Annotated in this window: 34 protein-coding genes and 1 other annotated feature; of the genes, 28 read left to right on the top strand and 6 right to left on the bottom strand. The window is 37.2% G+C overall.

The annotated features are described in order from the left end of the window. Positions 1 to 118 precede the first annotated feature (118 nt). Positions 119 to 1279 carry an RCC1 domain-containing protein gene (locus BMY85_RS12005; protein ID WP_092478520.1) on the top strand — a complete coding sequence of 387 codons (1161 nt, stop codon included), beginning with the start codon at positions 119 to 121 and terminating at the stop codon, positions 1277 to 1279. Between the two features lie 134 nt (positions 1280 to 1413). On the opposite strand, the gene BMY85_RS12000 is transcribed toward BMY85_RS12005, so the two are convergent. After that, positions 1414 to 3366 carry an ABC-F family ATP-binding cassette domain-containing protein gene (locus tag BMY85_RS12000; RefSeq protein WP_092478519.1) on the bottom strand — a complete coding sequence of 651 codons (1953 nt, stop codon included), beginning with the start codon at positions 3364 to 3366 and terminating at the stop codon, positions 1414 to 1416. 241 nt (positions 3367 to 3607) lie between these two features. Here BMY85_RS12000 and BMY85_RS11995 point away from each other — a divergent pair, with 241 nt between their 5' ends. The 9 genes from BMY85_RS11995 (at position 3608) to BMY85_RS11955 (ending at position 11989) form a co-directional block, all read left to right on the top strand. Then, on the top strand, positions 3608 to 4282 hold the full coding sequence (locus BMY85_RS11995) for a redox-sensing transcriptional repressor Rex (RefSeq protein WP_092478518.1): 675 nt from the start codon (positions 3608 to 3610) through the stop codon (positions 4280 to 4282). A 20-nt stretch (positions 4283 to 4302) separates the two neighbouring features. Continuing rightward, a complete protein-coding gene (locus tag BMY85_RS11990) occupies positions 4303 to 4932 on the top strand; it encodes a hypothetical protein (RefSeq protein WP_092478517.1) in 630 nt (209 codons plus the stop codon). Continuing rightward, positions 4929 to 6431, top strand: a complete 1503-nt coding sequence (locus tag BMY85_RS11985) for an NAD(P)H-hydrate dehydratase (protein WP_092478516.1) — start codon at positions 4929 to 4931, stop codon at positions 6429 to 6431. Before BMY85_RS11990 ends, BMY85_RS11985 begins: the two co-directional genes overlap by 4 nt. Positions 6432 to 6457: 26 nt before the next feature. Further along, positions 6458 to 7645, top strand: coding sequence for an alanine racemase (gene alr, locus BMY85_RS11980; protein WP_092478515.1), 1188 nt, complete (start codon positions 6458 to 6460; stop codon positions 7643 to 7645). Positions 7646 to 7793: 148 nt separating this feature from the next. Then, the gene (locus tag BMY85_RS11975) at positions 7794 to 8138 is read left to right on the top strand and encodes a type II toxin-antitoxin system PemK/MazF family toxin (RefSeq protein ID WP_143066378.1); all 345 of its coding nucleotides are present in this window, start codon (positions 7794 to 7796) and stop codon (positions 8136 to 8138) included. 94 nt (positions 8139 to 8232) lie between these two features. Next, complete coding sequence (locus BMY85_RS11970) at positions 8233 to 9525, top strand: hemolysin family protein (RefSeq protein ID WP_177180770.1); 1293 nt, start codon at positions 8233 to 8235, stop codon at positions 9523 to 9525. Between the two features lie 628 nt (positions 9526 to 10153). Then, positions 10154 to 10633, top strand: a complete 480-nt coding sequence (gene rlmH, locus BMY85_RS11965) for a 23S rRNA (pseudouridine(1915)-N(3))-methyltransferase RlmH (protein ID WP_092478522.1) — start codon at positions 10154 to 10156, stop codon at positions 10631 to 10633. 92 nt (positions 10634 to 10725) lie between these two features. Next, positions 10726 to 11169: a hypothetical protein gene (locus tag BMY85_RS11960; protein WP_092478512.1), complete on the top strand. Its 444-nt coding sequence runs from the start codon at positions 10726 to 10728 to the stop codon at positions 11167 to 11169. A gap of 142 nt (positions 11170 to 11311) precedes the next feature. Continuing rightward, entirely contained in the window at positions 11312 to 11989 is a 678-nt protein-coding gene (locus BMY85_RS11955) for a CPBP family intramembrane glutamic endopeptidase (RefSeq protein ID WP_092478511.1), read from the top strand. Positions 11990 to 12087: 98 nt separating this feature from the next. Here the strand turns inward: BMY85_RS11955 and BMY85_RS11950 are convergent, their stop codons facing one another. After that, the gene (locus BMY85_RS11950; protein ID WP_092478510.1) at positions 12088 to 12693 is read right to left on the bottom strand and encodes an FMN-dependent NADH-azoreductase; all 606 of its coding nucleotides are present in this window, start codon (positions 12691 to 12693) and stop codon (positions 12088 to 12090) included. A gap of 281 nt (positions 12694 to 12974) precedes the next feature. Between BMY85_RS11950 and BMY85_RS11945 the strand changes: the two genes are divergently transcribed. The 5 genes from BMY85_RS11945 to BMY85_RS11925 all read left to right on the top strand — a co-directional run bounded on the left by BMY85_RS11945 (position 12975) and on the right by BMY85_RS11925 (position 20001). After that, complete coding sequence (locus BMY85_RS11945; protein ID WP_177180769.1) at positions 12975 to 14882, top strand: HD domain-containing protein; 1908 nt, start codon at positions 12975 to 12977, stop codon at positions 14880 to 14882. 282 nt (positions 14883 to 15164) lie between these two features. Beyond that, a complete protein-coding gene (locus BMY85_RS11940) occupies positions 15165 to 16472 on the top strand; it encodes an O-acetylhomoserine aminocarboxypropyltransferase/cysteine synthase family protein (RefSeq protein WP_092478508.1) in 1308 nt (435 codons plus the stop codon). Between the two features lie 317 nt (positions 16473 to 16789). Beyond that, complete coding sequence (locus BMY85_RS11935; RefSeq protein ID WP_092478507.1) at positions 16790 to 17443, top strand: response regulator transcription factor; 654 nt, start codon at positions 16790 to 16792, stop codon at positions 17441 to 17443. 2 nt (positions 17444 to 17445) lie between these two features. Beyond that, positions 17446 to 18840 carry a sensor histidine kinase gene (locus BMY85_RS11930; protein ID WP_092478506.1) on the top strand — a complete coding sequence of 465 codons (1395 nt, stop codon included), beginning with the start codon at positions 17446 to 17448 and terminating at the stop codon, positions 18838 to 18840. A 213-nt stretch (positions 18841 to 19053) separates the two neighbouring features. Next, positions 19054 to 20001, top strand: a complete 948-nt coding sequence (locus BMY85_RS11925) for a polysaccharide deacetylase family protein (protein WP_092478505.1) — start codon at positions 19054 to 19056, stop codon at positions 19999 to 20001. 36 nt (positions 20002 to 20037) lie between these two features. On the opposite strand, the gene BMY85_RS11920 is transcribed toward BMY85_RS11925, so the two are convergent. Further along, a complete protein-coding gene (locus tag BMY85_RS11920) occupies positions 20038 to 20802 on the bottom strand; it encodes a histidinol-phosphatase (protein ID WP_092478504.1) in 765 nt (254 codons plus the stop codon). A gap of 313 nt (positions 20803 to 21115) precedes the next feature. On the opposite strand from BMY85_RS11920, the gene BMY85_RS11910 reads away from it, so the two are divergent. From BMY85_RS11910 to BMY85_RS16300, 5 genes are all read left to right on the top strand, one after another. Then, positions 21116 to 22183, top strand: coding sequence for a hypothetical protein (locus tag BMY85_RS11910; protein ID WP_092478502.1), 1068 nt, complete (start codon positions 21116 to 21118; stop codon positions 22181 to 22183). Positions 22184 to 22428: 245 nt separating this feature from the next. Then, a complete protein-coding gene (locus tag BMY85_RS11905; protein WP_092478521.1) occupies positions 22429 to 24714 on the top strand; it encodes a glycoside hydrolase family 3 C-terminal domain-containing protein in 2286 nt (761 codons plus the stop codon). 30 nt (positions 24715 to 24744) lie between these two features. Then, on the top strand, positions 24745 to 25812 hold the full coding sequence (gene rsmH / locus BMY85_RS11900; protein ID WP_092478501.1) for a 16S rRNA (cytosine(1402)-N(4))-methyltransferase RsmH: 1068 nt from the start codon (positions 24745 to 24747) through the stop codon (positions 25810 to 25812). 98 nt (positions 25813 to 25910) lie between these two features. Further along, entirely contained in the window at positions 25911 to 26249 is a 339-nt protein-coding gene (locus tag BMY85_RS11895; protein ID WP_092478500.1) for a DUF4234 domain-containing protein, read from the top strand. Positions 26250 to 26255: 6 nt separating this feature from the next. After that, a complete protein-coding gene (locus BMY85_RS16300; protein WP_092478499.1) occupies positions 26256 to 26615 on the top strand; it encodes a DUF2752 domain-containing protein in 360 nt (119 codons plus the stop codon). A 66-nt stretch (positions 26616 to 26681) separates the two neighbouring features. On the opposite strand, the gene BMY85_RS11885 is transcribed toward BMY85_RS16300, so the two are convergent. Continuing rightward, positions 26682 to 27938, bottom strand: a complete 1257-nt coding sequence (locus BMY85_RS11885) for a DUF4317 domain-containing protein (protein WP_092478498.1) — start codon at positions 27936 to 27938, stop codon at positions 26682 to 26684. A gap of 161 nt (positions 27939 to 28099) precedes the next feature. Next, positions 28100 to 28981: a polysaccharide deacetylase family protein gene (locus BMY85_RS11880; protein WP_092478497.1), complete on the bottom strand. Its 882-nt coding sequence runs from the start codon at positions 28979 to 28981 to the stop codon at positions 28100 to 28102. A gap of 119 nt (positions 28982 to 29100) precedes the next feature. On the opposite strand from BMY85_RS11880, the gene BMY85_RS11875 reads away from it, so the two are divergent. The 7 genes from BMY85_RS11875 (at position 29101) to BMY85_RS11845 (ending at position 49256) form a co-directional block, all read left to right on the top strand. Then, on the top strand, positions 29101 to 29616 hold the full coding sequence (locus tag BMY85_RS11875) for a hypothetical protein (protein WP_092478496.1): 516 nt from the start codon (positions 29101 to 29103) through the stop codon (positions 29614 to 29616). A 115-nt stretch (positions 29617 to 29731) separates the two neighbouring features. Further along, the gene (locus BMY85_RS11870) at positions 29732 to 30391 is read left to right on the top strand and encodes a hypothetical protein (protein ID WP_092478495.1); all 660 of its coding nucleotides are present in this window, start codon (positions 29732 to 29734) and stop codon (positions 30389 to 30391) included. 322 nt (positions 30392 to 30713) lie between these two features. Further along, on the top strand, positions 30714 to 34913 hold the full coding sequence (locus BMY85_RS11865; protein ID WP_092478494.1) for an alpha-amylase family glycosyl hydrolase: 4200 nt from the start codon (positions 30714 to 30716) through the stop codon (positions 34911 to 34913). Positions 34914 to 35358: 445 nt separating this feature from the next. After that, positions 35359 to 39612 (top strand): InlB B-repeat-containing protein, encoded by a 4254-nt coding sequence (locus BMY85_RS11860; protein ID WP_092478493.1) that lies wholly within the window; start codon positions 35359 to 35361, stop codon positions 39610 to 39612. Positions 39613 to 39716: 104 nt separating this feature from the next. Continuing rightward, positions 39717 to 41252 carry a leucine-rich repeat domain-containing protein gene (locus tag BMY85_RS11855; RefSeq protein ID WP_092478492.1) on the top strand — a complete coding sequence of 512 codons (1536 nt, stop codon included), beginning with the start codon at positions 39717 to 39719 and terminating at the stop codon, positions 41250 to 41252. A gap of 55 nt (positions 41253 to 41307) precedes the next feature. Next, a complete protein-coding gene (locus tag BMY85_RS11850) occupies positions 41308 to 45042 on the top strand; it encodes a leucine-rich repeat protein (RefSeq protein WP_177180768.1) in 3735 nt (1244 codons plus the stop codon). A 299-nt stretch (positions 45043 to 45341) separates the two neighbouring features. Further along, positions 45342 to 49256 carry a choice-of-anchor I family protein gene (locus tag BMY85_RS11845; protein ID WP_092478490.1) on the top strand — a complete coding sequence of 1305 codons (3915 nt, stop codon included), beginning with the start codon at positions 45342 to 45344 and terminating at the stop codon, positions 49254 to 49256. 91 nt (positions 49257 to 49347) lie between these two features. Next, positions 49348 to 49560: a binding site (T-box leader), on the top strand. A 106-nt stretch (positions 49561 to 49666) separates the two neighbouring features. On the opposite strand, the gene BMY85_RS11840 is transcribed toward BMY85_RS11845, so the two are convergent. Next, positions 49667 to 50263 carry a hypothetical protein gene (locus BMY85_RS11840; RefSeq protein WP_092478489.1) on the bottom strand — a complete coding sequence of 199 codons (597 nt, stop codon included), beginning with the start codon at positions 50261 to 50263 and terminating at the stop codon, positions 49667 to 49669. Positions 50264 to 50325: 62 nt separating this feature from the next. Here BMY85_RS11840 and BMY85_RS11835 point away from each other — a divergent pair. Then, a partial coding sequence (locus BMY85_RS11835) for a hypothetical protein (RefSeq protein ID WP_143066377.1) occupies positions 50326 to 50975 on the top strand: 650 nt, incomplete at its 3' end.

Raw genomic sequence — 50975 nt, 5'->3', positions numbered from 1 at the left:
GCAGTTATGCAGGTTTTACCTACTATTCATCCATAGGAATGTTTAATGTGCTTCATTCCTATAAAAGTGAAACATTAAACATCCAGTCTGTTTATTATAATTAAAGGAGTAAAAATCAATGTTTATGAAAAATAAAGCAAAGGTTCTTTTTCTGATTCTTGCTGTCTGTCTGTTAAGTGGCTGTGGAATGGTTAAAGAAAAGAAGGAAGCCACAGAAGCAGAACATAAGGAGGCTGTAATAAAGGAAGCCATATCCTGTATTGAGGAGAAAAAATATCCCCAAGCCATAGGGATGTTATCCCAAATTAAGGATGACAAAAAGGCAGAAGATTTACTGCGGCAGCTTCGCTATCTTATCTCTGGAACGTATCTTGCTAATTTAGATGATGGGGTGGCAGCTATTGATAACAGTGGAAAAGTAAGAATAAAAACAGATCATACTTATCGTAAGGATAATACATATAAGGAGAGTCTTGGCTGGGATAATATGAAAAGCCTTTCTTTTGCACAAGGCAGACTAGATGGGCTGGATCAAACGGGACGTATTTATTCAACAAAAGATACGGATCCTGCTTATATCTATGTTGCAGAAAAACTAAAATCCTATACAGAGATAGAAGGGATATCGACCGATTTTGATAATTATGTTTTGTTGTCTAAGACAGGAAAAATCGAAGCATTTTCTGAAAAATATGGGGAAGCACTTGAATATTTTAAAGAGGAAATTTCCACATGGACGGATGTGGTGAAAGTGGTAACAGGACAATTAAGGATTGCGGCATTGAAACAAGATGGCACCGTTTATATTGCAGATTACAATAAATATTATGGCGCAGATGGAACTGTGGATGATGAAGTGAACGACTGGACAGATATAGTGGATATTGCTGATGTTTTTGGAGGACCAATAGTTGGATTGAAATCCGATGGAACAGTAGTCTGTACCAAAGAGGAAATAAAAGGTCCAGATGGCAATCTGGTTAAAAATCCCCATGCCTTTCATGTATCTGGGTGGAATGATATTATTGCCATTTCCCAAAGCGGTTACAGTCTGCTAGGACTAAAGCGTGACGGAAGTGTAGTTGCTACTGGAGGAAATGCACATAAGCAGCTAGATGTTTCTGGCTGGCATGATATTGTGGCAATTGCTGCTGGAGACTGGATTTCAATTGGCTTAAAATCCGATGGAACAGTGGTGATCGCAGGGGACTGTGGCAAGCTTAATCCAGAAGATGTTTTTGGCAGGAAGGATTTGTATGTACCAACAGTCAAATACTGATAGATTCACAGTGTAAGCAAGGAAAGGAGAAAGCCACTTTATATTCCACGATATATTGGAATATAAGGTGGCTTAACTGGTAATATGGTAAAACGGAATCGTTCTGTTATTGCAAAACTGTCCTATAATTCAATTTAGAAGCATAAAGATTCCCATTCTTCCATAAGTTCTTCTAGCTTTGCTTCGATTTCTTTCTTCTCGTCATTTAATTTTATTAACTTGTTAACATTGGTATAGATATCTGCTTGGGAAAGAAGCTCATCAATCTCACCACTACGTTCTTCCAGACGGCTGATTTCATCTTCACATTTCTTAATCTGATTCTGGATTTTACGCTGCCGTGCCTGTTCTTCCTTTTGCTGTTTCCAATCCATTTTGCTGTCAGAGACAGAACTGGCATTAGAAGATGCGAAAGATTTGTCTGCCACCTGTTTTGAAGATATGGCAGAGCCATTGTCCTGCGAAAAGGCAGCTTTCTCCTGAACTTCTTTCTTTTCTAAATAATAATCATAATTTCCTATATAATTAAGGAATGTCTGATTAGTTAAGTCCAAAATACGAGTTGCTGTCTTGTTAATAAAATAACGATCATGTGATACATATAAGACAGTTCCTGTATAATTTTTAATAGCATTTTCCAATATTTCTTTAGAAGCAATGTCCAGATGGTTGGTAGGTTCATCCAGTATCAGCAAATTCGCTTCAGAAAGCATTAGTTTGGCAAGGGACAAACGGCCACGTTCCCCACCGCTTAATTCTTTAATCCGTTTAAAGACATCATCACCAGTAAATAGAAACGCAGCTAAAGTGTTACGAATTTGTGTATTATCCATATCAGGATAAGCATCATGGAGCTCATCAAATAGGGTTTTTTCCATGTTAAGCACCTGATGTTCCTGGTCGTAGTACCCGATTTTAACCTTAGAACCAAGTGTAATAGTACCGGAGTCAGCTTCTAAAAGACCATTGATAATCTTTAAAATAGTAGTTTTGCCAGTTCCATTTCCTCCGATGATGGCTACCTTTTCACTTCTCTTAATGTCAAAGCCAATATTTCTGAATAGCGTAAGCTGTCCAAAAGATTTGCTTAAATCACGGACAGTCAGAACATCGTTGCCACTTACTACAGAAGGCTCCAATGTAAAATGTATTTGTGCATCTTCGGTAACTGGCTTGTCTAAGCGGTCCATTTTATCTAACAGTTTTACACGGCTTTCTGCACGCTTAATGGATTTTTCACGGTTGAAGGAGCGTAACTTAGTGATTACTTCCTCCTGATGCTTGATTTCACGCTGCTGATTCTGGTACTGTTTGATTAGTGCTTCACGGATTAAATCCTTTTTGGTAATAAAATCCGTGTAATTCCCTTCGTAAACCCGGGCCTTTCCACGCTCTAATTCAATTACCTTGGTTACAACCCGGTCTAAGAAATAGCGGTCATGGGCAACAATCAATACAGTACCAGGATAATTAATCAGGTATGTTTCTAACCAGGCAATAGAATTTAAATCTAAATGGTTGGTAGGCTCGTCCAGCAGAATAATATCTGGTTTGGAAAGCAGGAGCTTCCCTAAAGAAACACGGGTTTTCTGGCCACCGGATAAAGTGGAAGTCTTTTTATCGAAATCCTCTTCTGTAAAGCCAAGTCCCTTTAGGACACCAGTAATTTCGCTTTTATAGGCATAACCATTGTTCATTTCGAATTCATGAGTGAGTTTAGAGTATTGATTCAACAGGCTTTCCAGTTTTTCTCCAGAAGCATGTTTCATTTCCGCTTCCATAGTTCTGATTTTCTGATCCAGTTCAATAACATATTGTTTTACTTCTAATAATTCCTCGTAAATGGTATTGGTGCTATCCAGTTCCTGATGCTGTGCCAGATAACCAGTAGTAGCACCTTTGGCTAAAATAACCTCACCATTATCCTGCTTAAGCTTCTGCATGATAATTTTAAGTAAAGTTGATTTTCCAGCACCATTGATTCCAACAATGGCCGCTTTTTCACGTTCGTTTATATGAAAAGACACGTTGGATAGTATCTTATCTGTTCCAAATGTTTTTGTTATATCTTTACATGCTAAAATCATATGATAACCTCTCCTTGTATGAAGATTATAAGAAAAATCACATTTTGTGTCAACTCTTGAGAAGCCTTTTACATAATCACAGGATTTGTGTTTATTTGTTTTTTAATCAACTTTTAGATAAGGGATTAATGTATTCTATTTCTTGTGAAATTATTGACATTATTTTTTGATTCCAATATAATATATGATGACATTATTTTGTAAAAAATGAATTATGGGTTTACAAGAAGGAGGTAACAAAGTGAATGATAAAGAAATTTCGTCAGCCGTGGTTAAGCGTCTGCCACGCTATTACCGTTACTTAGGCGAGTTGATGGAAAAAGATGTAGTTCGTATATCATCAAAAGAGCTTAGTGAAAAGATGAAAGTGACTGCATCACAGATTAGACAGGACCTTAACAACTTTGGTGGATTTGGCCAGCAGGGGTATGGATATAATGTAGAGTATCTGTATACGGAGATTGGAAAGATATTAGGTCTTGACCGCCATTACAAAGTCATCATAGTTGGAGCAGGTAATCTGGGACAGGCATTGGCGAATTATACCGATTTTGAGAAAAGAGGATTTCGTGTAGTCGGAATCTTTGATGTAAATCCAAGGCTTATTGGCATGACCATTAGAGGTATTGAAGTCCGGATTGTAGACGAATTAGAAACATTTGTGAAAGAAAACGGTGTGGATATTGCGGCACTTACCCTGCCTAAGACCAAAGCACCACAGATTGGTTCTGATTTGGTAAAATGGGGAGTTCGTGCGATCTGGAATTTTGCACCAACAGATTTGAATCTGCCAGATGACGTAATTGTGGAAAACGTTCATTTAGCTGAAAGCTTAATGCGTGTTTCCTACAATTTAAGAAATAGAGAAAGAGAACTTGAACAGGAACAAGTACTTGCCGGCATGGAAGAGAAATAACGTTTAGGGGGGGAGAGGGATTGAGAAAGAAAGAACGGGAACCTGATTATAGATCTTTTGTCAATAAGAAAAAAATTCCTATCATAACACTTGACCCAAAGTGGCATGAATTATTTCCGGATGACGCAAAGACAGCCGTTATCAGGCAATTGGAAAAGAAATTGAATGATCTGCTTAAGCAGCAAGGCAAATTAGTCAATGAAATAAAGGATATGAAAAAGCTTAAAATGCAGCTGATGAATCAGATTGTTGCAAGCATGGGAGAAGGGGCTACAGAAGAAGCGGAGCGAAAAAGAGGGAAAAAAACAGAAGTCAGCCAGAAAATGATTCTGGAGATAAACGATAAATTAGAAGTGAGAAACGATGAACTATTAGACATCCCTTACAAGATACGAGAAGCCAATGAACTTCTTGTAGTGGAATGCCTAAAGTACTGGTATTCACTGATTCAGGAAAATACAGCGGATATAAAGAAATTAGATTCCTGGATTATGTCTGTCAGGGAAGAATTGAAAAGCAGGCTTCTTGAAAAGCAGGAAAAAGAAGAAATAAATCAAAAAGTATATTCCTATATGCACAATTTACTAGGACATGATGTAATTAATAAATTTGACCACAGTTTTGTTGACAAAGGAAGCGATATAGAATGAAATATACAGCTGATGCCCAGACAATGAATGCAATTGACCGTTATACTATGGAGACAATAGGGATTCCATCTATGGTTCTTATGGAAAAGGCTGCTATGAAAGTAGCAGAGACCGTGGCAGAGCATATAGGACAGTCAGACAAAGTACTGGCAGTCTGTGGAAGCGGCAATAACGGTGGTGATGGAGCAGCAGCCGCAAGGCTATTGCATGAACAAGGCTATCACGCAGACATACTTCTGGCAGGAGAGGAGGAACGGGCATCCGAACAAATGAAAGCACAGCTGAATATTGCACGAAATCTTGGCATGTCTGTATACAATTCGGCCAAGATATGTGAATATACTGTGATAATAGATAGTTTATTTGGAGTTGGCTTAAAAAGAAATATCGAAGGAAAATATGCAAAGCTTATACAGGAAATCAATGAAAGCGGTGCACTGGCAGTATCCGTAGACCTTCCGTCAGGAGTAGATGCCACAAATGGAAAAATTTTGGGTATTGCAATTAATGCTGATTATACGGTAACATTTGGATGCCAGAAGAATGGCCTTATTTTGTTTCCGGGATGTTCTTACGCTGGTAAGGTGATCGTTGCAGATATTGGTTTTCCAAGGGCTGTAATAGAGCAGTTTGGAAAGAACAGTTTTTATTATGAGCCAGACGATCTGTTAAAACTGCCAGAAAGAAAATGGCGTTCTAACAAGGGAACATATGGTAAAGTTCTTGTAATTGCAGGCAGCGAAGATATTTGCGGGGCAGCGTATCTGTCTGCGAAGGCAGCTTACCGGACAGGAGCAGGACTTGTAAAAGTACTTACCCCAGCGTGTAATAAAGCGGTTATACAAAGTTTATTGCCAGAGGCATTGGTTTCAGCTTATGAATCAGGCGAAGTTAATTACAGATGGTTAAAAGAAGAGATAGATTGGGCAACGGCTGTTGTGATTGGACCGGGTATGGGAATGTCCCAAACTTCCAGGGAAATAGTTTTATTTGCAATTGAAAATGTAAAAAAGCCATTAATTATGGATGCAGATTCTATAAACCTGCTGGAAGATGAAGAAAAGTATGTTATAAATGATGAGATAAATCATAATACAGTCCTTCATTTGCCTTCTAATGTAATTCTTACACCTCATTTAAAGGAAATGTCAAGACTGACAAAACTGCCGGTAGAACATATCATATCAAATCTGTATGAAGTTGCAATGGAATACCGTAGCAGCTATGTTTTGGTGTTAAAAGATGCTAGAACCATTGTGGCAGACAAAGAGCGTATGTATTTTAATGTATCAGGAAATGACGGCATGGCTACTGGCGGTTCAGGTGATGTGCTGACTGGAATTATAGCGGCGCTTGCAGCTCAGGGGATGAGTAATTTTGACGCTGCAGCTATGGCAGTGTATATCCACGGACTGGCAGGAGATTACGCTGTGGATAAAACCAGCCGTTATAGTCTGATGGCAGGAGATTTAATTGATGCGTTATCATATGTTTTGTAAGGTTATAATAGATTGGAGACAGCGAAATGGATTATTATAGAGTACATGCGGACGTAAATTTAGATGCTATTTACAAGAACATTGAAGAGACAAAGAAGTTACTGAGCAATGATACTAAGTTAATGGTTATTATTAAGGCTGATGGCTATGGCCATGGTGCAATTCCAGTCGCAAAAGTCCTGGATCCTATTGTGGATGCATATGGAATTGCTATTATTGAAGAGGGAATTGAATTAAGGGAGAATGGGATAGCGAAGCCATTATTGATTTTGGGGGTAACGCCAGTTCCGTTATATAGCCAGTTAGTAGAATATGATATTATGCCTGCCATATTTTCATATGAAACTGCAGAAAAATTAGCTGAGGAAGCAAGAAAGCAGAATAAAACTGCAAAGATTCATATTGCGGCTGATACGGGAATGTCCCGTATTGGTTTTCCTGTAAATGAGGAAAGCATAAAAACAGTGCAGAAAATTGCAAAACTGGATGGGATTTCAATTGAAGGATGTTTTTCACATTTTGCGGCAGCAGATGAGAAAGACAAAACATTTACATTGCAGCAGATAAATAGATTTCAGTCATTTGTGGATGAATTAGAAGCAAACGGGGTACACATACCAGTTAAGCATTTATCCAATAGTGCTGGAATTATGGAGGTTCCAAATGCCCATTATGATATGGTCCGTTCAGGAATCAGTACTTATGGACTTTACCCTTCCGAAGAAGTAGATAAAAGTGCACTTAGATTATGTCCAGCAATGGAAATCAAAAGTTTTGTTACGTATGTGAAGACGTTAGATGCAGGGATTGGCATCAGTTACGGCCAGACATTCGTAACCAGGGAAAAAACAAGAGTGGCTACCGTACCAGTTGGTTATGCAGATGGGTATCCAAGAGCATTGTCCAATCAGGGGTATGTGTTAATTCATGGAAAAAAAGCTGCCATATTAGGAAGAGTCTGCATGGATCAGTTTATGGTTGATGTGACAGATATTCCTGGAGTATCCGAAGGGGATATAGTAACCTTAGTGGGAAAAGATGGGGATGAATGCATTACAGTTGAAGAATTAGCTGCAATGAGTCATTCATTCAATTATGAATTTGTATGTGACATTGGAAAACGTGTTCCAAGAGTCTACTATTATCGTGGTGAAAAAGCTGGTACTTATGATTTTTATCACTGCTCACAGGATACGTATAACATAAGTTTTTAGAAGTTGAATGAGTAGGAATTAGTTTTTGTAAGTAAAAATTTATATGCAAAAAATGAAGAGAGTTATTCGCAGAATGAAATTTTATGGAATACGAGAGAAAAAAGTGGTAACAATAAAAAGAAAAGCCATAAAATGGAGTGTGAATAATGTGATTATTAAGCGTGGAGATATTTTTTATGCAGATTTAAGGCCAGTTGTCGGGTCTGAACAGGGTGGCGTACGTCCAGTCCTTATTATTCAGAATGATACAGGAAACAGACATAGTCCAACCGTAATTTGTGCAGCGATTACATCTAAAATGAATAAGGCAAAGCTTCCTACACATGTAGAGCTTAATGCTGAAAAATATGGGATTGTAAAGGATTCCGTTATTCTTTTAGAACAAGTAAGGACAATTGATAAATCTCGTCTGAAAGAAAAAGTCTGTCATTTGGACGAAGATATTATGTTTAGAATTGATGAGGCATTATTAGTAAGTTTTTCTCTTGCCTAAGCTAAGGCTTTGCCAGCATAAGCAGAGAATAGGATGCTTGTCAAGAAGAAAAGGAGTTATTTAATTAATGGGTGATGGATATCCCTATTGGAGAATGGGAATAATTTTATTATTAGTAATTTGGAATGGAGTTGTTTCGGCGGCACATGCTGCATTTACTTCCATAAATGAAAACCAGATTCGAAAACGTTTAGAAGAAAATGAAAATAATGCTAGAGCATTTCAGATATTAAACATGCTGGAAGAACCAGGCAGATACATAAACTTGTTTGAAGTGCTTATGAATAGTACAAGCATTGTTATTGGCATGTTATTTACAAGCAGTTTCTATGTAAGGGTTTTCAAGATGCTTAGGAGTGCAGATGGATTTTTAGAGGCAAATTTGCTGGCTGCAAGAATACTTGCGGTACTGATTGCCATATTCTTTATATGTATTGTGATTTTCTTTGGAAATGTACTTCCTCGTAGAATGGCAAAGGTTCATGCGGAACGATCGGTTTATTATTTATATGGAGTACTATATCGTTCCTACGGAGTATTAAAGCCAGTCCTGTGGTTAATGGACTGTCTGGCCAGGTTTTCCTTCTGGATTCTGCGGATTCGGATTCCTGCAGAAGAGGAAAATGTTACAGAAGATGAAATTATATCGATTGTAAATGAAGGTTATGAACAAGGTGTTTTAGAAGATAGTGAAGCAGAGATGATTTCCAACATTATCGAGTTTGATGAAAAAGAAGTTATGGATGTTATGACACACCGTAAGAAGATTCGAGCGATTGACGGTTCCTTAACAGTGGCAGAAGCGATGGAATATGTGCTGCAGCAGCCATTTTCCAGATTCCCAGTATATGAGGAAACCATAGATAACATCGTTGGAATCCTGCATATTAAGGATATGATGAAATATTATATTTCAGGGAAGGATACAAAGGTTCCTGTGAAAGAAATCTGCGGTGAGCCGTATCTGGTGCCAGATACCCAGCAGATTGATGTATTGCTAAATGATATGCGGGCCAGGAAAATGCATATGGCAATTGCTATTGATGAGTATGGCCAGACAGCAGGACTGGTAGCAATGGAAGATATTCTGGAGGAAATCGTTGGTGCTATCTCAGATGAGTATGATATTGAGGAAAAGATGATTACAAAGCAGAGTGAAGGCCGTTTTCTTATGAAAGGAATGACGTCGCTGGAAGAAGTGGAAGAAGTGCTAGACATTGACATGGAGCAGGAAGATTTTGATACCTTAAACGGTTTTCTTATTTCTATGCTAGGTCATATTCCTTCTGATGGGGAAAAAGCAGTCTTTCATTATATGGGATATAAGTTCCACATCGTGGATGTAGTGGATAAGGTGATACGCTATGTACGGGTTGTGAAGGAATAAAAGAAAGCCTCAGTTTTCCGCTGAGGCTTTTCGATTTTTATCTTATAGTTCTTAGAATGCCAAAAAACTCACTAGCTATTAGTGAGTTTTTTGATAACAAAGTGTATAATAGGGTGGGAGTAGAAAGTGTTATTAACACTATCTATATTTTAGTATATACTATAATTATGAACAAAATATGAACAAATTATTAATTCTTAAGTTTTTTTTAAGAAAGAAAGCTTTTTGTAAGAAATTAAAAGCTAAATGATGAAATTCTGTTAATGATTGGAAATTTAATGTAATTTGTAAGGATTAAAAGAAAAGTGTTCATTGGATAGATGAATCAATGAACAATTATATTAAGGAATGCAGGTGCATTTGTTAAGTGGTAATAAAAAGAAGCTGGCTTGAAATGAAACTTGAAATGCAATGAGAAGAATGCTCCTAAACAGCACCAAAGCCTCAGGAGCGTTCTGAGGCTTTGGCTTCACTTATATGAATGTTGGGGAGGAGAAAGTGAAATTTATTTAAATCACTATCTTGATTCTTATTATAGCGAAGAAATATGTGTAAATTATGACTTGATTGAGAACAATATATGAATTTTTTTGTTCACATTATTATAAATAAATGGAAGGAAAACAGTATGAAGATAACAGTATTGTGTGTAGGAAAAATTAAGGAGAAATACTTTACAGCAGGAATTGCAGAGTATGAGAAAAGACTGTCTCGCTACTGTAAACTAGAGATAGTGGAAGTGGCAGATGAAAAGACACCTGATCAGGCAAGCGAGAACGAGGAGAGAATTATTAAAGCAAAGGAAGCAGAGAGGCTGTCTAAATACATTAAAGATGACTCTTATGTAATTGCATTGGCTATTGAAGGAAAGCAGCTGGATTCGGTGGAGTTTAGTAAGAAGATTGAGCAGCTTGGAATCAATGGAGTAAGCCATATCGTGTTCTTGATTGGGGGGTCGCTGGGACTGGATACGGAGCTTTTAAAGAGAGCGGATATGAAGCTTAGTTTTAGTAAGATGACATTTCCCCATCAGATGATGAGGATGGTGCTGCTAGAGCAGGTGTATAGGGGATATCGGATTATGAAGAGGGAACCGTATCATAAGTAAGCTGAGAGGGCATTATGGCACTTCTTAGAGGAAAAAGTAACACATGAATAGTTTTATCATACACTAATAGAAATGGATTAGTGGAGTGAAGTATGAATTGTTATAATAATTATAATTATTATCAGAACCAGATGGAGTGCATAGATACTTACGCAGAACAGGCGAGAGCTCAAGTACAAATGCAGCAGCAGTTAAAAATACTAGATGATTCTTGTAAATACACTAACTTTATTATTGCAGGAATTCTGCTAACGCAGCAGACACTTAGGATACAGAAGTGCCAGATTCTGAACCCACAGGCACAAACAGCCAATGTATATCCTTTAAAACTAAGCTCGAATCTCCTTATATTATGTGCGTTATTCTTTTTCTTTCAGTTATCAGAGACAGTTTTGTGTAATCCTGATGCTGACTGCAGTCAAAGAAGTTCCAGCAGAATCAATAATATTGCCAGTACGCTCGTATTGATTGCCAGTATGCTGCGGCTGATAGATCTTCTTGGTGGAGGAGGACAAGGTGCAAATACAGGTCTGTAGAATTTAGAAGTTACCGTAGCGTTTACATAAAAGCAGGTGTAGAATTGCTGGGAATTGATTTTCTTACGATATTATGCAAAAATCCATAAAGTTCCAATAAAAATAAATATGTAAGTAATAGCGAGGCAGGGAGAGAGTTCAAATGAAAAAAAAGAAAGAAGCTGTATTTATTCTGATACGGATTGTTATGTGCTGTGGCGTTATGGCTATGGTAGATGGTGTGATAAAACCAGGGTATGCAAAGAAATCTCTGGTAAAGTGTATTTTATTTTTAGCAGTACCACTGGTTTATTTCTGGCGTCATAAAGATTTGAGTTTAAAAGAAATCTTTCTATGGAAAAAAGGGAGTGGCAAGCTGGTTTTTGGTTTGGCAGCAGGATTGTATCTAGGAATTTTGGGAACATATCTGGTTACAAGGAATATATTGGATTATTCGGGGATTACTGGTGCTCTTTCTAGTAATGCAGGTGTAACGGGAAAAAGGTTCATCTGGGTGGCACTTTATATTTCGTTTGCCAATTCATTTCTGGAAGAATTTTTCTTTCGAGGCTTTGCGTTTCTGACGATGAAAAAGTACATTACAAGAAAAGCGGCATACATATTAAGTTCTGCCATGTTTTCCCTGTATCATACGGCAATGATGACAGGATGGTTTTCAGCAGGGGTATATGTAATGGTATTATTAGGGCTATATATAGGAGCAATGATATTTAATTACCTGAACGAAAAAGATGGTACTATATATGGTTCCTGGTTTGTTCATATGTCTGCGGATTTCTCCATTAGTACTATTGGGCTAATTTTGTTTGGAATACTTTAATTCGTTTCCTTAAAAATATGGGGAGCTGAAAAATCAACCTGTTATTTATCAAACAGTGTCCTTAATTAAGGGCACTGTTTGCCTATAAACAATATAATCTAAAAGCTGTCTGCTAATGATTTTGCACGTTCCTTGGCTTTGGCTAAAATATCGTTTACATCAGCACCCTGCAGGTCTAAGTTTTCGGCACGGATCGTTTGAAAGTTTTCGATACCAAAGAAACAGAATAAAGCTCTTAAATAGCGTTCTCCCATTTCTAAATCGGCATTTTTTGTTTCAGAGTATTCTCCGCCACTTGTAGTTAAAAAGACTGCTTTTTTGTTTTTGCACAAGCCAGCTGGTCCATTGGCTGTATACTGGAAGGTGATTCCTGAAACGCTTACATAATCCATATATGCTTTTAAAACTGCTGGAAAAGAAAGATTCCACATAGGTGCAGCTACTACATATTTGTCAGCTTCTGCAAACTGATAAGCATACTTTAAAATGGGGTGATTTCTTTTTTCTTCTGATTTAGCTCCAAAAATCTCATTCAGATCCTCAAAAGTTAAGAAATGAATCGGTTCTTTGTATAAGTCTAATGTGGTAATGGTATCTTCTGGATGCAGGTTCTTATAATTTTCTATAAATTTTTCAGATAACTGAAAAGTCCGGGAATGTTCAATACTTTTTGGGTTTGCTTTGATATATAGCACGTGTGCCATTGTTTTTCCTCCTTTTGTTTTGATATTCAGTTCTTTAAAGTATGGTTTCTAATAGCAGGCAATTTTATTATGTTAGTTTATGGAGAATAGACCAGATATAGATATATCTGGAAATAATAGTGAATTAGAAAGAATTTATTTTATGAGCAAGAACTTTAGAAGAATTAAAAGAAATTTCGGATATTGTCATAAAAGACGAAACAGAAAAGCTACATATGAGTAGTATTTTGGGCAAAAATATATTATACTATATGCAAAATAGCAAAAGCAGGAGGATTGATTTGAAAAAAGGAATATATTTAAATGATTCCATTCATGGGTTAATTGCATTAACTGAATATGAAAGAAGAATTGTTTCCACTATCGGATTTAACCGTTTGCATGACGTATACCAGAACTCTACTGTGTATCTGACTTTTCCGTCTAACCGTACCAAACGTTTTGAACATTCAATTGGAACGATGAAACTTTGTTCTGATATGTTTTTTCAATCCCTTTTAAATGCGTCTGACCAAACGCTGCAAGAGTTTTTTGAGATATTCGAAAAAGAATATTTTACGATTATAAAAGAAATACATGAAAACCAGAAGCTGTGTGAAGAGAAGCTGGGAGGGCAAAAGCCTGTGGGACTTCCAAGGATTATTTTGGACAAGTTAAGGCATTCCTTGATACCAAATAATATTGAAGATGGATATAAGGTGATGCATCTTGTGATTATTCAAGGAATCCGTGCGGCTGCCCTGCTTCACGATATTGGACACCCTCCTTTCAGCCATATTGTAGAGTTTGCCTTAAAAGATGTTTATATGGAATTTAAAGACAAAACATTTATGCAGCAGGAAAATGCAGAAGAGTTTCTTGAAATTATGTCAAAATACTTTGAAGATGACCGGAAACTTCATGAGCAGATGGGAGATGAAATCAGCCAGGGAATCTTATTTAAAATCATTCAGCCTATGGGTGGAATAGATGACAGCTTTAGTGAGAATTTATTTGATTTACTGGTTATGGAGACTGTGAGACGGATATTTGCAGAAGAAGGAGCATTCCGTTTCCTGCATCGCATTATAGATTCTAGTTTGGATGGGGACAGACTTGATTATGTAACACGAGACGTACTTAGTTCTGGCATGGATTGTGGAAAGATTGAATATGGAAGAATCATCTGCGATATGCAGCTTTTTATTAGAGATGGAGAGATGTATTTTGCAGTACCGCTAAAAGCTGTTAGTTCCGTCGAGGATTTTGTGAAGAGAAGATATAACAGTTACAAGGATATTATCTATCATCATAGAGTAATTAAGACAGATTATATCTTAGAAGGAATTGTGAAGGATTTAGTAAAGAAGTATCTGCTAGAATACGAGGATAAAGAAAAAAGCGGTAGTGAGGTTCTGATTCCGTTCGATATTTCGGGGCTATGGTTTCCTCTGGGGGATAAAAAGTCAGCTATCAAGGCAAATGCACTTTCTCAATGGAATGACTCATGGCTTTTGACTGTCCTGCGCCAGATTTATTATACAGGATATTATCATAATGATACCATACCAGAGGATAGCACGGATTATCTTCTGGCCCAGCGTTTAGCGGAACTCCTACGTAATAGCAAGCGGTATCATTCGTTGATAAAAAGGGGGGAGAATTTCCAGAGTATTGATGATGGTGTAAAGCAGCTATTAAAGCAGAATCGAAGACAGATAGAAAGTCTTGTGGAACAGGCTTGGAACGAGGCTGGAAAAGAACGATTTGCGGATCTTCTGGGACAGCTTCTGGATCATATGGATAAGAAATCCTCAGGTTTTGTTCTTTCTTTCCTAGCAAGATACAACAAAGAACTTGGTCTGGGAGATTTTCAGGATATGGTCAAAGAAATAGTAAATAACCAGACCAAAAGAATAGTGACGGATTTGAAAACCTATGATACGGTTACTTTGTTTAAAAGAATATCGCTAGGGCTAGATGCACCGATTTATTTTTACAATCATAAAGGAAATATTTATACGTTAAAGGAGATTAGTGGAATTGCAGATATTTTGGAGCTGGATTCTAGTTACCTTCCTGTTTTCTATATCTATATCCTTGCAAAAGATAACAAGGGTATTCTGAAAGAAAAGAGAGAAGAACTGTTAAGTGCCATTGGCAGTCAGATTGGTTTGGAACTGGTAAAAAGATTAGAGGCATATATGTAGAAGGAGCTGTAGGAAGAAGACCTGAGTGGATGGATTTTAATCCTTTCGTTCAGGCCTTTTTGCTGTATAGGAACGCACACTTTTTTATAATTTAAGTGATATTGGAAAGGTCTATCTTGAAGAATTACAAAAATACGAGCATAAAGTGCTATAAGTTAAACTTATAACGGACTATATTTTTAAGGTATTAACACATATTTCAGAAATCCTATATAATTACTAGTATATTAAACAGAGCAAATAAATTCATCACACGGGACAGTAGGAAAGGAAGTATGTAGTATGAGTAAAAAAAATAGAGCGGACAGAAAATTTAAATTTGAAACATTACAGTTACATGTAGGACAGGAAAATGCAGATCCAGTTACGGATGCAAGGGCTGTACCGATATATCAGTCTTCTTCTTTTGTGTTTCACAATAGCCAGCATGCGGCAGACCGATTTGCATTAAGGGATGCGGGAAACATTTATGGAAGGCTGACGAATCCAACTCAGGATGTATTTGAACAGAGAATCGCAAGTCTAGAAGGCGGCGTAGCGGCCCTTGGAGTTGCTTCTGGAGCAGCAGCGGTTACCTATGCAATTGAAAATATTACAGAAAGCGGGGACCATATTGTAGCTGCTAAAAACATTTATGGAGGTTCTTTTAATTTATTAGAACATACCTTGACTCGTTTTGGGATTACTACAACTTTTGTAGATCCATTTAATGACAGGGAAGTAGAAGATGCGATTCAGGAAAATACGAAAGCAGTATTTATTGAAACGCTTGGCAATCCAAACTCGGAAGTAGTGGATATTGAAAAAATCGCAAAGATTGCCCATGCACATAAGATCCCATTAATCGTAGACAATACATTTGCTACTCCATATCTTGTAAGGCCAATTGAATACGGAGCAGATGTTGTGGTACATTCTGCAACAAAGTTTATTGGTGGACATGGAACTACAATTGGTGGCGTAATTGTGGATGGTGGTAATTTTGACTGGGAAGCATCAGGAAAATTCCCTTCCTTAACAGAGCCAAATCCAAGTTATCATGGAGTAAGTTTCACAAAAGCAGTAGGAAGGGCAGCTTTTGTAACCAAAATCAGAGCGTTATTACTTCGTGATACAGGTGCTACTATTTCTCCAATTCATTCGTTTATTTTTTTACAAGGGCTTGAAACTTTATCTTTAAGGGTAGAAAGACATGTGGAAAATGCCCTGAAAGTAGTAGACTATTTATCAAAACATCCATTGGTAGAAAAAGTAAATCATCCAGCAGTGACACAAGATCCAGAACAGAAAGCATTGTATCAGAAATATTTTCCAAATGGTGGCGGTTCGATTTTTACGTTTGAAATCAAGGGGGATGCAAAAAAAGCTTGCGATTTTATTGATCAGCTAGAACTGTTTTCTCTGCTTGCTAATGTAGCAGATGTGAAGTCCTTAGTGATTCATCCAGCGTCTACGACACATTCACAGATGACGGCAGAAGAACTTGCAGCTTCAGGTATAAAGCCAAATACCATCCGTCTTTCAATTGGAACAGAAAACATTGAGGACATTATTGAAGATTTGGAAGAAGCATTTTTAGCAGTACAGTAGAGGAAAATTACAAAATGTTTAGAAATATAAAAAAATAGTTGCACATAATGAGATATTATGTTAGAATATGACTGATACAAAAGCTGAAAAGATAATGTACAAAAGGTAAAAGAACAATATACAAAAGATAAAATGAATAAAAAAAGAAGCAAGAGCATAGGCTTATTTGCTTCTTTTTTTTGTACCATTTGTATAAAAATAACACTTATAGAAAAGAAAAGATTTCATAAAATAATAGAATGTAACAGGACAAGAGTTTGATGTAAATTTATATAAATTTTATACGAGAAGACTGATAAAACGAGAGGAACTTGCAAATGAACAGAATTTTAATTGTAGAGGATGAAAAGCCCATCTTGAATCTTTTGTATATCAACTTAAGAGATGAAGGGTATGAATGTGCTTGTGCAATGGATGGATTAGAAGCGGCTGATTTATTAGAAAGCAGGAGTTTTGATCTGGTACTTTTAGATATTATGATACCAAAGATAGATGGATATGAATTGCTAGATTATATAAAACCAGTGGGAACACCTGTCATTATGATTACGGCAATGGGACGTGTAGATGATAAAATCAAAGGACTTAAAAAAGGAGCGGACGATTATATTGTAAAACCATTTCAAATTGGGGAAGTTCTTGCAAGAGTTGAGGCAATTCTTAGGAGGGTAGGAAAAACAAAGACCGAGTATCACATTTTTGGAGTGTATATTAATACGAAACATCGAATTGTAAAGAAAGATAATCGGGTGATTAACTTGACCGTAAAAGAATTTGATTTGCTTGTAGAACTGGTAGAAAACAAGAACATAGCGTTATATCGGGAACAGCTTTACGAAAAAATATGGAATGAACCATTTACAGGAGAAACAAGAACATTAGATTCTCATATACAAAGACTTCGGAAAAAACTTAATTGGGAAGATCACATTAAAACCATTTTCCGTATTGGATACCGGCTAGAGGTGTAAAAATGAAGCTTACAACAAAAATGAGTTTATGGGTTGCTATCGTGCTTTGTGTTTCTTTATCATTTTCGGGATGTCTGTTTATTACGAAAGCATTTTCTTATTCTATGAAACGGGAACAGAAACGAGCAGTAAATCAGTATCAGTTTGTTAAGTTTGTGCTGCAGTCCAATATGATTTCGGAAAGTGCAGGAAGGAAATTTGACAAACAGTTTATTAGTGGAATCTTAAACAGCGGAATTGACAGAAGCCGCAATTATGCAGCTGTTTTTAATGAAGTGAAGGAAGAAATGAATTCAACATTTCCAAGTGATTATCATTATGGAATTGCAGATGACTTGGAGAGTGGACTTTTACACATGGATGTGAAACAGTATCAGGAAAAGTATTACTTGGAATTATCAGGTGTTCTAAAGGAAAACAAGGAAACTATGTATTTGTTATGTGCTACGGATGTCAGTTCCGTAGTGTCAGATCGAAAGCAGTTAGAAAAGGTGTTCTATTATAGTTATTTACTTGTTTTCTCCATAGGAAGTGTTTTAGTTTTTACATTCTCATCCATTATGATGTGGCCAATCAAACAGCTTAGTAAGTCAGCACAGGTAATTGCCCACGGAAATTATAGTGAGCGTGTCAAGGTAAGGACCAAGGATGAAATTGGTGAACTTAGCTGTAATTTTAATAAAATGGCAGATGCCATTGAAACCAGCATTGAAGATTTAAAACTTGCCGTATTGAAGCAGGAAAATTTTGTTGCTAATTTTGCACATGAATTAAAGACATCGCTTACTTCAGTAATTGGTTATTCTGATAGGATTTACCATAAGAATTTATCTAGAGAAGAAACAAAGGAAGCAGCAGAATACATTATGAATGAGGGACTTAGGCTGGAGTCTTTGTCACGGAAACTGATGGATTTAATTGTGCTTGGAAAACATGATTTTATGTTAGAGTATTTAAACGCAAATGACCTGTTTCAAAATATCAAGGAAACAACTGCTCCATTATTTTATAAAAAGGAAAGCCGGCTTATATTAGACATTGAGCCAGCTTATTTAAAAGTGGAATTCGATCTTTTGAAAACCTTAATGCTTAATTTATTAGATAATGCTATGAAAGCAAATGCAACCCAGATTCAGATAACGGGGAGAAAGGAGGATAACAAATATATAGTGTGTGTTTCGGACAATGGAATAGGAATCCCAAAAGAAGACCAAAAACGTATTGTAGAAGCGTTTTATGTAGTAGACAAGTCAAGGTCAAGGGAACAGAATGGGGTAGGGTTAGGATTGGCATTGGCACAGAAAATAGCAGAGATTCATGGAACGAGTTTTACCATTGAAAGCGAATTAGGAAAAGGCACATCCATTTGTTTTGCATTGGCTATGGAGGAAGCGTAACGATGAAAAGGCAAACCATTGCCATATCAGGGACCATGAAAAGAAAAATCAGTATGTACAAGTAGTCTGGGGACTAGAACAAGGTATAAAATAAGGGAAAAATTGCATGACACAACTAAGACACAAGTTCTGGACAAGTAAGAAACATTTGTCTGTTATCCTTTTTACAAAGTAAAAAGTGCGGAAAAAACACTTAAAATATGGAGGATAACAATGAGAGTTCGAATGGGTTTGGGAGTTTTATTCATTTGTGCCGCATTTATGACAGGATGTCAGCAGGGAAAAGTGGAAAAGCCAGTAAAACATGAAAAAGCGGAAAAACAGGAGACGGTTATAAAAGAAGAATTACAGGAGATACCAGAGAAAGGAGACAAGGAAGTATCAGGGGATAAAGTAAAAGAGGAGGCTGAAATAGTATTGCCAGCTCCTCTTAGTGGATTGTATAAGGATATGGTGGTGGAAAAACTTGAATATCAGCCGCAGCCGGAAAATGAAAAAAATGTTTATATTACTTTTGATGATGGTCCTTGTAAATCAACGCCTCAGTTACTAGATGTATTAAGAAAACTGAATGTAAAAGCAACATTTTTTGTGACCGCCCAATATGGAAGTGAGGAAGAAATTATAGAATGGTTAAAGCAGATAAAAGCAGAAGGTCATACAGCTGGTGTCCATAGCTATTCTCATAGATATGATGAAATATATTCTTCCGTGGAAAAATATCTGGCTGATTTTAAAAAGATGGATGATCTGATTGTAAAGGCAACTGGTGAACATGCGAGACTGTTCCGTTTTCCAGGGGGAAGCAATACAGGATACAATGATTCAGTCCGCGAGGAAATTATAAAGGAAATGGCCAGCCGTGGCATGGTTTATTATGACTGGAATGCTTACAACGGTGACTGTGATGGATTTACCAAGGCTCAGATGATTGAAAAAGCGGTAAAAGAGTCTAGCTACCGTGAAAAATCTATTGTTCTGATGCACAATATTCCAAAAAGAGAGCAAGTAATCGAAACAATACCTTCTATAGTGAAAAGGTTAAGAGAAAAGGGATATGAGTTTAAAGCACTGGACGGAACTGTAGAACCAATACAATTTATAAAAGAGGGAGAAGTGGCAAAACCATATATTTCCAGAAGAATAAGAAAGTCCCACTGACTAGATTTATGCCCCTGTTTTTCAGGGGCATTTCAATTATTCTAACCCTTCCAGCACAGTAACAATTTCTAATCCGGCATCTCGAGCCATCTGATAACACTGTTCCTGTACACCAGTCATTTCAAGTCTTTCTGGGCTATGGGCATCAACCCCTAGGATAACAGAGTTTCCAGCCTGTTTTGCCAGTTTCAGAAAATGTTTTGAAGTATAATGGCGATTTTCGTATACTCCTGATAAATTGATTTCTACTGGTATATTTTTTTCTTTCAGATATTGACATAAGCGTAGCATATGTTTGTCATAAAATGCAGTATCTCCCGTATAATGGATTAGGTCAGGATGGGCTAAATAGCGGTATAACCCTGTTTCCATTCCTTCAATGGCAGAATCAATATATTCCAGAAAAAGGTCCTTGTCCTCTGTTGGAAAACCAGTGTAAGTTCCATAAGGTTCTGGATTTAAAAAATGCTGTCCTAAAATCATATAATCAATAGGATAATCTTTTAGCAGCTGTTCCTGCTGTTCTGTATATTCTGGCAGGTATTCGGATTCAAATCCAAGATAGATTTTAATATCGTTTAGGTATTCTTTTTTCAAGGACTGAATGGAATCTACATAATCATCTAAAAGAGAGAGTTCCATACGAGAGGAAGAAACATACCCTTTTTTCATTTTCCATGGGAAATGGTCGGAGAAACCAAGAATTTTCATGTCGCCACGAATGGCAGCTTCAACATATTCACGATCTTCTCCTGCTGCATGATGGCAGCGGGATGTATGAGTATGATAATTAGCAAGCATTGTAACACTTCCATTTCTTTAGCATTTTAAAGTAAGTATAGCATGAAGGAAAAGGATTTCCAAGTTTTTTGGAAATGGGAAAAGAAGGAAGGCGAGTAAATGGTATTTTTGTGGAACGTAAGAGGAATAAAGTGCTGTTTTTTATGCTCAGGATTTTGCCAAAGCCTAATCCAAAAAGGGTACATCAGCTATATCCAACAAATTACGAATTTCACTGTACTTATTATAGAACCTATTTGATTTACAAGAAAAGCATTGATGTGACATAAAAATACATGTAAAATAGAAAAAAAGAAAAAAGGAGGATATTAAAATGAAAAGAATTACAAAAAAATCAATTTGTACAATCTTAAGTTTTATGTTAGTTTTTGTTGCTGCATTTGGGGTAAATATAGGATTTGTGTCGGTTAAGACAAAAGCTGCTTCCTATGAAAAAGCATGGTTTCCAATGAGTACCATGAATCTTACACAGCTTGCCTACGAAAGTTATTCCCATACAAATTCTGCCCACATTGACTGTGTTGGTTCTGATTACGCAATAGCACCATTTACTGGAACGGTAAAGTATTCTAGCAGCAATTATGGGGTTATGATTTTCCAGAGTAATGACAAAGTTTATTATGCAGATGGTTCGCTAGATTATATGACGGTTATGTATATGCATGGAAAGTGCTTAAAGGGCGTAGGTTCTGTTGTTAGCCAGGGAACGAATTTATATGAAATCAGTGGTCTTGGTTCTGGTGGAGCATATGTCTATGCAAAACATCTGGATTTAGGAGTATATAGAGGACGTGCAAGCACTCCAACTTCCTATTATTCTCAATTTGGCAATACTTATCCATTTAATGCACTTTATATTAATAAGAGTTTTACTACATCTATTATCAATAAGGGAGTTGTGGCATCTGGCAATTATGTAAATAATGGAGGACCAACTAATTACAGTAATCTTTGGAAATATACAACAGATACAATAGATACAAATCAAATTAATGTTACTTACCAGACTTATGACGTTTCAAAAGGTGCTTGGTTATCCAACGTAGTAAACGGATCGGATTATGCAGGAATTTTTGGACATTCGGTATCTGCCGTATATGCTAGCTTAAGCAAAGGAAACATTACATATGCAGTACATACCAGAGGAGGCAGCTGGCTTCCAGCAGTTACGAACCGTTCAGACTATGCAGGCATATACAGTAAACCAATTGATGGCATTATGATGAAAACGGATACAGGAAAGACCATTCATTACAGAGTACATCTTAGAGCTGGATACTGGTTACCATATGTTACGGGTTACAGTACATCTGATTCTAATAATGGATATGCAGGTGATTTTGGAAAGGAAATTGATGCGATACAGATATACCTTTCATAAGGAAGGAACGTAATTCTGTTTGAGTGAAAAGGCATGATTCTTGCGAATGTTTGCAAGAATCATGCCTTTTTTATTTGAGTTGCGAGAGTCTGAGGAACTCAGACTTTATTCTAGCTGGAATAAAGTTTGTAATCATGATATAGTTATATTATGCGAACTGAAGAAAAAGCAGGAAAGCAGAATTTGATAGAATGGCAAAAACGGAGTGTAGCAATTATATAGAACAGGATGGAGGCTTCATGAAAATGGATGTAAAAAAAGTGATTCAACAGATGACATTAGAAGAAAAGGCGGGGATTTGTTCGGGTTCAGATTTTTGGCATACAAAAGCAGTGGAACGTCTTGGAATACCACAAATGATGGTAAGCGATGGACCCCACGGGCTTAGAAAACAGGATTTAGAATCCGATCATTTAGGAATTAATGAGAGTATTAAAGCAGTATGTTTTCCAGCAGGCTGTGCAACTGCTGCATCCTTTGACAGAGATTTGCTTTATTCAATGGGACAGGCTTTAGGAAATGAGTGCCAGGCAGAAGGAGTAGCAGTAATTCTTGGGCCGGCTGTTAATATTAAACGTTCCCCTTTATGTGGAAGAAATTTTGAATACTATTCGGAAGACCCTTATTTGGCAACGGAAATAGCGGCAAGTCATATTAAAGGGGTTCAGTCAAAAAATGTAGGAACAAGCATAAAACATTTTCTGGCAAATAATCAGGAACATAGAAGAATGAGTTCTAGTTCGGAAGTAGATGAGAGAACTCTTCGAGAATTATATTTAGCAGCGTTTGAAGGGGCTATTAAAGAAGCAAAACCTTGGACCGTTATGTGTGCTTATAACCGTATCAATGGTGTTTATGCTGCAGAAAATAAAACATACTTAACAGATGTATTACGTGATGAATGGGGTTACGAAGGGATGATAATTAGCGACTGGGGGGCAGTAAACAATCGGGTTGCTGATTTAGCAGCTGGTCTTGATTTGGAGATGCCATCTTCTAGTGGATTAACAGATAAAATGATTGTGGAAGCAGTGCAGAACGGAACATTAGATGAGGCTGTTCTGGATAAAGCAGTTGAGAATATTTTAAATGTGGTTGAGCGTTTTGAATCAAATCGTGATACAGAGGCTGTTTTTGATAGAGATGCCGACCATGCACTTGCTAGAAAAGTGGCACAGGAATGTATCGTATTATTAAAAAATGAGGATGTTCTTCCATTAAAAACAGAAGAATCCGTTGCTATCATTGGAGAGTTTGCGAAAGCTCCACGTTATCAAGGTGGCGGAAGTTCCCATATCAATTCTCATAAGGTTGAATCTGTTTGGGAAATTCTTATGGAATGTGATAGCTGTAAGGATAAGGTGTACTTTGCACAAGGATATTCGACAAAAGAGGATATTATAGATGAAAAGAAAATTGCACAAGCAGTGGAACTGGCAAAACAGACAGATAAAGCTGTTCTATTTGCAGGTCTTCCAGATTCTTATGAGTCCGAGGGATTTGACCGTTCCCATATGAAAATGCCAGAAGGACAGAATGCATTAATTGAAGCAGTGGCAGAAGCGAATCCCAATACAATTGTTGTGCTTCACAATGGCTCACCAGTAGAAATGCCTTGGGCAGATAAGGTAAGTGGAATTATAGAAGCTTATCTTGGCGGACAGGCAATTGGAGGTGCAGTTGCTGATGTGTTATACGGAAAAGTAAATCCAAGTGGACATTTAGCAGAAAGTTTTCCAATAAAACTTGAGGATAATCCTTCTTATCTATACTATCATGGAGAAGGAGACCGTGTGGAATATCGAGAAGGAGTATTTGCTGGATACCGTTATTATGATACGAAGAAAATGGAAGTACGTTTCCCATTTGGACACGGTCTGTCTTACACTGCATTTGTTTATAGCAATGTGAAATTAAGTGAGGATTCTATCAGGGATACAGATAGCCTGGAAGTGTCAGTGGACGTTACAAATACAGGGGACAGAGCAGGAAAAGAAGTAGTACAGCTATACGTTGCCCCGCCTAAAGATGGAAGGATAATCCGTCCAGTCCATGAATTAAAAGGATTTGAAAAAGTTTTTCTGGAACCAGGAGAAACTAAGACGGTAACATTTACTTTGTCTAAGAGAGCATTTGCATATTATGAGACTAAGATAAATGACTGGCATGTGGAGACAGGAAAATATACGATTGAACTAGGACAGTCTAGCCGTAAGATTTTAGCAGAATGCGAAGTACAGGTAGAAAGCACAAGAAGACTGCCTCTTAATATTAATCTGGATACGCTATTTGGTGACATACAGAAAATTCCTGGAACAGAAAAAATCTTAGAGCCATTTATTAAAATTTTTACAGAATTTGACATGGGTGGAGATGACAAGCTGGGTTCCTCTACCAAAGAAATGATGGAATCTATGTTAAGGGATTTGCCTCTTCGTGGACTGGTTTCCTTTGTTCAGGGTAAAGTGTCCTATCAGCAGCTGTATGACTTAATGGAACAGTTAAATTATCTTTTATTTAAGATCGGATAGAAATAATAAATATTTAGGGGATGGAATAGCATGGAAAACCAGACAAATCGGCAGAAACCAGAACAAGAACATAAAAGACGTGTCCGTTACAAAGGCACTCATCCACGTTCTTACAAGGAAAAATATAAGGAACACAATCCAGAAAAATATGCAGATATTATTGAGAAGGTAAAAAGCAAAGGAAGTACTCCAGCAGGCATGCATATTCCAATTATGGTGAGAGAAATTATAGATTTTCTTGAGATCCAGCCAGGCCAGAAAGGGTTAGATGCTACATTAGGTTATGGCGGACATACATTGGAAATGCTTAAACGTCTGGATGGACAGGGGCATTTATATGCGATGGATGTAGATCCAATTGAATCTGTGAAGACAAAGGCAAGATTAGAAGCAAAAGGATATGGAGAGGATAAAATTACGATAATCCACGAGAATTTTGTGCACATAGATAAAGTAGCACAAGAATATGGAAAGTTTCATTTTGTGCTAGCAGATCTTGGAGTATCTTCTATGCAGATTGATAATCCAGAGAGAGGATTTTCCTATAAGTCTGAAGGACCATTGGATTTGCGTTTAAACCCGAAAAAAGGAATTTCTGCAGCAGAGCGTCTAAAGGAAGTGACTAGAGACGAGCTGGAAGGCATGCTTATTGAGAATGCAGATGAGCCTTATGCAGCAGAGTTATCAAGAGCTATTACATCTGCTATAAGAAAAGGGCATAAAATCGAAACTACTACTCAGCTGGAACAGATTATTACAAAAGTGCTGTCTTTTGTTCCAGAAAAAGACAGAAAAGAAACCATAAAGAAAACTTGCCAAAGAGTGTTTCAGGCATTACGAATTGATGTAAATAGTGAATTTGAGGTGTTAGAAGGATTTTTGGAAAAACTTCCAGATACGTTAGAAAGTGGGGCAAGAGTTGTCATTTTGACTTTCCACTCAGGGGAAGATCGAATGGTAAAAAAATCGTTTAAGCGTTTGTTAAAGGAAGGTGTTTACAAAGAAGTGGCATCTGATGTAATCAGACCTTCCAAGGAGGAATGCAGGCAGAATGGGCGGGCACGTTCTACAAAGATGCGATGGGCGATTAAAGCATAGTTAGGAAAATATAATTATATATGAAATTCTTAGTAGCTGTTTTATTATTTAGATAGTTATGATACAATGAATATTATTCAAAAGAAAGGGTATTAGCTATGGTACGTCAAAAAAATCTTGCACTTTGTGTAATACTTTATTTTGTTACTTGTGGATTATATGGGATTTACTGGTTTGTCTGTCTGACTGATGACACCAATGCAATTGCACAGGAAGAAGGAACTTCAGGAGTAGCGGCACTTTTGCTAACAGTTGTAACCTGTGGTATATATGGTTTTTATTGGGCTTATAAACGTGGAGAAAAGATTGACCGAGCGCATCAGTTACGTGGAGAATATGCAAGCAATGGTGGAATCTTATATCTTTTACTGTTTATTTTTGGTGGAGTTATTACTTACATTTTAATTCAGAATGAAGTAAATAAATTCGCATATTAAGACGATATGAAAACGCATAAGCAAAAACTTGGAATTGTTATTATTTCAGGGCTTCTTTATTATGTATGGATACGGTGTACGAAGATAGGTATACCGTGTCCTTTTTATAAAATCACACATTTAAAGTGCCCTGGATGTGGCATTACCCGAATGTTTTATTATTTATTCTGTTTTCAGTGGAAAAAAGCAATGGCAGCTAATTATTTTTTATTCTGGACTTGTCCTATAATTCTTATATTTATCTTATATGAGCAGCAAAGAAAATACAGCAGAAGAAAAGCAGATAGAATTTGGACCTGGCTAGAAACGGGATATGTAATCACTCTCATTATCTGGATGATTGTGCGGAATAGAATAAATATTTAATACAAAGGGGATTTACCAAAACAGGGAAATCCCCTTTGCAGGTTAAAAAAGATATCTCTCATTGGCTTAAAGCGGCGTATCAACCCCATTTACGGTTGCGTGTTCATTTTCCTCCATTGGAATGACAAGACAGCGTTTTCCGTTAATAATCTGGGAACTGATCTGGCCTGCTTTCTGTGGACTGACGTTAAGAATTATCGTATAGTCTTCGGAAAGTTCCTCTAAAGCAGCAGTATTTTGTTCCATATCCTGTTGGGTTTCCTCTAATTTCTGCTGCAGTACCTGAACCTGTGCAGTCAGTTCTTTCTCTCTTTTACGATGAACATTGGCAGCCAGTGCTTTGGTATCCAGCAAATGTTCCACAGCAGGAGGAGTATCTCCAAATTCTTCGGTGTAAGAACGTTTGATTTCAGAGGTTATTTCCTCCGGAATGCCGCTTTCTGCAAGGACTTCTTGAATATTATTATTTGTAAGAAGCAAAGGCTCGTTTTGATTATTTTCAAAAGCTTCCTGTTCTTCTACAAGACTGTTCAGGCTTTCTTGGATTTCCATGAAATAATGGCCTTCTTCTTGCTCAATTGGAGCTATGGCATGAGTAATTATGCTTTTAAATGTTTCCTTCTGTTCTGTAGCAGTTGGTTTTGGGTCACAGCCTAGTCCGAATTCCATAAATTCTGGATGAGGTTCTTTGGCATTTTTAGTGTAATATATAATAGAGTGGATGTCACTGCTCCGGTCGCTGAAAGAAGGAAACACGAATCCATTTTCAGGTATGCCAACTACCCAGTCACGAATACGAGGTCCAATCCGGTTTTCTGCTTCCAGATATCCAAGACCAGGCTTGCTTAATGTAACGGGGCAAATGGCACAAAGCAGATATTCATAGACTTCCTCAGATTCCTCTAATTTGTTATTATCGGATGTTTTGGCCATAACGTCATATGCATCATGGAAAATCAGAATAAGATAATTGCCAGCGTAGTCATAGGTATCAATTACGTGGTGGTAAAAACTTTCTAATAACGCATCATTTTTTAATGCACTTTCCCTTAAGCCCATAAGAAACTGCTGTTTTCCGCCTGGTGCTTCTTCTGTCAGTGGGAAGTTCAGTTCTAATAGGTTATTGCCAACTGTACCAGAAAGGGTTTTCTTGGCAATCTCTAAATATTTATAAAATTCCTCTTCTTCTAAGTTTAAGAAGGTTTCTCCTATGTTTAAAACAATTTCTTTTTCGCCGTTCACGTAGCAGCCGCTTAATCTTGTAAAGGTGCATTCGTTCTTTTTAAAACGGCGTTTCAATTCTAATACATCTTTCTTTGTCATGTTTTCCTCCATGTCCTATCATTGTATTCCAAAATTCGTCTAATATAAATAGTATAGTGGTACTTGGAACGGTGTGCAAGGAAAAAAAGAAAACACCAGCCAAAATTTATGGCTGGCGTCAAAAAAGAAAGAAGTTTATGAAAATGGGTGAGTATGCTTAATTAATTTACTGGCTTCATGGTTATTGTAACAGGAGCTTTGTTTTTTGCAGCTTTTGGTGCAGAGGTTTTCATGCCGCATAACTGTTCTAACGTTCCAAAGCTATAACCCATCTCTTCCCATTTTGTAAGCAGTTCGTCTAGGATCTGCGCATTGGTTTTGGAAGTACTGTGAAGCAGTACGATGGCACCAGGATGGATTCTGGTAAGAAGTTTGGAGAAAGCTTCTTCTTTACTAGGCTGTGCATTCTGATACCAGTCTACATAAGCAAGACTCCAGAAAAATGTCTTATAGCCTAATTTGTGTGCCATTTCTAAATTTTTTACACTATACTTTCCCTGAGGTGGACGATAAAATTTTACTAGTGATTTGCCAGTAGTCTTTTCATAGAGATTCGCTAAGTCATCCATTTCTTTTTGAAAGGCTTCCATAGAAGAAATGGATGACATGTCAGGGTGATGGAAGGTGTGATTTCCTACGGTATGGCCTTCTGCTACCATCTGCTTTACCAGTTCTGGAGCAGTTTCAATATAATTGCCAACTACAAAGAAAGTTGCCTTGGCTTTGTGTTTTTTTAGTGCCTCCAAAATAGCAGGAGTATTGCCATTTTCAAATCCAGCATCAAAAGTTAAATAAATGGTGTTTTTGGAGGTGTCACCTATGAAGTAGGAATCGTAAGATTTTAATTCTTCAGGGGAGGCATTGCCAGTAGGTGGTTTTCCGTCAGAGGAAAAGCCAAGCCCCCAGTTTTCGTTTTCCTGTATCTGTAAAGTTGGAGCATCTTTGTTATTATGTACTATCCAGGAAAGCCCAGCTCCGAAAAAATATGCACACACCATGACAAAGGTGTACATAATCAGCTTTTTTATAATTTTAAATTTCATACGGAACCTGCATTGAATTCTTTAGTAATATATATGGAGGGGGGGATGTACACTATACCCAATGTTGACAATTTTTCTTTTTTGCTTAAAATAATAGTATGCAGGAAAAGAAAAAATTTGTGATTTCAATTGTAAGTTTACTAATGATAACCGTTCTATTCTGGTGCATCTGGATTTTACGTGCATATGCGTGGGTGGAATATCAGGATGTAAGGGTGAAAATGCTAGGAAGTGTGTTAATTGCATTTGCAGCAGCTATGACCGTTTGTGGGTATCTTGTTTTTAGGCTTGCGAGACCGTCTTATATGTATGCAGGCAGAAAGAAAAAAATTTTAATTGCAATAGGAAGCCTGTTAGCTGTAATGCTTCTTAATTTTTTGATGTTATCCCAAGTAAAAGATTATGGATATACCATCACAAGTATCGTTGAAGTTCAGAATAAGGAATCCAAAGGAGGGAACTATTATTTTGAAATTAAGGATTCCCAGAAGAAAATGCTTGCATTTGACTGTGATCAGAATCTGTACGAACAGTTAAAAACCGATGGCACCCAATATACGATACAGTACAGAAGGTTAAATTTTGGAAAACATAAAGTGAAGCTTGGTTTTATTGATGTAAAAAATGCCAATTAAAATAAGGGAAAGTTATGAAAAGCTGTCATAACTTTCTTTTTTATGCTATAATAGGTATGTTTGAAAAAAATTAGCATAATGAAGCTTCAAATGTTAGAGGGAGGATGTAGGAGCCGTGAAGCTGTCTAAAATATTTTTAGCATATTTAGCGCTAGTAGAAAAGACTAGCAAAATCACGTTTGGTGGAATGGAATTATTAGAGCAGCCGAACATTGTTGGATTTTGGCACGAAGATAGTTTTATTACATATTTAATTTTAAAAGAACTGGAAAACTACAATCAGAAGGCAACAGTACTGGTGACAGAAGAATGGAGAGGAAATGTAATTCAGGAGATGGTGGAGAAAAATAAGGGCGAGGTTTTTCGTGTTGCATACTCTGGAAGGACTGTTGACCAGTTCAAAAGTCTGTTTAAAACGGCAAAAACAACTAGTAATATTATTGTCTTAGCATTCGATGGGCCCAAAGGACCTCGTCATAAGATAAAAAAGGTTGCATATTTGCTTGCCAACAAAAATGATAAACATTTAGTAGGATTAAGGGTTGATTATAAATATAAGCTGAGAGTGTTTGTAAGATGGGATAGATTTGTAGTACCATTACTGTTTAATAAAATAAAGGTTCAATTTATGGATTTAGGCAAAATCTCAACAGCTCACATGCAGAATATTGAAAAAACCAATCAGAGAATACTGAACCAGCTTTATCAAGAGAAAAATAAGCAAGAGTCCATAGAAGAGGAAACTGCCATCTGGACAGCAGATAATGTAGAATAGGCAAGAACAGTATATTGAAAAAGAAGTGGTTGCGTGCTGGCTTATATAGAATATTCGCCAGAATATTATAAGCGCAGCCATTTATTATGTCTGTTTTTGCCATTATGAAAAGAAAAGCAATGCTATTTTTTCTAGTTTGGAGAAAAAGGTAGAAGAACAGCAGGAGAATCTTCAATTAATTAAATTAATGGAGAGAAATAATGGAGAGAAAGAACATGCATTTTCAACATAAATATAAGATTATTGATATTTTTTTGCATCATAGGATTGCTTATAATCATTATATATGGAAATCAATATAAAATAAGGAGAAGGGAAGCTTATGAGCAAAAAGTGGAAAGCATTTTGTAGTTGTGTATTAACTATTGTACTTCTGATTTGTTCGGTTTATTTACCAGATAATTGGGTAAATTTATCTGCAGATAATGGTGCAGAAAACGTTGTAAAAAGTTTAAACAATGTTGTTGAAGCTGTTATTGATGGCAGAGAAGAAAAAACAGCATTGCAGCTTTATCGGAATGGGGTTTACGAAAAAGGCATTGAATTAGGTGCTGGAACGCACACCTATCAAGTGTATGTAAATGGGGAAGCCTTTGGAACAGAAAAGGAGATTCAGGTAGAAGAAGCAAAAACCGTATTTATACGTCTGCAGGATGAAGAAGTGTATGATTCTGTAAATAATGCTTCTGAAAAATTCCACACAGCAAAATGGGTTGGCAATTTTGCAGGACTCAGTTTTGTAAAGGAAAATAATGAAAGATATAACATAGGAAATTGGAGCCCAGCAGATGAAAATGCAGAGCTTGCCTATGTAGGTGGCGGTATCTATACACGTACTTTTTACTTTGAAAAGTTGGGAACAGATTTGGAATTACCAGATGGTGGATATAAGGTGGCATTCGATAACGCATGGGATTATTCCATTGGATATTATGGCTCAAATGTTGCGCTTGCCATTCCAGCAGGAACGGATCATATTACAATTTTTGCGGATGAAATCAGCCAGCAGGTTTATGATTCGGTACGTTCTGGGTATTACAATGTTACACAGAACTCTGGTAATATTACATATCAGGCATTTCATATGAAGGTATCTCTTATCGGTACCGTAAGAGGGGAAGAATCTATTAACTGGTCCGCAGATGCAAAAGGATACGAATTCTATCAGATTAGCGATCATTTATATTTGTATCAGGATTCATTAGCAAGTGGCACTTATGAATATAAAACCATTATGAATTATAAAAACTGGTATGAGAAGAGTGGCAGCAATAAAGTATTACAACTAGAGGAGCCTGCCCAGGTTGTATTTCTCTATGATGCATCAACAGAGGAGCTTTATGATTCCGTCAATGACAACAGCAATGTTGCAGCTGCTTTAGGTTTTGAAACGGGAAAACAGGAGGCAGAAAGAATTTTAACGGTTCCGGGAACATTTCCAGGGCCAAGCTGGAATACCGCATCCAACAAGATGGTTTATTTAGAAAATGGTATCTATTCGTATACATTTAAAGATGTTCCGGCAGGAAATTATCAGTTCAAAATTGCAACTGGAACCTGGGTAGAAAATTACGGCCAGGATGGTATAAAAGATGGAGCGAATTATACCGTTATGGTACCAGCAAAACAAGATGTTACCATCTACTATAACGATAACTCACATCGTGCAGTGACTAGTGTTTCCTATGAATTCAATACCTTAGTATTGACAGGAGATGGGATAAAGGCAACGTTGGAAGATCCAGAATTAACTGGTATTTACAAAGCAGCTGTTCCAATGAAGGCAGGAACTTATAATAATCTGGTTTTAAATTATAACGGGAAAGAGAATTTAACAATTGGAAAAGTGGAATTAGCACAAGATAAAGAGGTTACGTTCTATTTTGATTCTGCGACTCATCTTTATTATAACGATGCTTCCATGATGGAGACTGATAAAGAAGCTGTTCTATATAACTCGAAGGATAGCAGATACAAGAGCGTGTTTGGTGCAGTAGCGGAAAATGAAAAGGTTCGTTTTGCAATTAAAACTGGTTCTGATGTGACCAAAGCCATTTTAATTACACAAGGAAATAAACTGAAAACCTATGAAATGACAAATGATGGTGGTGAGGACAGCCAGACATGGTCTGCAACTGCATCATTTGATACCTATGGAAGATATACGTATTTCTTTGCATTATATTATGGTTCTTATGTACAGATATATTGTGATGATGATGGCTATTATGGAACAGGTGTATTAACCAATCTGTCCCAGTTAAAACCATATGATCTGGTTGTATATAAAGCTGGTTATAAAACTCCTGACTGGATGAAAAATGCGGTTGTTTATCAGATATTCCCAGACCGTTTCTTTAACGGCGATAAAGAAAATGATCAGGCACAGATTACATCTCGTGGAGATACGAATTATGAGTTTGTAAATGACTGGTACATGTATCCGGAAAACCCAGAACAGGAAGAACAGAATCCGCAAGCTTATCCAGAAAATGCATGTAAGGGTGATTTGCACTGGAATAATGAAATTTATGGTGGAGATTTAAAAGGAATTACGGATCGGATTGATTACTTAAAAGCATTAGGTGTTACTGTAATTTATTTAAACCCTATATTTTCTTCTATCTCAAGCCATAGATATGATGCAGCAGATTACAGAAAAATAGATCCGGTTTTAGGGGATTTAGGTGATTTCTCTAAACTTGTAAAAGCGGCAGAAGATAATGGCATGCATATTATTTTAGATGGTGTATTTAACCATGTTTCAGACGATTCTATTTATTTTGACCGTTATTATAAATTTGTTGGGCAGAATGGAAAAGTTGGGGCATATCCATATTGGGCATATGTGTATGATTATATGAAAGAGCATACTGGTGCCAGTCAGTCAGAAGCACAAGCAAGTGCGAAAAAACATTTTGATGTTCTTGGGGTAACAGATTATTCCTATACCAAATGGTTCCGAGTAGACAATATGGCAATGGTGGATGAAAACCAAAGAGAGGTAACGGATACAATTGGAGAAAGAAAAGGACTTCCCGTATATGCTTATGAAGGCTGGTGGGGATATGACAGCATGCCGGTTATTTTCTCTACCAATGGTTCTGAGTATCAGACTGGTAACTGGGCAGAGCAGATTATTGAGGGTTCTAAGTCTGTTACACAATACTGGATTAGTCAAGGTTCTAATGGATGGAGACTTGATGTAGCGAACGAAGTCTCAGACGAGACCTGGCAGCATTTCCGTCAATCGGTAAAAGGGTTAGATTCCGATGCCGTTATCATTGGGGAAATATGGGACGATGCAACGGAGTACATCATTGGTGACATGTACGATTCAGTCATGAACTATGTGTTCCGTAATGCCGTACTTGATTTTGCAAAAGGTGGAAAGGCTTCTGCTTCTGTTAAAACTTTAGAAAAGCTTCGTGAAAGATATCCGAAAGAAGCTTTTTATGCAATGATGAATTTAGTAGATTCTCATGATACTGCACGTCTTTTGTCCTATTTAGATGGTGTAGAAGATGATAGAAACCAGAAAGATCCGGCACATGCATTTCCAGCTTATGAAAAAACTTCCATGACAGCAAAACAGCGTCAGTATTTAGTGGCGTTCCTTCAGATGACATATCCAGGGGCACCAACAATCTACTATGGTGATGAGCTTGGCTTAACGGGAGCTGATGATCCAGATAACCGCCGGGCTATGCCTTGGGGGGAAGGAAATAAAGAGTTAGTAGAATGGTATGCTGTTCTTGCTAACTTACGAAGCAAATACACCGCTTTACGAACAGGTTCCATTGAACCTTTGGAGACTGCTAATGAAAGTATTATGGGTTATGTAAGGGCAGATGAAAATGCAAGTTTAACAATCCTTGCCAATAACTCAGGTAAAACAGTGGAATATGTATTGGATACAGAGAAAAATGTTTTGTATGATATGATTTCGGGCAAAGAATATGTTTCAGAAAATGGAAAAATAAAAGTTATCATTCCAGCATATGGTGGCGTTGTTTTAACAGATGTGGTAAAAGAATTAGATGTGAATTATGATGGTTTAAAAGCTGGTTATGAAAAAGCATATAAGGTGGGAGCTGAGGTGGCAGAACCAGAAGTATCACCTTCGCCTGCAGTAAAACCGTCAGCAAAGCCAACACCAGAAGCATCAGTAAAACCGTCAGTAAAGCCAACACCAAAAGCGTCAGTAAGACCATCAGCAAAGCCAACACCAAAACCAGTTGTAAAAGTACCTGTAGTAAAGCTGAAAACAGATAAGAAAAAGAAAAGGGTTACACTTTTCTGGAAAAAGGATAAGGATGTTAAGAAATATGAAATTACGTATTCTACAAATAAGAACTTTAAAAAGAGTGTTAAGAAAATTGTAACAAGAAACAGTACACAGAAGACACTTACTGGCTTTCAGGCAAAGAAGACTTATTATATACGGGTTAGAAGCTGTAAAATGATTAAGAAAAAAGCATGCTATAGTAAGTACAGTGCAGTGAAAAAAGTGAAGTTTTAGAAAAAATCGCTGGAGTCGTAAGATTTCAGCGATTTTTAGTGTGCGTTCGGATAAGGTAAGATCTGCTTTATTATTTACACAAAATTTGAAATATTTTTTAGAAAAATGTTTTGCAATATTAGAAATATGTATTGTATAATGATAGCGTGGCATAGGTAATTGCGAAATTGATTTAAGATTTTGGCTGTGCATATTATGTACAGGTAATTTTTTTACGAATTTAATTAACTTATTTTAACAAAAAGAATCATTAATTTATAAAAAAATTATTGTTTCGTAAATGCCTGTATAAATACTAGGAAAAAAGGAGGAGTATGTTAAAAATAATAAACTCTCGGAATTTTGAAGAATCAGACTTGTAATATGCAAGTATTGTATTTGGGAAAGTAATTATTATCATGGCTTGGACATTCCGAAAGTTTATAACAAAAAAGGAGGAAAGAGAATGAAAAAGCGAATCAGATGGAAGACAATTACTTTTTTAATTGTAGTTTTTTGTCTTTTTGGAAGCAATTTGGGACGTTTGCCTGATACAGTGGCAATGGTAAAAGCAGATTCTGACACAGAAGAATCTTTGGAAAGTGTTTATTTGCAAGAAACAGCAGGGGAAGCAGGTTCTGAGACAAAAGGAGAGCCTACGGTAGATATAGAAGATCCTAACGCAGGAGACGTTTTGGATTATTCTAGATTACAGATGGAAGTAGATATAGCAGCCATGTATCTTGCCAATGAGGAGTTTCTGGAACCGTATACCGAGGAATCGGTGGCGGTATATCGGTTAGCTTATGAAGGAGCCAAATCTATTTTAAGGGAAAGAAAAGCAGGCTCACAAGAAGAAATTGATGAAGCCAGCAGAGCATTGGTTCATGCATATGAATTCCTTTTTAGAAAAGTATTATCTGTAACTTTTGATACCAAAACAGAAGAAATCAGTATTGACGGACAGAGGGTTGTGTATGGAGAGAAGGCAAAACAGCCAGCTGTTCCAGAAAGAACAGGATGTACGTTCAAAGGATGGTATCAGGATAAAGCCTGTACGATAGAATATAATTTTGACGAACCTGTGAAAACCGATCTGGTTCTTTATGCAAGATGGTCCGTTTTTTCAGCAAAACTGGAAGAAGCCATTCGTTATGCCGAAAAAGTACTTCAGGATGAAGACTTTATCATTGCATATACAGAAGAAAGTATAGAGATATACCGGGAAATATTAGAATATGTAAAAGAATTAGTGGCACAGGAACGGATTCAGACGATGGAAGAAGCACAAGACTGTGAAACCGTATTAAAAAATCCAGAAGAAGCCATGAACAGAAAAGAAATTCAGATTCTGTTTATGGATGGAGAAGAGTGCATAGGTAAACAGAACGTTTTATATGGTGATCGAATTGGATATTATACTCTGGAAAAGAGTGGATACCTGTTTGCAGGATGGTTTATGTCACCAGACGGTACAGAGAAATTCGATTTTGATCGCATTATAAGAAAAGAGTATGTGCTCTATGCAAGATGGAATCTGGATTATTCAGAACTGGAAGCAGCAACAAAATCAGCAGAAGAAAAATTGAATGATCCAGAGTTTGTTGCACCATATACAAAGGAGTCTCTTGAGAAATATCAAGAGGTACTGAAAGAAGCACAGAATGTTTTGTGGAAGCGGAATGCACAGTCTCCAGAAGAAATCCAGGAATTAATTGAAAGATTAGGACAGGCAAGAGAAGATCTGGTGAATAAGGTGTTTACCGTTACCTTTGTAAGTGATGACGGTACGGTACTGGGAACCCAGGAAGTAGAATATGGAGAAACAGCAACATTGCCAGAACCTCCAGAAAAAGAGGAATATCTGTTTGATGGATGGTACATAGATGGAAACTATAATACAGCATTTGATTTTGAAATTGAGATTTGGATGGATACGATTCTTTATGCAAAATGGAAGGTTGATTATTCCAGCTTGGAAGAAAGCATTGCACATGCAAAAGAAAGACTGGCTAAGGAAGAAGAGATGGCTAAGTATACAGAAGAATCTGTTAAAAATTATCAGCTTATAACGGAAAAAGCGGAAAATATGCTGACAGAAGAATCTGCTTTATCGGCAGAGGAAATCAATGCTATGATAAAAGCACTGGAAAAAGCAGAACAGGATTTGAAAGTAAAAGTTTTCCATATTGTATTGGATAGTAATGGTGGAACTGATTTTGCAATACAGAACGTCAGCTATGGAGAAACCGTAGAACAGCCAGAAAATCCAGAGCGAGAAGGATATGTATTTATGGAATGGTGCAAAGATGAAACACTGGAAGAACCATATGCATTTGAAACAGAAGTGACAGAACCAATGGTGCTTTATGCAAAATGGGAAGTGGACTATGCTCCATTAGAAAAAGCTCTGGAACATGCAGCAGAACTTCTTTCCAATAAGGAAGAATTAGAAATATATGAAGAAAGAACAGTAAAGAGACTTGAAAGAGCTTATACGCAGGCTCAAATGGTCTATGAAGAACAGAGTGCACATACGGCAATGAAAGTCGCTGTGCTGGTTTCTGAATTGGAACATGCAGAAAGTGCATTGGGCATAAAAGAATGCATGGTAACCTTCCAGACAAATGGTGGAAGCGGAATTCCAGACCAGAAAGTAAAATATGGGGAAAAAGCAGTACGACCAGAAGATCCAGAAAAGGAAGGCTACCTGTTTAGAGGCTGGTATCAGGAAAAGACCTGTCAAACGGTATATGATTTTGAAACTCCAGTAAAAGGAAGAATTATGCTCTATGCAAAATGGGGGATCTCCTATGATGGATTAAGTGAAGCCGTTCAGCATGCCAACGAGCTTATACAAAGTGAAGATATGGCAGCTTATACGAAAGTATCTGTTGACAATTATAAGGCAATCATAAAAGAAGCCACAGATATGATAGAACAGGATACCGCACTGACAGCAGAAGATGTTACCGTATTAATTGCGACACTGCAAGAACCACAAAAGGTATTGGCAAAGAAAGTATTGGAAATTACATTTGACAGCAATGGTGGAACAGAAATACCAGTTCAGAAAATTACATATGGAGAGCAGGTAACACGGCCAGAGGATCCAGTAAAGGTTGGCTATCTATTTGAAGACTGGTATGAAAACGGTACATTTGCAGAGTTATATGATATGAATGCAGAAGTAACAAAAGGACGGATCCTCTATGCAAAATGGGCTCTGGATTATTCTGAATTACAAAAAGTGTTAGAAGAAGTAAGGCAGGATCTTGAGAGCGTTGACTTTACCACTGGAAAGATTCAGGCAGATTTGGAAAACTGCCTACAGATTTGTGAGAAAGCAGAGCAGATGTGTACCAATAAAACGGCAACATCCATTGAACAGATTCTTGGAATGATTGAGGAATTGAAACTGGCGAAAAACAGACTGTCTGGAAAGAAACTGACCGTAAAATTTGACAGCCAGGGAGGAACACCAGTTACAGACTGTACGGTATTCTATGGAAGTGCAGTAAAAGCACCAGCAGTTCCAGAAAAAGAAGGATATGTATTTGCTGGATGGTATAAGGACGAACAGCTTGCTCAGAAATATGATTTTGCATCACTAGTTGAATCAGAATTGACACTTTATGCAAAATGGGAGATCGATTATAGACAATTAGAACTGGCAGTAAGCAAAGCAAAGGAGAATTTACAAAATTCTGCATTTGTAGAAAAATATGAGGCAGCGTCCATTAATGAGTATCAGAAGACAATCCAAGAAGCAGAACAGATATTGAACAGCCAGTCCTGTCAGACACCACAAGAAGTAACGGATCTGGTAAATACATTACGCAATCCAGAATTAAAATTAGTCTGCTTTACGGTATCCTTTATCAGCAATGGAGATTCGGATATTATCGAACAGACAGTGGAATATAATAGCTGTGCAGTGAAGCCAGAAGGAGTGGAAAAGGCTGGATATGTATTAGAAGGCTGGTATGTAGATCAAAGCTATCAGAAGGCATATGATTTTACAACATGGGTAAGAAGTGATATTAGGCTGTATGCAAAATGGGCTCTGGATTATCGTAAGCTTTCTTGGGAAGTAAGCATATCAGATAGCAGTGTACCACAAAAGGATGAATGTTATTATAAAGAAGAATTCTGGAGTGTATATAAAGAAGCATATCGGAAGGCACGTACTATGTTAGCAGAACGAAATGCAAAGACAAAAGAAGAAGTGGAAAAATTAGTAAATGAATTGAAACAGGCAAGAGAAAAGCTTGAGAAAGAATACCTTACAGTGAAATTTGACAGTCAAGGTGGAACAGAAGTAAAAGACCAGACAGTAGTAAGTGGACAGATGGCAATAGAGCCAGATACACCGGAGAAGGAGTCGTATGTGTTTGCCGGCTGGTATGTGGATCAAGAATGTTCACAAAGATATGATTTCGATACAAAAGTAACCAAAGATATGACTCTTTATGCGAGATGGGAACTGAACAGTTTCGAACAGTTAAAAGCTATGGCAGATGTGATAAAGGCTCAGAAAGAAAGCGGAGAGTTTGAGAAAATGTACAAAAATGATAAAGCAATGAAGAGCTTTGAAAGAACCTGGAAACGTATTGTAGAATTTTTAGAAGAAGACGATGTTGATCTGGAAGACGCACAAGACTGGTTAGAGGAATTAGAAGAGAAACTGGAGAACTTAACAAGAATAGGCAGCAACTAAAACCAGCAGATTACAGGAACGAAAGAGAAAGTTTAGAGGAAAGCAACTCTTTAATAAGGGTTGCTTTCTGTCTTGTAGTAAGGAAGGCATAAAGGAGGAGGCATATGAAAGATGGTGTAAAAAGAAAACTGCTAGTTCGAATAATCATTGCACTGGGGATTTTTCTAATAGCAGGAGTGGATGAAGGAGGTGTGGTCCAAGCAAAAAAATATGAAACATATGAAGAAACCATACAGGAAGTGAAATGGAAAATAAACGTATATCCAAGTGGGGAAGGAGTCATTTATCCAGCGTATTCCAAACAGATCGCTGGGAAGATTACAATACCAGATACCGTAGCTGGGCAGAAAGTAACTGCAATTAAGGAATATGCATTTGAGGAATGTGGTAAGCTGGAAAAATTAGAATTTTCACAATGTACGTCTTTGAAAAAGATAGGGGATAGTGCATGCATAAAATGCAGTGCGTTAAAAGAAGTAGAGGTATCAGGCTGTATTAATTTAACAACCATAGAGGATGGAGCGTTTGCTTACTGCAGTTCTCTGGAAAGCATGGATCTGTCATCCTGTACAAAACTGGATGTCATAGGAGACTATACGTTTTATTCCTGTGACAAAATAGAAACGATAGATCTGTCAGGGTGCAGCAGTCTGAGTAAACTAGGAAAAGAAGCCATGGCTTGCTGCGGCAGTTTAATGGATATTCTGATATCACCGGAAAATGGGAATTATCTGTCAGCCGATGGAGGCGTATATACAAAAGCAGGGAACAAGCTTATTACATTTTCAGGAGGACGACAAGAAGGAAAAGGAATAGACAGTGTGAAAGAAATTGGAGAGTATGCATTGGAAGGAGCAAAGATAGAAAGGCTGGACTTGTCAGAATGCAGAAAATTAACGGTAATAGGATACTATGCGTTTACTTCTTGTCAATATTTAAAAGACATTTGTTTGCCAGACAGTCTGGAAACTGTGAAATACGAAGCATTTTCTGAAACAGTGGTTCAGAATATTTATTATTGTGGGACTTACGAGAAGTTTAAACGGATTTCAATTGATACAGGCAGCGGGATGTTTAAGGGCTCTCCTAATATTATTTATATGGAGATTTCCGTTATAACCCAGCCAGAGAATCAAGTGTGGGAATACCCGCAGGACATCATTCCATTGGAAGTGGAGACAACCTATGGAATCGGGAAAGATGGAAATCAGACAGGAACGTTAAGTTATCAGTGGTACCAGAATACAACCAATTCCAATATAGGCGGAATCCAGATTCAAGGTGCAACGGACAGGAGGTATAAACCGGATATTGAAAAAGAGATTACATACTGTTACTGTGAAATAACCAGCCAATGTGATAACTTTACGTATACCACAGTTTCAGATGTGGCTGTGGTGGAGGTAACATGCGGGACAGAATTTCTAGAAAATTTCGTAGAACTAAAGAAAACAATTTGTGATGCCATGATAAAAATAGAAAGTGGCATATATGTAGAAAATGTAAAATTTAAAACGTATAAAGTCTATGTAATGATATGTAAAAACAAATTGGAGGAAAATGAGATTCATTCCAAAGAAGAATTACATTCTGCGAAACAAAAAATACAGCATACGGAAGAAAAATTGACGTTACGATAAAGTCTGGGGATGAATTCCCTAAGGTGATAGAACTTATTATATGAGGAGGATGTTTATGAAAGAATATGTGAAAAGAAAAGCATTTCTGGGAATGGCTCTGCTAGGAATGTTTGTGCTGGGTATTTTTGGAAAAAAAGTTGCAGTGAAGGCAGCAGGTTACAAAACGTATACACAAGAGATAGGTGGAATTACATGGTGTGTAGATGTTTACGAATCGGGAGAAACCATTCTTTATCCAGATGATAAAAGTCAGATACGTGGGGACATTCATATACCAGGTGAAATACAAGGCTATAAAGTAAATCAAATTGAGGGGGGAGCATTTCAAAACTGCAGGAATTTGACAGGTGCAGATCTGACACGATGCACCCAATTAGTTATGATAGGGGATGAAGCCTTTTCTGGCTGTGTCAAATTAACTTGGACTAAGTTTTTAGACTGCAAAAAATTAACAGATATAGGATCTGAAGCATTTGCTAACTGCAAAAGTATGGTAGAGATGAATTTAAAGTCATGTGCAAATCTGGAAACAATAAGAAGAAAAGCATTCTGGAATTGTACCAGTATGGTAAAGATGGATTTATCAAAATGCGGTACGTTGAAAACCATAGAAAGCCAGGCATTTTTAGGCTGTGGAAAACTGGTGGATATTCTAATATCTAAGAAAAATAAGGAATATACATCGGAAAACGGTATTCTGTATAGCAAAAACAAGGACAAGATTATTGCCTATCCAAGTGGAAAGGAGAGAGTGAGAGTTTTAGCGGAGGTAGAAATAATAGGCGAATCTGCCTTTGAAGGGCTGCCAATCGAAGCCGTAAATTTAACACAGTGTAAAAAACTTACCACCATAGAAAGTCGTGCCTTTGCCAATTGTACCAGTTTAGAAAAAATAGACTTGTCAGACTGTACCAGTATCACAACAATAGGAGAAAGTGCCTTTGATGAATGTGTCAGTTTAAAAACGGCAGATCTGTCCGGATGTGCCAACTTAACGGCAATCGGAAGAAGTGTTTTTTATAGATGCAGTAACTTAACAAAAGTCAATTTGTCCGGATGTGCTAAGATGAAAAAAATAGAGGCAAGTGCCTTTTATGAGTGTTATAGGCTGGGTGTTGTAGATTTGTCTGGATGTGCCAGTTTAACGACAATAGGAGGAAGTGCTTTTTCTTACTGCAGTGATTTAGCCAGTATAAATTTGTCTGGATGTGCCAGTTTAACGACAATAGGAGGAAGTGCCTTTTATCGATGCTATGATTTAGAAAGTATAAATTTTTCAGAGTGTGTCAATTTAAAACGAATAATGTGGGATGCCTTTGAGTATTGTTCGAGATTGGAAACTGTCGATCTATCAGAAAATAAAGAACTGGAAGAAATAGGAGGAAGTGCCTTTTATGGGTGTTCTATGTTAAAAGAAATGGATTTGTCCAAATGTAATAAATTGACAAGTATAGGGGATAGAAGTTTTTCTTATTGTAAGGCTTTAAAAAGCATACAGGTGTCAACTGAAAATGTACAATATACATCGGTAGACGGTATTCTATATAACAAAGACAAAACCAGGCTTGTTGCCTATCCAGGTGGAAAAGAAGAATGGGAAATTCTCTCTAGTGTAACAGTAATCGGAACATATGCCCTAGAAGGTGCAAAGATTAAGAACGCAGACTTTTCAGAGTGCGTAGATCTGATAACAATAGAAAACGGTGCATTTTACAAGTGCACTAGTTTAGAGGAACTTATGTTGTTACAATGTACCAAATTAACAGCAATAGGAGATTCTGCATTTTATAACTGTAAGTCCTTAACGGAAATTGATCTGACAAAATGTGAGGATTTGCAAACAATAGGAGATTGTGCATTTTCCTATTGTACTAGTTTAGAAGAAATCGCGTTGTCACAATGTGTCAAATTAACAACAATAGGAGATTGTGCATTTTCCTATTGTACTAGTTTAGAAGAAATCGCGTTGTCACAATGTGTCAAATTAACAACAATAGGAGATTCTGCATTTTGTGAGTGTTACTGCTTGGAAGAAATGGATCTGTCAAACTGTGTAAACTTATCAGCAATAGGAAGTGATGCCTTTTCCTATTGCAGAAAATTAAAGAACATACACATAGCAGTGGAAAACCAGAGGTATACTTCTGTAGAAGGAGTTCTTTACAATAAAGTTATGGATGAGCTGATTGCATATCCAGGAGGAAGACAGGAAGGAGCTGTATTGGGAAGCGTAACGAGTGTAGGAGAAAATGCATTCGAAGGAGGCAGTATTGTAACAATTGATTTGACCGAGTGCACCAATTTAGCAGAAATCAAATACCAAGCATTTTATGACTGTAATAATTTGAAAAAAGTATATTTAGCCGAGAATATTCCGTTAACTACAATAGGAAGTGAAGTATTTTGTAATTGTTATAATTTGGAAACAATGGATTTATCGAAATGTGCAGATTTGGTTACAATAGGAAGTAGTGCATTTTGTAATTGTTATAATTTGGAAACAATGGATTTGACAAAATGTGTGAATTTAACTTCGATAGGAGGTAGTGCATTTAATTATTGTTCTAGATTAGAAACAATGGATTTGTCCCAATGTATCAAACTGACTTCCATAGGGACACAAGCATTTTCCTACTGCAGCAGATTAAAGAGCATTCAGATTGCTTTAGAAAATGCACAATATGCATCAGAAGACGGTGTTCTCTATAATAAGGATAAGACAAGGCTTCTTGCTTATCCAGCAGGAAAAAGAGAGCAAAGCATAGTGCTAAGTGTGGAAAGTATTGGTGAATATGCATTTGAGGGAGCCAGTATAGAAAAACTGGATTTATTAGAATGTACCAAATTGAAAAAAATAGAAAGCTATGCATTTTACAATTGTCATTTAAAAGAAATAAGTTTACTAGACAGCCTGAATACAATTGGATATTGTGCGTTTGAGTATGTACCATTACAAGCGATCTATTACTATGGTACTTATAGAGACTATAGCAAAGTGAATGTATCAGAATGGAGTTATATGTTTAGCAGAAATCCAAAGTTTTATTGCATGAAGATATCTTTTACCCTTCATCCAAAAAGTAAAAATTATGTTCTCCCAGGCGAGGTACAGCCAATAACAGTAACGGTTTCCCGTGGAACGGATAAGAATGGCAATCCAGCAGGAACTGTATCGTATCAATGGTACCAAAGCAAAGAAGGCTTAAATGAAAAAGGAACTTTGATTCCAGGGGCAACTGAGGCGACGTATATTCCACAGACAGAAGAAGGTATCACATATTATTACTGTGAAGCAACAAATGAGTGTAACGGTTATAAGTATACGGTCGTTTCAAAAGCGGCAACCATAGGAATTGAGTATTATATGGATTGTTCGGAGTTTGAGATGTATATTCAAAATGTCATTACCAAAATCCAAAGTGGTGCTTATGTGGAAAATATAAAATTAAAAACGTATAAATCCTATGTATATGCATGCCAATACAAGATACAGGAAAAAAAGATTGAGTCACAGGAAGAAATAGTGGCTGCCATGCGGAAAATTTTCAATATGGAAAGGAATTTGACAGAGAAAGATCAGACGGGACGTGTCATAATAGAGAAAGGATCGTCAGAAAATGCAGGAGCAGAAGAAGGACAACCAGAAGATACGAAAGCAGAAGAAGGACAACCAGAAGATACGAAAGTAGAAGAAGGGCAGCCAGAAGATCCGAAAGTAGAGAAAGAGCAGTCCGAAAATCCGGAAGCAGAAGAAGGACAGCCAGAAAATGTGGAACTAGGGAAAGAGTAGTCCAAAAGCGTCTGATAGAAATGTTCTTTTAAAATTAGGTTCAGTTTTTGGAAAGAAAGTATACATATAGTATAAGAATTGCATTTGGAACCTAGATAAAATACAATCTTGTTTTTGAATATTATGAAAAGAAAAAATCGCTGTATCCATTAAATTACTGGATTACGGCGATTTTCTTTCTTATTATGCTGTTTGGGAGATTATTCTTTTTTTTAAGAAAAGTACCTATTCATAAGGATTGCATCTTGAATCAAGATAAGATACAATAAAAGACATAAAAGTACAATGAGGAGGAGCATATGAGAAAAGTAACCAAAAAAGTTCTGGCATTTCAATTGGCAGTTGCCATGCTAATTCCAGTACCAGTCTTAAAAACAGCAGTGGTTCAGGCGGCAGAACAAGAACTGGCAACTGGCATGCAGAATGGTTCTACCACGCTGGAGATGAAACATTACGGAAGATTTTATGCAGATTCTATAGATACAGAAAAAGCCAAACTTGAAATTGTTTCTTATAGTGAGGAAACAGGTTATGCTTATGCTATAAGTGGAAAAGAGCAGAAAATAGAAGTGATTTCTGTAGATAAACCAGACGGAAAGGAAGAAGCAGCTTCTTTTTCCGGGATGGATTATGATGTGAAAAACGATATAGAAGAAAAAAATAGTACATTTGTATGTGGAAAAATGACAAGCATTGCCGTTTCTCCTAGTGGAAGATATCTTGCTGTTGCGGTTCAGCATAAGGAATATAATCAAAAAGGGCTCCTTGTGATCTATAGATGTAGAGAGGATGAAAGTCTTAGCAGTCCTGTTATATATGAAGCAGGGGTGCAGCCGGATATGGTTACATTTGCAGATGAAAATACCCTGCTTTGTGCAGACGAAGGAGAACCAAAGGACGGATATGGAGAAACAGCTGAAGATCCCAAAGGAACGGTAACCATTGTAAATATTAAGAAAGGTACTAGTACCCATGTGGGATTTGAAAGCTTTACAGCAGATGAGCTTATAAAAAAGAATGTTTTAATAGGGGCTATGGATGGAAAGCCAATGGATCCATCCAAAGATTTAGAACCAGAATACATAGCCGTGTCACCAGAGGAACAAAAAGCTTATGTAACGTTACAAGAAGCCAATGCAGTGGCAACACTGGATCTGGGAGCAAAGAAATTTACCCGTATTGATTCCGTTGGATTTGAGGATTATGCCAATGTCCCAGTGGATCTGGTAAAGGATGGTGCATATAAACCGAAATGCTATCCAAATCTTGTTGGAGCCAGAATGCCAGATGGAATTGCTTCTTATGAAGCCAATGGAAAGACATATCTTGTAATCGCCAACGAAGGAGATGACAGAAGCTGTGGAACGTATACCAATACATGGATGACAACGGAACTGACCAATACAGAGATTGTGACAATGGATTCCTCCAAAGTGCTTGGAATACCAAGTGGCAAGACAGCACTGTCAGGTGGACGCAGTTTTACTATATTAGAAGTGACATCAAATGGACTAAAAGAAGTCTATGACAGTGGAGCAGATTTTGAATCCATTACAGCCAAAGTCAATCCACAGCATTTTAACTGTTCTTCTAAAAATACGACATCAGAGTGTACCAGTGCAGAAAGTGGTCCCGAACCCGAAAATGTAACGGTAACAGAAATAGAGGGAAGAATCTATGCCATGATTGGATTAGAAGGAACGGGCGGCATTATGGCATATGATGTTACGACACCGGAATACAGTATGAATGTGAATTACATCTGTACTAGGGATTATTCTTCTGCCACTGGAGGAGATGTGTCGCCAGAAGGACTTTGTGTGGCAGATGTGGAGGGCAGTCCAGTGCTTCTGGCTGCCTATGAAGTAAGTGGAACGCTTTCCGCTTATAGCCTGACGAAAAAAGAAGCCGAGGATATCATTGTCCTGTATACAAATGATGTGCATAATGCTTATCAGAAGGCAGAGGGATGTCTTGGCTATGCTTCTGTAGCACAATATAAAAAACAGCTGGAATCATTAGGCTATCAAGTACAGTTAGTGGACAATGGAGATGCAATCCAAGGTGGCATAATTGGTACCGTATCAAAAGGTTCTTATATTAAAGATATTATGAAAGCAATCGGATATTCTATTGCCATTCCAGGAAACCACGAGTTTGATTTTCAGATGGAACCTTTTTTACAGCTTGCCAAAGAAGCCAAAGCAGATGGGGGATACGAATACATTAGCTGTAATTTTGACGATAAAAGAACAGGAAAAACCATATTTGCACCATACAAGATGGTGGATTATGGAAGTAAAAAGGTTGCATATATTGGCGTATGCACACCAGAGAGTTTCACAAAAAGCACGCCATCCTATTTTCAAGATGAAAATGGAACGTTTATTTATGATTTTTGTGAAGGAAATCAAGGTGCAGATTTATACAAAAGAGTACAGGAAACCATAGATACCGTAAAAGAAGAAGGGGCAGACGTTATTGTGGCAATGTCCCACTTGGGAACGGATAAAACAAGTACGCCTTTTACTTCGCAGGAGCTGATTGCCCATACAAGCGGGATTGATGTTTTACTAGACGGACATTCCCATAGCACCATTATCGGTGAACTGTGTAACGATAAGAACGGAAAGCAGGTGATAATCAGTTCAACCGGAACTGCTCTTAAGAATCTTGGAGTGCTTCGGATTCAGCCAGATGGCAGCATGTCAAGCAGTTTGATTGATCAGATTAGCATGCAGGATTCCCAGACATTGACGTATGTCAATTCCATTACCGAAAAGTTTCAGGCACTTGCTGACAGTAAAATAGCCTATACCGATATTACGCTGGCTGTAAATGATCCAGAAAGTGGAAAACGTATGGTACGATCCCGAGAGACCAATTTAGGAGATCTTTGTGCAGATGCCTATCGGAGCTTGTTAGGAACGGATATTGCATTTGTAAATGGCGGTGGTATTCGTGCAGATATTCCAAAAGGCGACATTACCTATTCCGATATTATTAAGGTCCATCCATTTGGCAATAAGGCTTGTGCGGTGGAAGTAACAGGACAGCAGATTCTGGATGCATTGGAATTTGGTGCGAGAGCAGTAGGAACAGGGGAAAATGGCGGTTATCTTCAAGTATCTGGTATCACATTTGACATAGACAGTACCATACCAACATCGGTAGTTGTGGACAATGGGGTATTTGCTGGCGTCAAAGGAGATTACCGCATACAAAATGTAAAGATTGGTGGGGAACTGCTGGATACAAAGAAAACGTATACCGTAGCTTCCCATAATTATATGCTGAAAGAAGCTGGGGATGGCTATTCCATGTTTACTGGAAGCAAGCTTTTACAGGATGAAGTAAAGATAGATAATCAAGTACTTATGGAGTATATTACCCAGTTATTAGACGGAAGGATTACACAGGATAGTGACTATGCCAATCCATATGGAGCAGGAAGAAACCGCGTGATTTTAGAGAAGAAGAAACCTACCCAGAAAGAAGATGGATATGTGAAGTATCAGGTGGGGAACGAAGAAGTTACAGAAGTAGTAAAAGCTATAGGAAATCGTTCGTCAGCAGAGGTTCATAACCATGAATTTGAGGAAAAAGTGATACCTGCCACATTAAAAAGGGATGGAAAAATTGTGAAGGTATGTACAGGATGTGGAAAAGAAGATACAGTGGTTATTCCGAAAATCAGAAAAGTTTCACTTTCCACATACTCATATGTGTATGATAAGAATGTGAAGACACCAAAGGTTATAATAAAAGATAAAACAGGCAAGTATTTATTATGGGGGATAGATTATGTTGTAAAATATGAATCAGGACGGAAAAAAGCTGACAGATATGGTGTGAGCATTACGTTTGCTGGAAATTATAAAGGAAAGGTAAGAAAATCTTTTGTGATCCGTCCAAAGGCAACGAGTATTATTAAGGCTGTACCAGATGAAAAAGGCTGTGTTTTAAGCTGGAAAAAACAAAAAACGGAAACAACAGGTTATCAGATTGAGTTTGCAACGGATAAGGATTTTGCAGATGGAATACTAGTGTCTGTACGAAATAATATGATTACAAGCAAGTCTATTAAAAGAGTGAAAGCCAAAGTAAGAAATTATTTAAGAATCCGGACTTATAAGGTTGTTAGGATAAGCGGGGAAAGAAGACGGGTTTACTCAGAATGGAGTGCTCCACGGACAGTTATTCCAAAAAAATAAGACTGTAAAGTTCATTTGGATAGGAAGGAAGAGAGTTTTGCTTGACAGAGCACACATAAAAGGTTACTGATTATTCAGAGAATTTTATATGTAACTTGTAATGATTAAAAGTAGTAGAAGCTGTCCTAAGTCACAGAGAGTTATCATATGGTGGAAGATAACTTGAGAAACTTTAAACTTGCTTATGAACACGAAAGCTGAACTTAAGCAGGTTTTGGTGGGAATTCCCGTTATAGAATATTAAGTGCAGGACAAGTCCTGAATAAGAGTGGTACCATATAAGATTTCGCCTTTCGTCTCTTGAGAATATATGTTAAGAGACGGAAGGTTTTTTATTAATGGTGCTTCATCCAATGGATTACGATTCATTAGGTTTCTCTTTTTTTAAAATTCTAGGTATGTAGTAATAATTATTTTGTTTGCTTGTTAATATCATTAATAAAAATAGAAAGTATATCATTTTTTTTAAGCTTTCCAAAAAAATATTTTTGATGGCCAAAATCCTTTCGTATTGCGAATATTATCTCTTCCATTGCATAAAGAATGGCAAAGTTATCAGATGGCTGATTATCAAAAGCTATTTTTCTATAATTTAACCATTTTCTAATTACATCGTTAGAACCCCATAAAATTAATTCTTTGGAAAAATCAGAAATCAATTTTTGGGATTCTTCTTGATTAAAATCATTTTGGTTCTGTACTTGTTCCAATATTTTAAAGACCATGTTAATGTATTGCTGATAAGGTGCTTCTCTCTTTTCATATAAAAACTTTTTAACATTAAATTTATATTCAAATATTTTTGAAACAATAGAACTAATAACGACACCAATAATAGAAACACCGCCAGTTATTATTGCAACAATTATAACGGTATCTGTTTTTTGTGCAAAATGTTTTAAATAAGATATAAATGAATTGATTTTTTGACATAGTTCTGTAAAAAGATAACTTATTACCCCAAATATTACAATGAGTAAAATGATTATAATAATAAACCAAAACAATCTATAATTAGCAGGAAAATGAATGGATTAGGTTGCTTCTTTTGCAACGGAAAGGATATTTTATGAAATTACAGAAAACTTTGGCGGCTGTTGTGGCTTTCTCCACAATGCTATCTAGCATTCCTATGTCTGTACGGGCAGATGAAACCGTCAGTTTCCCTCCGGAAGAATCGGAATACTGCCAGCAGGACGAACCCATTATCACGATCAATGGCTGTGGATATACTGCCCAGCAGTTTGTGGAGAGAGTCCTTGCATATACCATTGTGCCAGATCCCATTGCCACAATGGAAACAGAAGATGGAACCGAGATTGAATTTGAATACAATGAAGAAAGGCAGAGAACGGAGAAAATCGTAGGACAGGAAATCACTACGTATCAGTATGATGAGTTTTCCAATCTGGTATCGGAAGTGCTGCCGGACAAAAAGCAGATTACATATTCCTATACGGCAAGGGGCAGTGAAACCAGTGCCTACAGCATATCCTATTGCAATGCTACCTACAAATACTGTATTCAAAATGGCATTATCACAGGACTGGTTGACAGGAACAACAAGACAATCTGCACGTATGACTATGACAAAAACGGAACAACCAGGCATATCTATGAGATCAGGGGAAAAAAGAAAATAGAGCATAAGGACAATTCGGGAGATATGTTTGTTGGCTGTGTAAATTCCCTAAGATATGATGGGGAATGTTACGATCC

It is taken from the genome of [Clostridium] polysaccharolyticum, assembly GCF_900111595.1.
Taxonomy (GTDB): domain Bacteria; phylum Bacillota; class Clostridia; order Lachnospirales; family Lachnospiraceae; genus Clostridium_AI; species Clostridium_AI polysaccharolyticum.
The sequence above is the reverse complement of the archived record's forward strand: the minus strand, read 5'-3'. Positions and strand labels throughout refer to the sequence as shown.

Excerpts from the sequence above, each read along its gene's own strand:
- BMY85_RS11930 (WP_092478506.1), top strand. The coding sequence starts at position 17,446 with ATGAAGCTTACAACAAAAATGAGTTTATGGGTTGCTATCGTGCTTTGT.
- BMY85_RS11845 (WP_092478490.1), top strand. The coding sequence starts at position 45,342 with ATGAGAAAAGTAACCAAAAAAGTTCTGGCATTTCAATTGGCAGTTGCC.
- rlmH (WP_092478522.1), top strand. The coding sequence starts at position 10,154 with ATGAAGATAACAGTATTGTGTGTAGGAAAAATTAAGGAGAAATACTTT.
- BMY85_RS11950 (WP_092478510.1), bottom strand. The coding sequence starts at position 12,693 with ATGGCACACGTGCTATATATCAAAGCAAACCCAAAAAGTATTGAACAT.
- BMY85_RS11860 (WP_092478493.1), top strand. The coding sequence starts at position 35,359 with ATGAAAAAGCGAATCAGATGGAAGACAATTACTTTTTTAATTGTAGTT.
- BMY85_RS11880 (WP_092478497.1), bottom strand. The coding sequence starts at position 28,981 with ATGAAATTTAAAATTATAAAAAAGCTGATTATGTACACCTTTGTCATG.
- BMY85_RS12005 (WP_092478520.1), top strand. The coding sequence starts at position 119 with ATGTTTATGAAAAATAAAGCAAAGGTTCTTTTTCTGATTCTTGCTGTC.
- BMY85_RS11960 (WP_092478512.1), top strand. The coding sequence starts at position 10,726 with ATGAATTGTTATAATAATTATAATTATTATCAGAACCAGATGGAGTGC.
- BMY85_RS11865 (WP_092478494.1), top strand. The coding sequence starts at position 30,714 with ATGAGCAAAAAGTGGAAAGCATTTTGTAGTTGTGTATTAACTATTGTA.
- BMY85_RS11935 (WP_092478507.1), top strand. The coding sequence starts at position 16,790 with ATGAACAGAATTTTAATTGTAGAGGATGAAAAGCCCATCTTGAATCTT.
- BMY85_RS11885 (WP_092478498.1), bottom strand. The coding sequence starts at position 27,938 with ATGACAAAGAAAGATGTATTAGAATTGAAACGCCGTTTTAAAAAGAAC.
- BMY85_RS12000 (WP_092478519.1), bottom strand. The coding sequence starts at position 3,366 with ATGATTTTAGCATGTAAAGATATAACAAAAACATTTGGAACAGATAAG.
- alr (WP_092478515.1), top strand. The coding sequence starts at position 6,458 with ATGGATTATTATAGAGTACATGCGGACGTAAATTTAGATGCTATTTAC.
- BMY85_RS11925 (WP_092478505.1), top strand. The coding sequence starts at position 19,054 with ATGAGAGTTCGAATGGGTTTGGGAGTTTTATTCATTTGTGCCGCATTT.
- BMY85_RS11920 (WP_092478504.1), bottom strand. The coding sequence starts at position 20,802 with ATGCTTGCTAATTATCATACTCATACATCCCGCTGCCATCATGCAGCA.
- BMY85_RS11955 (WP_092478511.1), top strand. The coding sequence starts at position 11,312 with ATGAAAAAAAAGAAAGAAGCTGTATTTATTCTGATACGGATTGTTATG.
- BMY85_RS16300 (WP_092478499.1), top strand. The coding sequence starts at position 26,256 with ATGAAAACGCATAAGCAAAAACTTGGAATTGTTATTATTTCAGGGCTT.
- BMY85_RS11940 (WP_092478508.1), top strand. The coding sequence starts at position 15,165 with ATGAGTAAAAAAAATAGAGCGGACAGAAAATTTAAATTTGAAACATTA.
- rsmH (WP_092478501.1), top strand. The coding sequence starts at position 24,745 with ATGGAAAACCAGACAAATCGGCAGAAACCAGAACAAGAACATAAAAGA.
- BMY85_RS11985 (WP_092478516.1), top strand. The coding sequence starts at position 4,929 with ATGAAATATACAGCTGATGCCCAGACAATGAATGCAATTGACCGTTAT.
- BMY85_RS11910 (WP_092478502.1), top strand. The coding sequence starts at position 21,116 with ATGAAAAGAATTACAAAAAAATCAATTTGTACAATCTTAAGTTTTATG.
- BMY85_RS11855 (WP_092478492.1), top strand. The coding sequence starts at position 39,717 with ATGAAAGATGGTGTAAAAAGAAAACTGCTAGTTCGAATAATCATTGCA.
- BMY85_RS11895 (WP_092478500.1), top strand. The coding sequence starts at position 25,911 with ATGGTACGTCAAAAAAATCTTGCACTTTGTGTAATACTTTATTTTGTT.
- BMY85_RS11970 (WP_177180770.1), top strand. The coding sequence starts at position 8,233 with ATGGGAATAATTTTATTATTAGTAATTTGGAATGGAGTTGTTTCGGCG.
- BMY85_RS11905 (WP_092478521.1), top strand. The coding sequence starts at position 22,429 with ATGGATGTAAAAAAAGTGATTCAACAGATGACATTAGAAGAAAAGGCG.
- BMY85_RS11850 (WP_177180768.1), top strand. The coding sequence starts at position 41,308 with ATGAAAGAATATGTGAAAAGAAAAGCATTTCTGGGAATGGCTCTGCTA.